At 59.6% G+C, this 57,376-nt stretch carries 51 protein-coding genes, 2 tRNA genes and 1 pseudogene (2 of these 54 only partly in view); 14 read left to right on the forward strand and 40 right to left on the reverse strand.

Annotation, left to right across the window (positions count from 1 at the left end):
- From BUE38_RS12195 to BUE38_RS12215, 6 genes are all read right to left on the reverse strand, one after another.
- Window positions 1–880: the 5' portion of a glutamine synthetase family protein gene (locus tag BUE38_RS12195; RefSeq protein ID WP_073435506.1), read on the reverse strand. The gene continues 500 nt to the left of window position 1, outside the view; 880 of the gene's 1,380 nt are visible here — the first part of the coding sequence; it begins with the start codon at window positions 878–880; its stop codon lies off the left edge, out of view.
- 187 nt (window positions 881–1,067) lie between these two features.
- Window positions 1,068–2,126 carry a TRAP transporter substrate-binding protein gene (locus tag BUE38_RS12200; protein ID WP_073435507.1) on the reverse strand — a complete coding sequence of 353 codons (1,059 nt, stop codon included), beginning with the start codon at window positions 2,124–2,126 and terminating at the stop codon, window positions 1,068–1,070.
- Between the two features lie 142 nt (window positions 2,127–2,268).
- Window positions 2,269–3,591 carry a TRAP transporter large permease gene (locus tag BUE38_RS12205; protein WP_073435508.1) on the reverse strand — a complete coding sequence of 441 codons (1,323 nt, stop codon included), beginning with the start codon at window positions 3,589–3,591 and terminating at the stop codon, window positions 2,269–2,271.
- On the reverse strand, window positions 3,588–4,130 hold the full coding sequence (locus BUE38_RS12210; RefSeq protein WP_073435509.1) for a TRAP transporter small permease subunit: 543 nt from the start codon (window positions 4,128–4,130) through the stop codon (window positions 3,588–3,590). Before BUE38_RS12210 ends, BUE38_RS12205 begins: the two co-directional genes overlap by 4 nt.
- Before the next feature lie 92 nt (window positions 4,131–4,222).
- On the reverse strand, window positions 4,223–4,474 hold the full coding sequence (locus BUE38_RS22540) for a hypothetical protein (RefSeq protein WP_143166302.1): 252 nt from the start codon (window positions 4,472–4,474) through the stop codon (window positions 4,223–4,225).
- Window positions 4,474–5,436, reverse strand: a complete 963-nt coding sequence (locus BUE38_RS12215; RefSeq protein WP_073435510.1) for a LysR family transcriptional regulator — start codon at window positions 5,434–5,436, stop codon at window positions 4,474–4,476. The genes BUE38_RS22540 and BUE38_RS12215 overlap by 1 nt, the downstream gene beginning before the upstream one ends.
- 92 nt (window positions 5,437–5,528) lie before the next feature.
- On the opposite strand from BUE38_RS12215, the gene BUE38_RS12220 reads away from it, so the two are divergent.
- Entirely contained in the window at window positions 5,529–6,338 is an 810-nt protein-coding gene (locus tag BUE38_RS12220) for a TraX family protein (protein ID WP_073435511.1), read from the forward strand.
- A 21-nt stretch (window positions 6,339–6,359) separates the two neighbouring features.
- On the opposite strand, the gene BUE38_RS12225 is transcribed toward BUE38_RS12220, so the two are convergent.
- A complete protein-coding gene (locus BUE38_RS12225; RefSeq protein WP_073435663.1) occupies window positions 6,360–7,244 on the reverse strand; it encodes a LysR substrate-binding domain-containing protein in 885 nt (294 codons plus the stop codon).
- 95 nt (window positions 7,245–7,339) lie between these two features.
- Between BUE38_RS12225 and BUE38_RS12230 the strand changes: the two genes are divergently transcribed.
- The gene (locus BUE38_RS12230; protein WP_073435512.1) at window positions 7,340–8,332 is read left to right on the forward strand and encodes a YeiH family protein; all 993 of its coding nucleotides are present in this window, start codon (window positions 7,340–7,342) and stop codon (window positions 8,330–8,332) included.
- Window positions 8,333–8,493: 161 nt separating this feature from the next.
- Here BUE38_RS12230 and BUE38_RS12235 read toward each other — a convergent pair whose 3' ends face one another.
- Both BUE38_RS12235 and purE read right to left on the reverse strand, forming a co-directional pair.
- The gene (locus BUE38_RS12235) at window positions 8,494–9,624 is read right to left on the reverse strand and encodes a 5-(carboxyamino)imidazole ribonucleotide synthase (protein ID WP_073435513.1); all 1,131 of its coding nucleotides are present in this window, start codon (window positions 9,622–9,624) and stop codon (window positions 8,494–8,496) included.
- A 20-nt stretch (window positions 9,625–9,644) separates the two neighbouring features.
- A complete protein-coding gene (gene purE / locus BUE38_RS12240; protein WP_073435514.1) occupies window positions 9,645–10,151 on the reverse strand; it encodes a 5-(carboxyamino)imidazole ribonucleotide mutase in 507 nt (168 codons plus the stop codon).
- 346 nt (window positions 10,152–10,497) lie between these two features.
- Between purE and BUE38_RS12245 the strand changes: the two genes are divergently transcribed.
- The gene (locus BUE38_RS12245) at window positions 10,498–11,166 is read left to right on the forward strand and encodes a YbaY family lipoprotein (protein WP_073435515.1); all 669 of its coding nucleotides are present in this window, start codon (window positions 10,498–10,500) and stop codon (window positions 11,164–11,166) included.
- Window positions 11,167–11,301: 135 nt separating this feature from the next.
- Here BUE38_RS12245 and BUE38_RS12250 read toward each other — a convergent pair whose 3' ends face one another.
- The 5 genes from BUE38_RS12250 to BUE38_RS12270 all read right to left on the reverse strand — a co-directional run bounded on the left by BUE38_RS12250 (window position 11,302) and on the right by BUE38_RS12270 (window position 18,283).
- Entirely contained in the window at window positions 11,302–13,314 is a 2,013-nt protein-coding gene (locus tag BUE38_RS12250; protein WP_073435516.1) for a TRAP transporter permease, read from the reverse strand.
- Window positions 13,315–13,381: 67 nt separating this feature from the next.
- On the reverse strand, window positions 13,382–14,014 hold the full coding sequence (locus BUE38_RS12255) for a DUF1850 domain-containing protein (protein WP_073435517.1): 633 nt from the start codon (window positions 14,012–14,014) through the stop codon (window positions 13,382–13,384).
- Window positions 14,014–14,976 (reverse strand): TAXI family TRAP transporter solute-binding subunit, encoded by a 963-nt coding sequence (locus BUE38_RS12260; RefSeq protein WP_073435518.1) that lies wholly within the window; start codon window positions 14,974–14,976, stop codon window positions 14,014–14,016. The genes BUE38_RS12255 and BUE38_RS12260 overlap by 1 nt, the downstream gene beginning before the upstream one ends.
- A 436-nt stretch (window positions 14,977–15,412) precedes the next feature.
- The gene (gene lhgO, locus BUE38_RS12265; protein WP_073435519.1) at window positions 15,413–16,615 is read right to left on the reverse strand and encodes an L-2-hydroxyglutarate oxidase; all 1,203 of its coding nucleotides are present in this window, start codon (window positions 16,613–16,615) and stop codon (window positions 15,413–15,415) included.
- A gap of 237 nt (window positions 16,616–16,852) precedes the next feature.
- Window positions 16,853–18,283 carry an APC family permease gene (locus BUE38_RS12270; protein ID WP_073435664.1) on the reverse strand — a complete coding sequence of 477 codons (1,431 nt, stop codon included), beginning with the start codon at window positions 18,281–18,283 and terminating at the stop codon, window positions 16,853–16,855.
- A gap of 178 nt (window positions 18,284–18,461) precedes the next feature.
- On the opposite strand from BUE38_RS12270, the gene BUE38_RS12275 reads away from it, so the two are divergent.
- From BUE38_RS12275 to BUE38_RS12285, 3 genes are all read left to right on the forward strand, one after another.
- Window positions 18,462–18,866 carry an XRE family transcriptional regulator gene (locus BUE38_RS12275; protein ID WP_234986938.1) on the forward strand — a complete coding sequence of 135 codons (405 nt, stop codon included), beginning with the start codon at window positions 18,462–18,464 and terminating at the stop codon, window positions 18,864–18,866.
- Between the two features lie 169 nt (window positions 18,867–19,035).
- Complete coding sequence (locus BUE38_RS12280; RefSeq protein WP_073435521.1) at window positions 19,036–19,701, forward strand: hypothetical protein; 666 nt, start codon at window positions 19,036–19,038, stop codon at window positions 19,699–19,701.
- 199 nt (window positions 19,702–19,900) lie between these two features.
- Window positions 19,901–21,043: a GGDEF domain-containing protein gene (locus BUE38_RS12285; protein ID WP_073435522.1), complete on the forward strand. Its 1,143-nt coding sequence runs from the start codon at window positions 19,901–19,903 to the stop codon at window positions 21,041–21,043.
- Between the two features lie 45 nt (window positions 21,044–21,088).
- Here the strand turns inward: BUE38_RS12285 and BUE38_RS12290 are convergent, their stop codons facing one another.
- Window positions 21,089–22,588, reverse strand: coding sequence for a CoA-acylating methylmalonate-semialdehyde dehydrogenase (locus BUE38_RS12290; RefSeq protein WP_073435523.1), 1,500 nt, complete (start codon window positions 22,586–22,588; stop codon window positions 21,089–21,091).
- 137 nt (window positions 22,589–22,725) lie between these two features.
- Window positions 22,726–23,043, reverse strand: a complete 318-nt coding sequence (locus BUE38_RS22545) for a hypothetical protein (protein WP_143166303.1) — start codon at window positions 23,041–23,043, stop codon at window positions 22,726–22,728.
- Window positions 23,044–23,132: 89 nt separating this feature from the next.
- Between BUE38_RS22545 and BUE38_RS12295 the strand changes: the two genes are divergently transcribed.
- Entirely contained in the window at window positions 23,133–24,092 is a 960-nt protein-coding gene (locus tag BUE38_RS12295) for a LysR family transcriptional regulator (protein ID WP_073435524.1), read from the forward strand.
- 20 nt (window positions 24,093–24,112) lie between these two features.
- On the opposite strand, the gene BUE38_RS12300 is transcribed toward BUE38_RS12295, so the two are convergent.
- From BUE38_RS12300 to BUE38_RS12310, 3 genes are all read right to left on the reverse strand, one after another.
- A complete protein-coding gene (locus BUE38_RS12300) occupies window positions 24,113–24,775 on the reverse strand; it encodes a LuxR C-terminal-related transcriptional regulator (RefSeq protein WP_073435525.1) in 663 nt (220 codons plus the stop codon).
- A 212-nt stretch (window positions 24,776–24,987) separates the two neighbouring features.
- Window positions 24,988–26,937: an acetate--CoA ligase gene (gene acs / locus BUE38_RS12305; protein ID WP_073435526.1), complete on the reverse strand. Its 1,950-nt coding sequence runs from the start codon at window positions 26,935–26,937 to the stop codon at window positions 24,988–24,990.
- A gap of 189 nt (window positions 26,938–27,126) precedes the next feature.
- Complete coding sequence (locus BUE38_RS12310; RefSeq protein ID WP_073435665.1) at window positions 27,127–27,657, reverse strand: SprT family zinc-dependent metalloprotease; 531 nt, start codon at window positions 27,655–27,657, stop codon at window positions 27,127–27,129.
- A 184-nt stretch (window positions 27,658–27,841) separates the two neighbouring features.
- Between BUE38_RS12310 and BUE38_RS12315 the strand changes: the two genes are divergently transcribed.
- Window positions 27,842–28,507 carry a YecA/YgfB family protein gene (locus BUE38_RS12315; protein ID WP_073435666.1) on the forward strand — a complete coding sequence of 222 codons (666 nt, stop codon included), beginning with the start codon at window positions 27,842–27,844 and terminating at the stop codon, window positions 28,505–28,507.
- Between the two features lie 225 nt (window positions 28,508–28,732).
- Here the strand turns inward: BUE38_RS12315 and BUE38_RS12320 are convergent, their stop codons facing one another.
- On the reverse strand, window positions 28,733–29,878 hold the full coding sequence (locus tag BUE38_RS12320; protein ID WP_234986939.1) for a phospholipase D-like domain-containing protein: 1,146 nt from the start codon (window positions 29,876–29,878) through the stop codon (window positions 28,733–28,735).
- A gap of 131 nt (window positions 29,879–30,009) precedes the next feature.
- Between BUE38_RS12320 and plsB the strand changes: the two genes are divergently transcribed.
- Complete coding sequence (gene plsB / locus BUE38_RS12325; RefSeq protein WP_073435527.1) at window positions 30,010–32,439, forward strand: glycerol-3-phosphate 1-O-acyltransferase PlsB; 2,430 nt, start codon at window positions 30,010–30,012, stop codon at window positions 32,437–32,439.
- A 263-nt stretch (window positions 32,440–32,702) separates the two neighbouring features.
- On the opposite strand, the gene BUE38_RS12330 is transcribed toward plsB, so the two are convergent.
- The 6 genes from BUE38_RS12330 to ampD all read right to left on the reverse strand — a co-directional run bounded on the left by BUE38_RS12330 (window position 32,703) and on the right by ampD (window position 40,989).
- Complete coding sequence (locus BUE38_RS12330; RefSeq protein WP_073435668.1) at window positions 32,703–33,425, reverse strand: class I SAM-dependent methyltransferase; 723 nt, start codon at window positions 33,423–33,425, stop codon at window positions 32,703–32,705.
- 47 nt (window positions 33,426–33,472) lie between these two features.
- Window positions 33,473–34,204 carry a tRNA (adenosine(37)-N6)-threonylcarbamoyltransferase complex dimerization subunit type 1 TsaB gene (gene tsaB, locus BUE38_RS12335; protein ID WP_073435528.1) on the reverse strand — a complete coding sequence of 244 codons (732 nt, stop codon included), beginning with the start codon at window positions 34,202–34,204 and terminating at the stop codon, window positions 33,473–33,475.
- 89 nt (window positions 34,205–34,293) lie between these two features.
- Window positions 34,294–34,971: an adenylate kinase gene (gene adk / locus BUE38_RS12340; RefSeq protein WP_073435529.1), complete on the reverse strand. Its 678-nt coding sequence runs from the start codon at window positions 34,969–34,971 to the stop codon at window positions 34,294–34,296.
- A gap of 352 nt (window positions 34,972–35,323) precedes the next feature.
- Window positions 35,324–37,315, reverse strand: a complete 1,992-nt coding sequence (gene aceF, locus BUE38_RS12345) for a pyruvate dehydrogenase complex dihydrolipoyllysine-residue acetyltransferase (RefSeq protein WP_073435530.1) — start codon at window positions 37,313–37,315, stop codon at window positions 35,324–35,326.
- 75 nt (window positions 37,316–37,390) lie between these two features.
- Window positions 37,391–40,063, reverse strand: coding sequence for a pyruvate dehydrogenase (acetyl-transferring), homodimeric type (gene aceE / locus BUE38_RS12350; protein ID WP_073435531.1), 2,673 nt, complete (start codon window positions 40,061–40,063; stop codon window positions 37,391–37,393).
- Window positions 40,064–40,422: 359 nt separating this feature from the next.
- Window positions 40,423–40,989 (reverse strand): 1,6-anhydro-N-acetylmuramyl-L-alanine amidase AmpD, encoded by a 567-nt coding sequence (gene ampD, locus BUE38_RS12355; RefSeq protein WP_073435532.1) that lies wholly within the window; start codon window positions 40,987–40,989, stop codon window positions 40,423–40,425.
- Window positions 40,990–41,176: 187 nt separating this feature from the next.
- Here ampD and nadC point away from each other — a divergent pair, with 187 nt between their 5' ends.
- Window positions 41,177–42,034, forward strand: coding sequence for a carboxylating nicotinate-nucleotide diphosphorylase (nadC, locus tag BUE38_RS12360; protein WP_073435533.1), 858 nt, complete (start codon window positions 41,177–41,179; stop codon window positions 42,032–42,034).
- A 164-nt stretch (window positions 42,035–42,198) separates the two neighbouring features.
- Here nadC and BUE38_RS12365 read toward each other — a convergent pair whose 3' ends face one another.
- Entirely contained in the window at window positions 42,199–42,723 is a 525-nt protein-coding gene (locus BUE38_RS12365; protein WP_073435534.1) for a GNAT family N-acetyltransferase, read from the reverse strand.
- A gap of 221 nt (window positions 42,724–42,944) precedes the next feature.
- On the opposite strand from BUE38_RS12365, the gene tsaA reads away from it, so the two are divergent.
- Window positions 42,945–43,703 carry a tRNA (N6-threonylcarbamoyladenosine(37)-N6)-methyltransferase TrmO gene (tsaA, locus tag BUE38_RS12370; protein ID WP_073435535.1) on the forward strand — a complete coding sequence of 253 codons (759 nt, stop codon included), beginning with the start codon at window positions 42,945–42,947 and terminating at the stop codon, window positions 43,701–43,703.
- A gap of 75 nt (window positions 43,704–43,778) precedes the next feature.
- On the opposite strand, the gene purC is transcribed toward tsaA, so the two are convergent.
- From purC to dapA, 4 genes are read right to left on the reverse strand one after another with little or no spacing between them, the layout of a single operon-like run.
- The gene (purC, locus tag BUE38_RS12375) at window positions 43,779–44,492 is read right to left on the reverse strand and encodes a phosphoribosylaminoimidazolesuccinocarboxamide synthase (RefSeq protein WP_073435536.1); all 714 of its coding nucleotides are present in this window, start codon (window positions 44,490–44,492) and stop codon (window positions 43,779–43,781) included.
- A gap of 35 nt (window positions 44,493–44,527) precedes the next feature.
- Window positions 44,528–45,325, reverse strand: a complete 798-nt coding sequence (locus BUE38_RS12380; protein ID WP_174788047.1) for an MBL fold metallo-hydrolase — start codon at window positions 45,323–45,325, stop codon at window positions 44,528–44,530.
- A complete protein-coding gene (locus BUE38_RS12385; RefSeq protein WP_073435537.1) occupies window positions 45,325–46,290 on the reverse strand; it encodes a hypothetical protein in 966 nt (321 codons plus the stop codon). The genes BUE38_RS12380 and BUE38_RS12385 overlap by 1 nt, the downstream gene beginning before the upstream one ends.
- Window positions 46,291–46,339: 49 nt before the next feature.
- Complete coding sequence (gene dapA, locus BUE38_RS12390; RefSeq protein ID WP_073435538.1) at window positions 46,340–47,224, reverse strand: 4-hydroxy-tetrahydrodipicolinate synthase; 885 nt, start codon at window positions 47,222–47,224, stop codon at window positions 46,340–46,342.
- A 323-nt stretch (window positions 47,225–47,547) separates the two neighbouring features.
- Between dapA and BUE38_RS12395 the strand changes: the two genes are divergently transcribed.
- A complete protein-coding gene (locus tag BUE38_RS12395; protein WP_073435539.1) occupies window positions 47,548–48,024 on the forward strand; it encodes a peroxiredoxin in 477 nt (158 codons plus the stop codon).
- Window positions 48,025–48,093: 69 nt separating this feature from the next.
- On the opposite strand, the gene BUE38_RS12400 is transcribed toward BUE38_RS12395, so the two are convergent.
- Together BUE38_RS12400 and BUE38_RS12405 are read right to left on the reverse strand one after the other, a co-directional pair.
- The gene (locus BUE38_RS12400) at window positions 48,094–49,200 is read right to left on the reverse strand and encodes an AI-2E family transporter (protein ID WP_073435540.1); all 1,107 of its coding nucleotides are present in this window, start codon (window positions 49,198–49,200) and stop codon (window positions 48,094–48,096) included.
- Window positions 49,197–49,445: a sulfurtransferase TusA family protein gene (locus BUE38_RS12405; protein WP_073435541.1), complete on the reverse strand. Its 249-nt coding sequence runs from the start codon at window positions 49,443–49,445 to the stop codon at window positions 49,197–49,199. Before BUE38_RS12405 ends, BUE38_RS12400 begins: the two co-directional genes overlap by 4 nt.
- Before the next feature lie 287 nt (window positions 49,446–49,732).
- On the opposite strand from BUE38_RS12405, the gene BUE38_RS12410 reads away from it, so the two are divergent.
- Complete coding sequence (locus BUE38_RS12410) at window positions 49,733–51,331, forward strand: M48 family metalloprotease (RefSeq protein WP_073435542.1); 1,599 nt, start codon at window positions 49,733–49,735, stop codon at window positions 51,329–51,331.
- On the forward strand, window positions 51,328–51,864 hold the full coding sequence (locus BUE38_RS12415; RefSeq protein ID WP_073435543.1) for a DinB family protein: 537 nt from the start codon (window positions 51,328–51,330) through the stop codon (window positions 51,862–51,864). Before BUE38_RS12410 ends, BUE38_RS12415 begins: the two co-directional genes overlap by 4 nt.
- 410 nt (window positions 51,865–52,274) lie before the next feature.
- Here BUE38_RS12415 and nadA read toward each other — a convergent pair whose 3' ends face one another.
- The 7 genes and pseudogenes from nadA to BUE38_RS12450 form a co-directional block, all read right to left on the reverse strand.
- Window positions 52,275–53,303 (reverse strand): quinolinate synthase NadA, encoded by a 1,029-nt coding sequence (gene nadA / locus BUE38_RS12420; RefSeq protein ID WP_073435544.1) that lies wholly within the window; start codon window positions 53,301–53,303, stop codon window positions 52,275–52,277.
- 350 nt (window positions 53,304–53,653) lie between these two features.
- Window positions 53,654–53,729, reverse strand: a tRNA-Lys gene (locus tag BUE38_RS12425).
- A 46-nt stretch (window positions 53,730–53,775) separates the two neighbouring features.
- Window positions 53,776–53,851, reverse strand: a tRNA-Lys gene (locus BUE38_RS12430).
- A gap of 156 nt (window positions 53,852–54,007) precedes the next feature.
- Window positions 54,008–54,886, reverse strand: a complete 879-nt coding sequence (gene rluB, locus BUE38_RS12435; RefSeq protein ID WP_073435545.1) for a 23S rRNA pseudouridine(2605) synthase RluB — start codon at window positions 54,884–54,886, stop codon at window positions 54,008–54,010.
- Window positions 54,879–55,949: an SMC-Scp complex subunit ScpB gene (gene scpB, locus BUE38_RS22220; RefSeq protein ID WP_084541913.1), complete on the reverse strand. Its 1,071-nt coding sequence runs from the start codon at window positions 55,947–55,949 to the stop codon at window positions 54,879–54,881. Before scpB ends, rluB begins: the two co-directional genes overlap by 8 nt.
- A 206-nt stretch (window positions 55,950–56,155) precedes the next feature.
- Window positions 56,156–57,031: pseudogene (locus BUE38_RS12445) on the reverse strand (segregation and condensation protein A); the annotation flags it as partial.
- Between the two features lie 280 nt (window positions 57,032–57,311).
- On the reverse strand, window positions 57,312–57,376 hold the 3' end of the coding sequence (locus BUE38_RS12450; protein ID WP_073435546.1) for a DNA repair helicase RadD. 1,777 nt of this gene lie beyond the right edge of the window; 65 of the gene's 1,842 nt are visible here — the last part of the coding sequence; its start codon lies beyond the right edge, outside the window; its stop codon occupies window positions 57,312–57,314.

Here is a 57,376-nt window from a genome sequence, read left to right on the forward strand (position 1 = left end):
ACTGACGCTGAATATGGCTCATGCCATGCTCAGCCGAGCCATCGTAGAAGGCTGAGTCACCGCTACTACGATCACAAAGGGACAGATGAATATGGCCACTCTGACCGGGATAATCCGGTGACCATTTGGCCATGAAGGTCGCCATCAGCCCTCGGCGCTGTGCCCATACCTTGGTGAACGTCTTGAACAGTGCCGCCTTGTCGCCCGCGGCCAGCGCCTCATCGACACCGAGAGCCGCTTCCAGAACACCGGGGCCGGTTTCGGTATGCAGCCCCTCGATGGGAAAGTCCATTGATTGCGACAGCGCCAGCAGCTCGTGATAGAGCTCGGCATGGACCGAGCTCCTGAGCATCGAATAGCCCATCATGTCCGGGGTCAGTGGACGCAGATTGCGGAAGCCCTTCTCGCGCACCGACTCCGGCGTCTCCTGGAACATGAAGAACTCATACTCCAGCGCGCCCTTGACGCTGAACCCCATGGATTCGGCCCGGGATAACACTCGGCGCAACAGACCACGCGGGCAAATCCGCTCTGCACGATCAGTGAACTCCGCCAGAAACAACAGCATGTCACCTTCGATGCTCAGCTCACGACAGCTGTCTGGCAGAATGCGCATGCTGGCGTCAGGGTATCCGGTATGCCAGCCAGTAAAGCGGGTGTTGTCGTAGAGTTCATCCTTGCTGTCCCAACCCAACACCACATCGCAGAACGCGAAGCCGCCTTCCAGTGCCGAGAAGAACTTATCGCGCTGTATATACTTGCCGACCATGACGCCATCAAGATCGAACATGCCGACCTTGACGTGGCTCAGCCTCCGCTGCTCGACAATACACCTGGCGTCCTCGACAGTACGCACATCTCGTGGATTGAGTTGCGCCATATCATTATCTCCTCCGCATCAACTCATGAATCCCACTCGCTCATGGATCCACCTATGGTCTTGAGTCTGGTCTTGTGTCTGTTCTTGAGTTCGGCTTCATCACGATAACGTTCACAGACGGCACCATCGTGCTTTTCAACAAGACGTGCGTTGCCCAAGCGTACCTTTCACCTGAACGTGCTTCTGATCAGGAGTAGCGGTATGGAGGACCTGCATTCTGCATAGTGGCGCGGTAGTCCTTGAGGATCTGCACAACCCGTGCGTTGCGCTCACTCTGCTCAGCAATCTCGTCCCAGAACGATAACGCCTCGTCTTCTATGGTCTGCCACTCGGCTTCTGGAATCGATGTCAGTTCGAGCTTGCCACCTTTAGTGCGGTAATGCGCCTCACCCCACCAATACCAGTGCTGACGGTGGTAGTGAGAGCTGTCCATGCACATACGGAACAGCGTCTTGAGATGATCCGGCAACTCATTCCAGCGCTCGCTATTGGCGAAATAGGACCCCGCCCAGGCACCGGAGATATTATTGGTCAGGTAATAACTCGACACATCTGCCCAGCCTACGGTATAGGCCTCAGTGATCCCCGCCCAAGCGATACCATCGAGCTCACGGGTCTGCATGGCGACTTCGATATCTTCCCAGGGCAAGGTGACGGGTACTACGCCGAAGCGGCTCAAGAAACGTCCAGCGGTGGGAAAGGTGAACACGCGCTTTCCCTTGAGGTCATCAATACTGCGAATCGGCTCTCGTGTAACGAAGTTGCAGGGGTCCCAGGACCCGGAGCCCAGCCAGGTGACACCCTCGATCTCACCATATGCCTCTTCCCAGATTTCCTTGAGACCGTAGTGGTTGAATAATGTCGGCACATCCAGGCTGTAACGCGATGCAAAGGGGAAATAGCCACCAAATACCGAGACATCCACCGGCGCATTGATCGAATCATCATCACTCTGCACCGCGTCGATGGTGCCCCGCTGCATGGCCCGAAACAGCTCTCCGGTCGGAACCAACTGGTCGGAGAAGTACAGCTCGATCTCCATTTCGCCATTGGCCGCCTTGTTGAAGGCATCAATCGACGGTTTGATGACATGTTCAGCCAGAGCCGGGCCAGCATACGTCTGGAGTCGCCAACGAATCGGCGTTTTCGACTGGGCGTGAACATAAGGTGCCGAAATACTGGTCGCTCCTACCGTGGCTGCTGTTGCCAGCCCGGCTTTCTTGAGAAAATCGCGGCGATTGGTCATGACAGTCTCCTTGCAGGTGCTTATGTTGTACGAGTTATCTGCATCAAGCATTCATGGTCGCCAGTAAGCCTTGCGGCCTCACTCAGCGATCCCCTTCACTGCACGGACGCGCAGCTGTTGAGCCACGTTTCCTGCCCAGTAATCAATAATCACGAACCAGCTCCGGTAGCCACAGCGCCAGTTGCGGGAAAGTGGTGATCAATGCCAGTCCCAGCAGCATGATTCCGACGAACGGCCACACGCTGCGGTAGATGTCCGACAGACTGACCTCAGGCGGAGCCATGGCCCGCATCAGGAATAGGTTGTAACCGAAGGGTGGTGTCATATAGGCGATCTGCACGGTGATGGTATAAAGCACGCCGTACCAGATCGGGTCGAATCCCAGACTGATGACCAGTGGCACATAGAGAGGCGCCACAATCACCAGCATGGCGGTGTCGTCGAGAAACATGCCCAACAGGATGTAGGACAACTGCATCATCACCAGTATTTGCCATGGACTGAGACCCAGGCGGTCAAGAAACACCGATTCGATGGCACGTACGGCGCCAAGGCCATCAAATACGGCGCCAAAGCAAAGCGCCGCCAGAATGATCCACATGAACATGCAGGTGATGCCCAATGACCTGCGCACCGTGGTCTCGATGACAGCCAGCGTCAGTCGACGCTTGACCGCTGCGGCAATAGTCGCCGCTGTTGCCCCTACGGCAGCACTCTCTACAAGACTGGTCACGCCCATGACGAATAGTCCGGTCATACAGAAGAAGATCGCAAGCGGCATGATGCCGGCACGCAACAGTGCCAGTTTCTCGCTCAACGACAGGTTGCGTTCTTCCTCAGGTAGCGCGGGCCCCAGACTCGGCTGAATACGGCAGCGAATAACGATATAAAGCACAAACATGCCAGCCAGAATCAGTCCTGGAATAGCACCGGCCAACCACAACTGGCTGACCGGCTGACGGGCGATCATTCCGTAGAGCACCAGCACCACACTGGGCGGCACCAGAATGCCCAACGAGCTTCCCGCCTGTATGACACCGGTCACCATGACCTTGTCGTAGCCACGACGCAGTAACTCCGGGAGCGCAATGGTCGCACCGATAGCCATTCCCGCCACGCTTAGGCCATTCATCGCTGAAACCACCACCATCAGCCCGATGGTGCCCACAGCCAGCCCGCCAGGAAGATTGCCCATCCAGACGTGGAACATCTCGTACAGTTCGGAGGCAATGCCCGATTCGGACAACATGTAACCCATGAAAATGAACAACGGCAGAGTCAGCAGTGGGTACCAGTTCATCAACTGGATACTGGCGCTGAATGGCATCTCCATACCGCCATTCCCCCACAGGGCGAGCGCCGCAGCGGCCCCGACAAAGCCGATCATGCCGAATACTCGTTGACCGGTAAGCAGCAACACCATCATCGACGAGAACATGGTCAGCGCGATCATTTCGTAGCTCATGACGGCTGCTCCTCGTCGAGGCTTTCTTCATCGAGGGGCTCGCCACGGAGCCGGGCAATGTCCTTGAATAACGTTGAGATGCTCTGCAGCAACATCAGCAGCACGCCAAAGGTCATGATGATCTTGATTGGCGCCAGTGGCGGTGCCCAGGAGGAGTAGTTGGTTTCACCATATTTGAGGGCATAGCTGGTACTGGAGATACCGCCCGCCATCAGCACCACGAGGAAGAAGATCAACAACAGGATGGTAAAGACATCCACCCAGGCCCGGGTGCGCACAGACCAGCGGGTGTAGAACAGGTCCATCCGCACGTGGTCATCCAACTGCATCGAGTAGGCGCCCCCGAGCAGGAAGTAGGCCACCATCAGAAACTGTGAGACCTCGACGCTCCAGATCAACGGCTGATCCAATACAGTACGTGACACCGATGAATACAGCAGCACGCCGATCATGATGAAGATCAGATACATGACAATGCGGCCGACGCGCCGATTGAATCGATCGACATAGCGCACATAGAGGCGTATCGCTACCGGCATACGCGGCTCTCCCGAAGACCTGGTGGATTTACCTGAGTCTTGGTTCAAGCATCACGAAACTGCCATTTACATCGATTTCAACGCGAGAGTTACTATCGATAAATTCGATACTGCACCGAAATGGAACGGCTGCGAACGCCGTATGGCACCAGAGGTGATGTAATAACCCTTGCTACCCATCGCTCAGCGATAGCTGCGGCACTATTAACATGGCAATCAAATCGCTCATCCTGATCGATTTGATTTTCGCCCGCACCACTCTGGCGCAGATGCGCGGATCTGCTGGTGGGGTGCGGTCTCGCGTCGGCCTGATGGCCGACGGCGGCACGTCCCTGTGCCGCCATCAACCCAACATGAAAGCATGCCCGGTTAAAACCCAAGGTAAATGCTTCTCCAACTCGTCGACAAACGCACCACGCAATAGACGCCTCGCATCTCGGGCCAGTTGAGAGGGCAGCCCACCCAGCTCATCACGTCTTGCCACCAGAGTCAGTTCACGCTCAAGCGGTGCCACCGGCAACGGCTCAACCCGTACCTGCAGATGATCAAGCCCCGCCTGGTAAAGACACAGAGGTGTGGTGATGGTAAATCCGGAGCCATCACTGACGGTCTTGAGCAAAGCACAGGTATTATCGAGATGAATTCGCGCCGACAGCTCGACATTCGCCAGACGTAGGTGTCGTTCGATAGTCTGGCCGATCAGTGAGTGAGGCACATAACGGATAAACTCCAGCTGGCGCGACAGCCAGCGTAAATTATCCGCCGGCCCCTGCCAGTCCCCGGGCATTACCAGCACAAACGGCTCCCGCAATATGGAATGCCGTTCCAACCCATCATAGTTTTCCAGGCGGTCATCGGAGATGATTACATCGACATGACGCGTCAGCAGCGAATGGCCATGCATGTGAGACAGTCCGGTGGTCAGCGTATAATCCCGCGTGTGACGCCGAATGACGTCGATCAGGGGACGGCCGACTGCCGTGGCCAGGGAGTCGACCAATGCCAGCCGCATCTGATGTAGTTGACCGAAGGCACCGGAAATCAATTCACGCCGGGTGTCTCGTGCCTCCCCAAGCAGACGGCGCGCTCGATCATAGAAGAAGCGACCTGCACTGGTGGCTTCCAATGGACGAGAGCGCCGCTCGAACAGGGCGACGCCCAGGGCTTCCTCGAGTGTCGCCAGGCAGTGCGAGACAGACGACTGGGTCAGGCCCAGATGATCAGCCGCAGCACTCTGACTACCACGCTCCAGCGTCTCGACAAAGATCTCCATGCTGCGCAGGTCAAACCCAAAGGCATTTCGCATCCCGCCACCTTCTTGTCATTATTGTCATGGGTCGTTGAACTCATGCTTATCAGAGCAGTCTATCTGTCGGCCGTAAACTCCGGGAGTTGTTGATGAATCAAGCCACCACTACACAGGCACAGACGCAGAGCCTTCGTCCCTCTTCATCATGGACGGGTTGGGGGCAGTGGCTGGCACTGATCACCATGACACTGGATCACGTCGCCCGTTATCTCGCTACTGATGCCTGGGGCATGGGCTGGGTCGACAGCAGTGTCGGTCGCATTGCCTTCCCGCTGTTTGCCGGCATGGTCGCCTGGCACGGGCTGTTCAATACTCGTGACCCGCTGCGCTATGCCCGCCGTATCATGGTCATCGGTCTGGTGGCGCAACTGCCCTATCAATTGATGCCACGCGAGGCGATCTTCCAGCTCAACATCTGTTTCACCCTGGCGCTTGGCCTGATGGCGGGTCACTGGCTCGAGCAGGTGGCCCAGCGGACCGCTCGCGATCAACTCGGCCTGGCCCGGCTGTCACTGGAAACCCTGGGCGTTCTTGTCGCCTGGTACATTGCCGGCTTCTGGGTCGAGTATGGCCACGAAGGGTTACTGCTGATACCGCTGTACATGCTGGCCATCGGCCAGATCCAGCGCAGCGGAAATACGCCGGGACAACGCCTGATTGCCCTTGTATCGGCCATACCTGTGCTGTTGCTGGCAGGCGCGATGAACAGCTCTGAAATGGCCAAGTCGATCACCGTGATCACCACCCTGGCGGTACTGGTAATGGCTGTGGGCGTGTGCCGTCTGGTTCCCGACATCCAGTGGAAGATGTCCAGGCGCATGTGGCTTGCCTGGTACCCGGCCCACTTTGCCGTGATCGCGGCGATTCTGCTGTTCGTAGGCCGTGCGGCCTATCCCTGACACGCCTGTTCCGTCACCAATCTACTTGAAGAGAAACACCTTGAACGCCTGCCACACCGGGCTGCGATAGCGGCCCGGATGCCACACCAGCGAAAAGTGTCGAGTCAACGGCAGGTCGTGGGACAGTACCTTGAGTTCACCGCGCTCCAGCTCCCCCCGGACACTCAGGCGCGAAAGGCATCCCAATCCCAATCCGGCCGCCACGGCCTGCTTGATCGCCTCATGCTGCCCCAGCTCCATTCTCACCCGCAGCCGCGTGACCCTCGGCAGTACGGCCGCTTCCAGTACCTCTCGAGAGCCTGAACCAGGTTCGCGCAGAATCCAATCCTCACGCGCCAGCCCCTCGTCATCAATGGTGCCGAGCTGTGCCAGGGGATGATTCGGGGCGCAGACAATCTCCATACGATCCTCGCACCAGGCTTCACTGGCCAGCCCGGGTTCGTGACACCGCCCTTCGATCAACCCGAGGTCGGCCTCGAAGCGCTGGATATCGGCAATAACCTCACCGGTGTTACGCAAACGAAGACGCAGATCCACACCAGGGTGCAGAGCACCGAACTGCCCGGCCAATGGCGGCAACAGGTAGGTACCGATGGTGGCACTGGCGGCCACCATCAGCATGCCCTGTAGGGCATCATCCGGCTCGTGGGCCGCCACCATGAACTCCTGAAGCTGGTCGAGCATCTGTTCCGCCCGAGGCAGTAGCCGGTGGCCGATGTCGTTGAGCGTCAGCCGTCTTCCCGGACGTTCGAACAGGGCGACACCCAGCTGGTGTTCGAGATCGGACAGCGCCTGGCTGGTCGCGGATTGGGACAGCTTGAGTCGCACGGCCGCAGCACTGACTGTTCCCAGCCGCGCAACAGCAACGAAGACTTCCAACTGACGCAGGGTGATGTGAGAGCGCATATCGGTTCTACCGAAATAGGGTTTCGTTATTTGCTGATAACCATACAGCATAAACCACTCTAGACTATCTCCACTCATCCAGTGGAGAGACTGTCATGTGGCAGGGCCTGGCGCTTTGCGCGTTACTTACCCTTGCAGGACAAGGCATTGCACAATTACCGATGATTGATGACAGCGGCATCAGTCCGCTGGTGTTCGCCATGCTCATGGGGATCATCGTCGGCAACCTGCCACTGAGACGGCTCATCCCGGTCGCCCAACCTGGGCTGACATTCGCCACTCACTGGCTACTGCGTAGCGGCATTGTACTGTTCGGGCTGTCCCTGACCCTTTCCCAGATCATCGGCCTCGGCCCGAAGGTATTATTGCTCGACGTACTGGTGATCAGCAGCGTCGTCGTCGTCGGCTACCTGATCGGAACCCGCCTGTTGGGTATGGACCGCGAAACCACCCTACTCACAAGTGCCGGCAGCGCGATCTGTGGTGCAGCGGCCATTCTGGCTACAGAGTCGACCATTCGCTCTCGCCCCGCAGCGACTTCCATGGCGGTGGCAACCGTGGTGCTGTTCGGCTCGCTGGCGATGTTGATCTACCCGCTGATGTATCACTCCCTGGGCATGAGTGAGGGGCAGTTCGGTATCTACATCGGCGCTACGATCCATGAGGTCGCTCAGGTGGTGGCCGCGGGAGATGCCGTTGGCCCCACGGCACTGGCCAACGCTGTCATCGTCAAGATGGTACGGGTCATGCTGCTGGTGCCTTTCCTGCTGATTGTCGGTCAATGGTGGTTACGAGACAGCCGCCATCAGTCCAACACCGGGGACACCAGGTTGGTCATTCCGTGGTTTGCGCTGGGCTTCATTGCCATGGTCGGCGTCAATAGTCTGGTCAGCATGCCAGCGGCCCTTCACGCCAGTCTGCAACTGGTCGGTCAACTGGCCCTGACCATGGCGATGGCGGCACTGGGGCTAGGCACCCGTATCGAACGCCTCAGGGCGCTGGGCTTCAAGCCCTTCCTGCTGGCACTGATCCTGTTCGCCCTACTGATCCTGGGTGGAGGACTCGCCAGTTGGTGGCTGATGGGATAGCCGTAAGCTGGTTGATGGAGTAACCACAAGTGGCGAGCATCGAGCTACGAGCCTCGAGGTATCCAGCCCCTTATCGGGGCTGGAGCCCTTCCTCTCCCTGGCTCTTATCTGGCTGTGTGCCCGGCTCCAGGTTGAGGTGCCATCACTGAGCAGCTCGAAGCTCAAGACTCGCCGCTGGTGCCTTCGAAACTGAACTCGGGTGCCGGGGCGTCCGGCACCAGCGCGGCACAGGCGCGAACCTTGTCGAGCAGTTCGGCGTGGCTATCGGCCACAAGGTTGATATGCGCAAGCTTGCGACCGGCACGTTCGCTTTTGTCGTAACGGTGCAGGTGCGCATTGGCGATGGCCAGTACGGCGGCTGGGTCCGGCTCGCGACCGATGACGTTGACCATGCAGGTCGGAGCCCTGGCGCGGGTCTCGCCCAATGGTAGCCCCTGAATGGCACGCAGGTGGTTCTCGAACTGGCTGGTGACGGCACCATCCATGGTCCAGTGCCCGGAATTGTGCACACGGGGCGCCATCTCGTTGGCCAGCAGGCTACCATCGGCGCACTGGAACAACTCCAGCGTCAGCACGCCAACATAATCCAGCTCATCCAGCAGTGCCCGGATGTAGCCATCGGCACGCTGCTGAACCGCCTCGTCCAGATCCGGCATCGGCGCCAGCGAATAGCGCAGGATCCCGTCAACATGAATGTTTTCGGCCATTGGGTAGAAGGCCACATCGCCCTCCCGGCCACGCACGGCAATAATCGACACCTCACGTACGAAGTCGACAAAGGACTCCACGATCAGTCGCGGGTGGTTGATGCTTCGCCAGGCGTCGGCGGCATCAGCGGGGTCACGCAATACGGCCTGCCCCTTGCCGTCATAACCTTCGGTCACCGACTTGGCCACCACCGGAGTCCCCAGCTCACGGGCCGCCGCTTCCAGACCTTCGGCACTGTCGACCAGGCGATAGGCCGGTGTCGGGATCGCCAGGCGGTCAAACAGTGCCTTTTCCTCGGCACGGTTCTGACATATCCGAATCGCCTCGCTGGAGGGGTACACCGGGCGCTCGGCCTCGATGGCCTGTACCAGTGGCACCGGAAGGTGTTCGAACTCGTAGGTCACCAGATCAACATTGGCCAGAAAGCTCTCGAGGTGCCGTTGATCCGTATCGATCATGACGTTACCGATACCGGCACTGGGATGACCGGTGGTATCGAGGAAGGTAAAGCGGTTGGCCAGCGGATAACCGGCCAACGCCAGCATACGCCCGAGTTGCCCAGCTCCGAGTACACCAATCTTCATGTTCTGCTTCTCCTGCTCACTCACGCCTGACTGGGATCCGGGTTGTCCAGCACGGCCTGGGTCTGTTCACTGCGGAATGCTTCCACCGCCGCACGCACGGTGGCATCACTGGTACCGATGATCTGCGCCGCCAGCAAGCCAGCATTGGTGGCGCCGGCCTTGCCGATCGCCAGGGTGCCGACAGCCACACCACCTGGCATCTGCACGATGGAAAGCAGTGAGTCCAGCCCCTTGAGCGCCTTTGATTCAACCGGCACACCCAGTACCGGCACAGCAGTCTGCGAGGCCACCATCCCCGGCAGGTGAGCCGCCCCACCCGCACCGGCAATGATCACCTGAAGACCTCGTTCGGCGGCGCCCTTGGCGTAGTCGAACAACAGGTCTGGTGTCCGATGGGCCGATACCACCCGGGTTTCGTAGTCCACGCCGAGGCGTTCCAGCATGGCCACAGCATGCTCCATGACCGGCCAGTCCGATTTGGACCCCATGATCACACCAACGCGAGGCGACGGGTGGCTTGACGACATCTACAACTCCTCAAGAACGACGGTTCAGCAGCAAAAAATTTACCGCAAAGAGTGAACGATCAGGAAGCCGCATAGTCTAGCAGAGCCAGGGGGTGTATACCTCACCACAAATATTAACCCGGCATGTTTTCATGTTGGGTTGATTGCGGCACAGGGACGTGCCGCCGAAAATCAAATCGATCAGGATGAGCTATTTGATTGCCACGTTAATAAACCGCGTCTTCATTTTGCGACAGGCCAAGGCATACTGAGTAGACTGGCAAAGTATGCCGACTGTCTCGAGAGCGACCGATGAATACCTGGCGCGCAGTTACCCTGCAACGCCAACCGAATCAGGAGAAAGACCATGAAACGCTCCCTGTTGCTGATAGTCGCATTGAGCTCAGGACTGGCACTGGCAGGCTGCAACGACGGTTCTGCTGAAGGCGACCAGAGCGACGCGCAACAGGCCGAGATGGCCAACCAACAGACCATCTCCGGCACCTTGAGCTTCGCCGAGACCGGCGACTCTCTGCCGGAGGGTACCCAGATCAACCTGTCCCTCAACGACGTTTCGCGCGCCGATGCCCCTGCAGAGCTCATCGCCGAGAAAACGATCAGTGTGGATCAGCCGGTACCCACCGACTTCACGCTCGCCTATTCTGCCGACGACGTGGTCACCAATCACGCCCATGCAATGCGCGCAGAGATTCTCGATGAGGACGGCAAGCTGCTGTGGACCACTACCACGGCCAATCTGGTCAAGGTCGGGAGTGACGCTGACCAGGCACCGGTTGCCATTGTCCTGCACCCGATCGGCCCGGACGGCTCAGCAAAGACAGCCAGCCTGCAGCAGGCTCAGGAACAGTTACTGTCCAGTGGCGACAAGCCCAATGCAGCGGAGCAGGAAGTCGCCGAGTCGGCCAGCCCCGAGGCCGTGAGCGAAGACACTACCGACATTCAGGAGCCCAGCCAGACTGAAGCCGCAGAAGCCGTCGACGAGGAAGCCTCCAGCACTGAAGCACCACAGCCCTGATCCCGTAATTGGGTCCCATCAGTTCCTGAATACGACCAACAACTGTATCAAGCAGGGAGCCCATGCCAAATGACATGGGCTCCCTGCTTATGGCTTCTGTCTTGCGGCCTCTTTCAAGGACCTGACCAACCTTCATCAGGCGGGGGCTATCTCGCGGCGCGACGCCAACCAGTTGAGCACAATAACTGCCAGCATCACTACGGCACCGCCTACATCGTAGATCAGTGAGGGGGTGAACACGCCGACAATGGCCGGCAGCATCAACAGGCGCTGCCAGTTGGGCAGCCGAGTGAACAGATAGCCTTCCAGCACCGCCGCAAATGCCGCCAGCGCCAGGATCCCGGTAAGCCCTTTCCAGATCACAATGGCCGCAGGCCCACCGATGATGATTTCCGGGTTGTAGACCATGAACAGCGGTACCAGATAGAGCCCCTTGGCGAACTTCCAGGACTGGAAACTGGTTTCCATGGGTTTGGACCCGGCAATCGCTGCACCGGCGAAGCCCGCCAGCGCAATCGGCGGAGTGACGTTGGAATCCTGGGAATACCAGAACACCACCAGATGCGCGACCAGCAAGGGGACGCCGAACTCATTGGCCAGCGCCGGGCCCACTAGTACGATCAGCACGATATAGCTGGCGGTCACCGGCAGGCCCATGCCCAGCACCAGGCTGGCCAGCAGCACCATGACCAACGCCAGCAGCAGGTGCCCGCCGGAGAAGGCCATCATCATTGCCGAGAACTTCAGCCCCAGCCCAGTGAGACCGACCACGCCGACAATGATACCGGCCACGGCACAGGCCATGGTCACCGCCACCGCATTACGCGCGCCCAGCTCCAGGCCTTCGAAGAACTTGAGTAGCCCATTGCGGCAGGCCAGCGTCAATCGTTCAGCGTTCACTGGTTGCCCGTCCACCCTGGGTGATACGAACAGGAACCACACCGCAAAGCGCAGTACCGCAACCAGCAACATACAGACAATGGCGTAGTACCCCACCCTCATCGGCGACATGTTCATCATCAGCAGCCATACCAGCACTACCAGCGGCAACAGGAAGTGCCAACCATTCTTGAGCACATCGCTCATCTGGGGCAGCTCTTCCTTCGCCATCCCCTGCATCCCCTCCTTGAGTGCAATGATATGCACGAACAGGTAGACAGTGGCGAAGTACATGAAAGCCGGCAGAATACTGACCTTGACGATCTCGATGTACGGAACCCGAGTATACTCCGCGATCAGGAAGGCCCCAGCCCCCATCAATGGCGGCATGATCTGGCCACCGGTCGAGGCCGCAGCCTCGATGCCACCCGCCTGGTGCGGCTTGTAACCGAGGCGCTTCATCAACGGAATGGTGAATGCGCCAGTGGTCACGACATTGGCAATGGCGCTGCCGGAGATCGACCCCATACCGGCCGAGGCAATGACCGCGGCCTTGGCCGGACCACCACGCTGACGACCGGTTGCGGCATAAGCCATGTCGATGAAGAACTTTCCGGCACCGGTGATCTCGAGGAAGGCTCCGAACAACACGAAAATGAAGATATAGGTCGCCGCAACGCCCATAGGCAGACCAAAGATACCTTCCTGTCCCAGGTAAAGCTGCCCCACGACACGATCCAGGTTGTAGCCGCGGTGCTCAAGGATTCCCGGCAGCCACTGGCCGAGCCAGGGCAGTTCCCCGCGTGGCCCGGCGAAAGCATAGAGCAGACCGACGACACCAATGATGGTCATCCCCAGTCCAACAGCTCGGCGACTGGCTTCAAGGACGGTGAGGGTGGCGATGATTCCGACGGTAATATCCATCTCGCTCCAGAACCCGGCGCGACCGATGATCTCGTCCAGATTCAGCGCCATATAGCCGCCAGTGATGACCGCACCACAGAAGAACGCCAGGTCAATGGCTCCCCCGATGATGCCACGCCCACGGCGCGGTCCCATCAGCGGATACATCAGGAACGCCAGCATCATCACCAGCGCAAGGTGAATACTGCGCTGATAAAAGAGCCCGAGGGGCTGGATTCCGGCGGAATACAACTGGAACAGTGACAGCGCCACGGCGACCAGCGTGATGGCCCAGAGTATCGGGCGTGAATGTCTGGCCTCATTACCCGGCACAATGGGCGAACTGGAGCTGGGAATATCACTCATCAAACATCCTCCCGGCTATCGATACCGGGAAGGTTTCCCGGCCGAGACACCAAGGTTTCATTGGTTATTATGGAATGCAGCATGGATCCTGGCCTGACGTACATGGCAGGAGTGTTACCGTCACCGCTCGATTGGCAGCCAGGGTACTCAAGCTGATGGGCGTCATGGCTTCTGGAAGCGAGTCGGGCAAGCGCTCACCGCAAGCCTGGCGATGGTTCTCGATCAAGGACTCCAGCATTGGCTCACCACGGGTGACCAGGCGATGGTCGACGCGCATGGCACCGACCCGCAGACGATAGCGGTTACCGGGAACCGGCTCATCGATGTCCTCGATCCAGTAGCCGTTCTCGCCATCCGATACCTGACGCCCCCGCCCCAACACATGGTCCAACCCAGCAGCAAAGTCCGGAAGGTGGCTACGTTCGAGCACCATGTTGCCATCCACATTACGATAGCAATCCAGCACCTCGAACCCTTCCACGGAGTGATTCCAGGCAAGGCACCATCCAACGCCTTTCGGCATGGGTAGACTGACCAGAGGAGTGCCATCCTCGGCGCTGACCTGCAACCAGTCAACAGGAGTTACCCTGGCGACTGCAGGCTGAGCGCCCAGCGTCAGTACAACCAGTGCGTAGAATGTAACCAGGGCGGGCCCGAAGGCCCGCCCCAGAACACGCTCAAGGTAAGCAATGTACCGCATCAGGGACGCTGTTTATCCTGAACTTCAGCGCCAACTTCCTCGTAATAGCGCAACGCCCCCGGATGGAAGGGAATCGGTGTCGAATTGACCGAGAACTCCACTGTGGTGTCGTTGGCCGCCGGGTGAATGGCGATCAGCTCATCCGTCTGCTCGAACAGGGTCCTGGTGATCTGGTAGGCCGTTTCCTCATCCATTTCACTGCTGGCAATCAGCACATTGGGTATCCCCAGGGTCTGTACTGCTGCATCCATGCCCTCGTAAAGATCCGCGCGCAGTTCATAGGGAGCAAATACCGGCTCGGCTTCCAGGGCCTTCTGCATTTCCTCTTCACTCAGACCGATCAGGCGCACATCGCTGGTGGTTGCCAGGTTGAGGATTGAACTGGTGGGCGGGCCGACGCTCCAGAAGCCCACGTCGATATCGCCATCACGTAGTGCGTCTGCCGTCTCGTTGAAGTTGAGGCGGCGAGCATCGAAGTCATCATAGGTCAGGCCATTGGCCTCGAGAATCGCCCGTGCATTCAGCTCTGTACCACTACCCGGAGCCCCCACCGAGACCACCTTGCCGGCCAGATCGTCCAGAGAATCGATACCGGAATCCGCCATGGTCACGATCTGCACGGCATTGGGATAGATCGAGGCAATCGCCCGGATGTTCTCGAGTTCACGCCCTTCAAAATCACCAGTGCCGGTATAGCCCTGATACACCGTGTCGGCCAATGCCAGTGCCAGGTCAGAGTCACCACGCCAGACCAGCCCCATGTTTTCCACAGAGGCGCCGGTTACCTCGGCAACAGCGTCATAGCCATCGATATGGTTCTTGATCAGTTCGGCGAGACCGCCGCCATAGGGGTAGTAGGTGCCACCGGTGCCACCGGTGGCAATGGAAAGCTGCTGCTGGGCTACCGCCGCCTGCGCCGAAATCAGTAGCGACGCCGCCACCGCCAGTTTCATAGCTCGCATGTGCTTCCTCCGCCCCGATCAGGGGACTTGTTGTTGGTCAGTTGCTTCAAGGGCGTGCTGAAAGCATCAGCCATCGCCATTGTACGTATCTACAGGGCCTACGGGCCCTTGCTCACTCATGTTCGACTGAAACTCGGATACCCGGGCGCCGCCCGCAGCCAGAGTTCAGTCACCCGCCGGGTTGCGCACCGGCCGAGAGAAACGAACAGGATTTCTCCTCAGTCCACGTCCCTGTCATCTCACGCCCCTGTTCATTCCACGTCCCTATGCAGTATCCAACGCCATTCACTTATGCAAGCTAGCAAGTGCCTGTAACCAATACCACATTATCCCTTTTGACGTTGAATCAATGGTTCTGCACAAAACAGCATAGTTGGTGCCTGTCTGGTGCACTGGCGAACCCGGAGGTCATCATAAGCAGTCGTCATGAAGGTCGTTATACCTGCCCTTCGACTTGCTCGCGGACCTTGCCCACGATATGAGCACCAATGGGAATCGCCGAGGTTGCCGCGGGAGATGGCGCATTGCCGACATTGACGGTGCGTGGTGTGTTGACGAACAGGAAGTCATCGACCAACCTCCCATCGCGCGAAACCGCCTGTGCTCGCACCCCGGCCGGCCAGGGCTCGAGGTCCTCAAGCATCAGGCTCGGACAGTACTTGCGCACTTCATCAAGGTAGCCGCGGCGCGACAGCGAGTTCTTCATCTCGCGCATGCCAGGCTTCATATGCCGCCACAACACCTTGAGTACTCCGAGATGCGTCGCCATCCCCACCAGATCTCGCGGAGAAATATCGCGGCGTCGATAGCCCTCACGGGCCAGAGCCAACACCGCGTTGGGGCCAAGGGTCACGCTGCCGTCGATCATCCGAGTCAGGTGCACGCCAAGAAACGGCATGCTGGGATCGGGGATCGGATAGATCAAGTGGTTGACGATCTGGTCATGCTGACTGGAGAGTCGGTAGTACTCTCCCCGGAACGGACAGATGGTAAAGCCCGGCGACTGCCCGAGCATGCGGATGACGCGGTCGGCCATCAGTCCAGCGCAGGTCACCAGATAGCGTGTTGGCCAGGTTCCTCCCGTCGTCGCTACCACCACTTCCTGACGACGCTCCTCCAGCGCGGTCACCGCCTGGCCGTATTCTATAACCCCACCCATTCGCTCGAATTCTGCGGCCATGGCCTGAGCTACCCGGGAATAGTCGACGATGCCGCTGGATGGCACGAAGATCGCACCGACTCCGGTGATATTCGGTTCCCGTTCGGCCAACTGCTCGGCTGTCAGCCACTCACGCTCCAGCCCATTGGCCTCGGTACGGTCCCAGAGTGCCTTCATGCGCTCGACTTCCAGAACATTGGTGGCCACCAGCAACTTGCCGCAGCAATCATAGGGAATTTCGTGTTCGTCGCAGAATGCCCTGGTGGCGCGATTGCCCTCGAGGCAGAACTTCGCTTTGAGACTGCCCGGCGTGTAGTAGACCCCAGCGTGGATGACGCCACTGTTGTGGCCGGTCTGGTGCCGGCCAGGGCCTGACTCCTTCTCCAGCAACAGCATGCGTTTGTCCGGGTAGGCCCGTTTCAACTGCATAGCGGTGGACATACCAAGAATACCGCCACCGATGATGATGAAATCGTACATTGAAACTCTCGTTATTGGTGTCCGGCCGCCTGGCTCAGGTCTCCAGGTCAGGAAGACCGGCTTGCCGACCGGCCCATAGGCATTCACGCATCGACATGACATCTATAACTCCGTCATCCCCACTCCTGCCAATCAATACACGGAACGGCAAAGCACCGTGGTGGAAGACGCCATATTGCCGGGTGCCTCTCGCGACACCGCAGAGAGTGGAGCAGAAGCCGGCGACAGGATCGAGTACTACCCCCGACCCGAGTCCTGGCGCAGCTCCCGTCGCATCTGCCGCTCAGTGAACTGAGTACCATAACGCTGCCGCGACCAGCCATACAGCGCCAGCCCCAGTATCGTCCAACCGGCGAACAACGCCCATTCGATGGGCTTGAGCGCAGAGGGGCTCCCTGGCATATACAGACCAATCAATGCCAGTGAAAGAAGTATTGCCAGCCACCCCACCAGACGTGGATGGCGTACACGGAAGGGACGCTCCAGTTCGGGCTCCCTGTGCCGCAGGATCACGAAGGACAACGACACGAACAGGTAGGCCACGACAATGCCGAGCCCGCCGGCGACAACCAGCCAGACCATGGCCGAACGTCCCAGCAACGGCGCCAGACTGGAGAGGATACCGATCAGCAGGATGGCATTGACGGGTGTGCGGTGGCGCGGATGAAGCTTGCCGAGAAAAGCCGGCAGCATGCCACAGTGGGCCAGCGCATAGAGGGCCCGGGAGCCTCCCACATAGAAGGCGTTCCAACTGGTCAGGATACCGGCGATCCCGGCCAGCACCATCAACTTGCCCGCCCAGGGCGCCTGAAATACGGCCTGCATGGCATCGGGCACCGCCAGGTCGCTGTCGGCAAGAGCATCTGGCGTCAACATCAGGGAGGTACCGAGAATGATCAAGGCGTACCAGAATACCGCCAGGACGACCGACACCATCAGCACTCGGCCGATCTCACGAAACGGCAGATCGATCTCCTCGGCCGCCTGCGGAATGACATCGAAACCAACAAACATGAAGGGCACCATGATGATCACCAGCATGATACCGCCAGCCACACCATTCTCGGCATGAAACAGTGGCTGCATGGTACCCAACTCTCCCTCGAACAGAGCGCCGGTGATGAACATGATGCCGACCACCAGAATCAGTAGCGTGACAACTTTCTGCACCAACGCCGCGGTGCGCACTCCCAGATAGTTGATCACCATCATGGCAACCGAGCCAACCACGCCGACCGCAACCCAGGTGGCCTTGACGTCCCAACCGGCGATGGTCCAGAGGTGGCCCACGGAATAGGACGGGAACAGGTATTCAACAACCGTCGGCAATGCTACCGCTTCGAAGGCCACTACGCTGATATAGCCAAGCACGATGGCCCAGGTGCAGAGAAAGGAAGCAAAGTGACCCATGGCTCGATAGCTGTAGACGTGCTCACCGCCAACTTGAGGCATGGCAGAGGCGAGTTCAGCGTAGGTCAGTCCAACCAACACGATCACCAGTCCACCCAGCAGGAAAGCCGAGATGGCACCAACACTGCCGGCCGAGACAATCCAGTTGCCGGTCAGTACGATCCACCCCCAACCGATCATGGCACCGAAAGCGAGCGCCAGCACATCCTTGCGTGCCAGGACCCGACTCAATTCCGGGTGTGGAGAGCTGTTATTCATATCCCACATCCATGTTTCATATCTCCTTGAGACTTGGCCCGGTCGACCCAATAGTGGTCTGGAGAGCCCTGTTGTTATTGTGCATGCAAGACTCAAAATATCACACAGACTTGCAGAACCTCGACGTTTTTCGTCCTGGCCCAATGTCTAACAATCTCCCTGATGGCGGGGAAATGCCGTGGATTCCACGCTCACGGAAAGCCGTCAGCAGACATGGGCCAGCAAACGTAAATCAGGGCTGGCGAAAGACGTCGAAAGGTTGCATGCTGTAGGTGTCACAACCGCCCACTGGAGCATCATGAGTACCGCATATTCCTCGTCTCGAGCAGACGCTCTCGAACCGCCTCCTCGACGATGCCCTGACCTTGATGTCAGGGACCTGGAACAACGCACTCGCTTAATGCGCATAGTCACACGGCTCATCGCCGTATCCGATCTCGGTAGCCGCGAGATCGCCCGCCGCGCGGGCATCCCGATACAGAAGATCAGCGATCTTCTCTCGGGAAAACTCGAACATTTCACCTACGATGAACTTCAAGCCATCCGCCGTATCATAGATAGCGGACAGGCTTCGCCTGCCTGAAGCCGTGCTCTTTCGGAACGTGCTCTTTCTGGAACAGTGCTCAAGGCTCGATGCCATCATGCCCACCCGATGATCTCCGATCATCGGGTGCTGTTGAGTACCCGCTCATCCAGGGCCTCAACGACAGGCTATCGGCGAAAGCTTCATTACCTTCAACAGGAGTTCTGACATGCGCCGTATCCTCATCGCCCTTCTGGCCGCTTTGCCGCTGACAGCTCTGGCCGATGGTCAGGCGACGCTTCTCGATGGTGACGGTGACCCTACCAGTGCTGTCGTGGCGCGCTGGGCCGGTGAACAACTGCGCGTGGATTTTCCCGAACATGCCGCGCGAGGCTATCTGTTGATGCGTGATGGCAAGGGACATGTCGTCACCAATATCAGTGGGCAAACCGTCGTCCTCGGCATTCGCGATGTTCAATCCATGCTCGGCCAACTGGGTGGCGTCGACAGCAGCCAGTTGGGTAGCTACCAGGCACAGAGCGTTACCTCGCTGACCGCCACAGGCGAGTCCGAGACCGTGGCCGGCCTGCAGGGAGACGTCTATCTCCTCGACTGGGTCAACAAGGATGGCGAAGCTCATGAGGACCGGCTGGTACTGAGCCCAACCCCAGCAGCCCTGGAGTTGCTTGGCGTCTTCGATCGCTATCAGCAGATCCTTACCGGACGCGCTGACCCTGTCGCCGCCACTCTCCGTGAGCACGGCCTGGGTATCCTGCGCTTCGGTGATCGTTTCCAGGTGTCTGCGTTATCGTCGAACTCCCCCGACCCCTCGGCCTTTGCCTTGCCCAGCCAGAGCGGTGGCCTGCAGGATCTGCTCAAGTCCGTTGTTCAGTGAAGCCTGTTGGACAGAGGCCATACACAGGGCCAGAATCACATTCAGTAACCAATACTCCAGGCACTTTAACTGATGCATACAAAGGGTCTTGTGCGATTGCACGATGTTTCTTTCGTTCGTCCGACAGGATGCAAAAAGAAACAAGTTGCATATTGCGACAACTGGATTCCTGGCCGCGGCAATGACAGCAGGGGGCAGCATGAGGTCAATCGACAAGACTCTTCTTGAACAGATGCACATCAGCGACGTCGAGATAGAGAGGCGCAAGGAAATTCTGCGCCTCAGTGATGATGACCTGACAGACCTCGCCAACCTCCATCCACTGATCAACAGACATATCGACACCATCGTCGAGGAGTTCTATGCACGGCAGACGGAAATCGACGAGATCAATCTGCTGATCGGTGACTCAGAGACACTGCAGCGACTGCGTTCGGCGCAACGTCAGTATGTGCTGGATATCTTTGCCGGTCCCTACGATGCCGACTACGTCAACAGCCGCCTGCGTATAGGGCTGGTTCACAAGCGCATCGGCGTCGAACCCAAACTGTTTCTCGCCGCCATGTGCACACTCAAGGAAATCCTGTTTCGTATCCTCGACGAAAACCTCGATGCGGCGGATGAGACGCAGCGTTTCAAGTCGATTCTCGACAAGCTGCTGCATTTCGACATTACCCTGGTATTCGACACCTACATCGATACGCTGCTCAATGAAGTCCATATCGCACGCAGTCGCATGGAGCAATACGCGCGAAATCTCGAAGAGAAAACCAAGGAGCTGGCCGCCTATGCCGAGAAGGACGCTCTCACCGGGCTATACAACCAGCGGGGCATGGCAGCGGCTCTGCACCGCGAGATACTCCTGACAGAGCGGCGCCAATCACGCCTCTGTGTGATCTATTGCGATATTGACGACTTCAAGAAGATCAATGACAACTACGGACATCACAAGGGTGATGAGGTCCTCGTTGCCGTCGCCGGGCTGTTGCACGACTGCATGCGACAGAGTGATATCTGCTGTCGAGCCGGTGGAGATGAGTTCTGCTGCATCCTGCCCGATTGCGATGAACGCGGCGCCAGAATGATGAGCCAACGAGTCGAGAATGCCTTCACCAGCCGTTACCCGGATTTCAGCCTCAGTACCGGCGTTGCCGAGTTCAGTGGACAGCACTCCACCACTGCAGGTGAGCTGGTGCGTGCTGCCGATGAGATGATGTATCGCAACAAGCAGCAGCGCAAACAACCCTCATCCCTCGACCAGGCAGACGTCGATACAGCGGCAAGCGACACGAATAGCGATACATCAGCGGAGGCTCACCAGTCCTCCAACCAGCCCGATTGATCCGCTCCAGACCACTGTTTGTAGGCTGGAGCCCCATCGCCCCCTTCAGCTCAGGGCGATGGTGCTGTTGATGCCACTGGAGACATTCTCCGGCTCGAACCAGCGCGCGGTGACCGTCTTGGTCTGGGTCCAGAACTGGATAGCCTGCTTGCCGTTGGGGCCCAGATCGCCCAGCTTCGAGCCACGTGACCCCGTGAAGCTGAACCAGGCCACCGGCACCGGAATCGGCACATTGATCCCCACCTGCCCAACATCGATATCGCTCTCGAAACGCCTTGCCACCCACCCAGAGTTGGTAAAGATCGAGGTACCATTGCCGTTGGGGTTGGCATTGATGAAAGCAATCGCCTCATCCAGAGTCTCGACTTCCACCACACAGAGCACTGGCCCGAAAATTTCCTCACGATAGATGGTCATATCAGCACTGACACCGGCAAATACTGTTGGCCCGACAAAGTTGCCCTCAGCGTAGCCTTCCACGCGGCAGCCACGCCCATCCACCAGTAGCCGTGCACCTTCCTGTTCTCCCGTGGTGATCAGTGATTCCACTCGATCCTTCGCCTGCGGCGACACCAGCGGCCCGAGATCCGCGTCTCGATCGGTGCCCGGCCCGACTTTCATGCCACGAGCCCCGTCGACGATATCCTCCAGCCACTGACGAGCCTCACCAACCAGCATTACCACAGAATTGGCCATGCAGCGCTGCCCCGCCGCTCCAAATGCGGAGCCGAGCAGGTTGTTGATCGCCTGACTTCGGTTGGCATCCGGCATGACCACACAATGGTTCTTGGCTCCCATCATTGCCTGGCAACGCTTGCCCGACTCACTGGCCCGACGATATATCTGGGTGCCGACATGGGTGGAGCCGATGAACGACACTGCCTTGATATCCGGGTGCTCACAGAGCCGGTTAGCCACCTCGGGGCCACCATGAACCACATTGAGAACACCAGCTGGCACCCCCGCTTCCAACGCCAGTTCCACCAGACGCATGGTCGAGCTCGGGTCCTGTTCAGAGGGCTTGAGGACAAAGCAGTTGCCTGTAGCGATGGCCAGCGGAAACATGAAACAGGGCAGCATTATCGGGAAGTTGAAGGCGGTGATACCCGATCCCACTCCCAGTGGCTGATGGAGGGTATAGACATCCACTTCACTGGCAGCATTCTCGGCCACCTCCCCCAACTGCAGGGAACTGATCGAACAGGCATGCTCGATAACTTCCAGTCCCCGTCCGACCTCGCCCTCGGCATCGGGCAATGTCTTGCCGTGCTCTTCACTGATCAACGCCGCCAATTCACTGGTGTGTTCACGCACCAGTGCCTGAAGCTTGAGCATGATACGCATACGCTTTGCCAGCGGCACCTTGCGCCAACTGACGAAGGCTTCTCTGGCACTGGTTATGGCACGGTCGACTTCCTCGACACTACAGAACGGTACCCTGGCGACCACCAGCTGAGTTGCCGGATTGACCACATCACGCCACTCACCGCTCTGCGACGTGACAGCCTGGCCGTCGATGATCATGGGGATTTCGCGAACGGACATAAATGTGCTCCAGTCGTTGTCATTGTTTCGATAGTTTCTTGCGATGAACCTACTCGACGAACTTTCTCGACAAGCCTTTTCGATGGCTCTATTGATGGTTCTGTCGATATGGCTGCGTCGGTGTAATTGGGCCGTGGTCACCGGGTCACGGACCATTGAGCTGTCGGCGCTATTAACATGGCAATCAAATAGCTCATCCTGATCGATTTGATTTTCGTCCGCACCACACTGGCGCAGATGCGCGGATCTGCGCCAGTGTGGTCCGGTCTCGCGTCGGCCTGATGGCCGACGGCGGCACGCTCCTGTGCCGCCATTAACCCAACATGAAAGCATGCCGGGTTAATACTGGTGTTGTTGGCTTCACTGGTATCCATGTCTGCGAGGCAAGCAGAATGCAGCGACATGTGCAGGCCAGCACGGCAACCCAGTGGCGCAACATTTTTATAGGGTCCCATGAGTCTAGCCAGAGGTTGGATGGTTAAACAATGCGCAGCGAAGCATACTGCTTGTGCATTCATGCACAACTGAAGTCGCTGGAGTCATCATGCTGGATTGGCAGGACATGCAGATATTTCTCGAGGTCGCGAGACACTCAAGACTGACAGATGCCGCACGGCGCCTGGCGCTTGACCATTCGACCCTGTCACGGCGAACACGGCGCTTTGAACAGCAGCTGAATACCCAACTGTTCGAGCGCAGTACCCACGGCTACCGGCTCACCGAAGCCGGGATACGCCTCAAGGCCCATGTTGAACAGATGGCACTGCATGCCGAGGAAGCCACCGACAGCCTGGCCAATCAGAACCTCAAACTGGAGGGACAGGTACGGCTGGGGGTAACCGAAGGCTTCGGCACCTGGGTCATCGCACCGTTATTGACAGCCTTTGCCGAGCGCCACCCCGGCGTCACTCTGGACCTGCTGACCCTGCCGCGCATGGTCAATCTGAGCCGCCACGAGGCGGATCTCGCCATCACCGTCGAGCGCCCCAGCAACCCAGCGCTGGTCACCTCCCATCTCTGCGACTACCGCCTGCGGCTGTACACCAGTCGCTCCTATGGCGAACGCCACGGTCTGCCGAGCCAGTTGTGCGAACTGAGCCAGCACCGCCTGATCGGCTATGTCGATGACCTGATCTTCAGCGACCAGCTCAACTATCTCGACCCGCTGTTGAGTGACGATATCCAACTGGCTCGCCATGCCCATTTCGCCATGCGCAGCACCAGCGTCACCACTCAGCTCAGCGCTACACTCAGTGGTGCCGGACTGGGTATCCTGCCGTGCTTCATGGGAGCGAGCCACACACAGCTGCAGACACTGCTGGAAGAGGAAGTGGATGTCGTGCGGGCCTTCTGGATCACTGCACGCCAGGAACAGCGTCAGCTGTCCCGGGTTCGCCTGGTATGGGATTACCTACGCGAAGCCCTGGCGCTCAACCAGGCCTTTCTGATGGGTGACCACGATCACTTGACCCTGCCGACCGAGGAAGCGACGGCAGGTGATTGATGCCTTCGGGTTTGGTCCTCTCAGGACTCCACCCGAGGAGGCTCCACCTCCAGCTTCTGGGCGGCAATGACAGCCTGGGTGCGTGAGTGCACTCCCAGCTTGCGAAGAATCGCTGTGACATGTGCCTTGATGGTGGCTTCGGACACATTGAGCTCGTAGGCAATCTGCTTGTTGAGCAGACCTTCGGTGAGCATATTGAGCACACGGAACTGTTGAGGGGTCAGCGATGCGATGGCCTCGGCGAACCGCGCTTCCTCCTCATTGGCATCACCAAGTGCATCAGCCATTTCTTCCGGTAGCCAGACTTCACCGTCAAGGATTTCTCCTACTGCCTCGGCTATCAGCGCCAGTGATGACGACTTGGGAATGAAGCCGGACGCACCATAGTCGATGGCACGACGTACTACATGGACTTCATCGCTGCCGGAGACAACCGCAACCGGAATGTCCGGTGTCTGACCGCGCAACTGGATCAAGCCGGAAAAACCATGGGCTCCCGGCATGTGGAGGTCCAACAGGATCAGGTCGGCGTCGGGATGACGGATCACGACATCCGTGGTCGCTTCCATTGTGTCAGCTTCAACAATCTCGGCCTGGGGTGCCAACTGTCGCAGTGCTTGAGTCAAGGCAGCACGGAACAGCGGATGGTCATCGGCGACGATGAATTTCTGGGCAAAGGCCATGGATTCTCCTCCGGATTCCGATGCAGCGATACAGGCCATACGCCGCAACGCAAGACTCTTGTTTGACAGCATGTTACCCCATGGGTGGCAGCATCCCAAGACTATAAGAGGGATCATAGTCAACGCCACCCATGGAAAACAGCGCCGACCTCATGGCCGACGCTGGTTTGCGGGTTATGAACTAGTTGGGAACTTGATAGGTAGAAGCGATATCAGCGGATGGCACGATGCTCGATCAGATCATCGACTACCGATGGATCAGCCAGAGTACTGGTATCCCCCAGACCGTCACATTCATTGGCAGCAATCTTGCGCAGAATACGGCGCATGATCTTGCCGGAACGGGTCTTGGGCAGTCCCGGCGCCCACTGGATATGATCCGGCGAGGCAATCGGGCCGATGTCCTTGCGTACCCATTGAGTCAGTTCCTTGCGCAGCTCCTCGCTCGGCTCCACCTCATCGGTGAGGGTCACATAGATATAGATGCCCTGCCCCTTGATATCGTGCGGGAAGCCTACCACTGCGGCCTCGGCCACTGCCTGATGGGCCACCAGCGAGGATTCGATCTCGGCAGTGCCCATGCGATGTCCGGATACATTGAGCACATCATCGACGCGGCCAGTGATCCAGTAGTAGCCATCCTCGTCACGACGACAACCATCACCAGTGAAGTACATGCCTTCGTAGGTGGAGAAATAGGTCTGGATGAAACGCTCGTGATTCCCCCAGATCGAGCGCGCCTGACCCGGCCAGGCATCGAGGATCACCAGGTTGCCATCGGTGGCCCCCTCGAGCAGCTTGCCTTCGTTGTCGACCAGCGCTGGCTGCACACCGAACAACGGCAATGTCGCCGATCCCGGCTTGAGGTCCGTGGCACCGGGCAGCGGTGCGATCATGATGCCGCCGGTCTCGGTCTGCCACCAGGTATCCACGATCGGACACTTGCTGTTGCCGATCACGCGGTGATACCACTCCCAGGCCTCGGGATTGATCGGCTCACCAACCGACCCCAACAGACGCAGACTATCGCGCTTGCTGGAGTCCATGACATGGTCGCCATGGGCCATCAGCGCGCGGACCGCCGTCGGTGCGGTATAGAGAATGCTGACCTTGTGCTTGTCGACGATCTCGCCCATGCGCCCGTGGGTCGGATAGCTCGGCACGCCCTCGAACATCAGCGTGGTCGCCCCATTGGCGAGAGGACCGTAGACGATATAGCTGTGCCCGGTCACCCAGCCGACATCCGCCGTACACCAGTAGACTTCACCGTCCTGATAGTCGAACACGTACTGATGGGTCAGGCCGGCGTAGAGCAGATAGCCACCACTGGTGTGCTTGAGTCCCTTGGGTGTGCCGGTCGAACCTGAGGTATAGAGGATGAACAGCGGATCCTCGGCGTTGACCTCTTCTGCCGGGCATTCGGTGTCCTGGCCATCGACCAGATCGTGATACCAGACATCGCGGCTCTCATGCCAGTCGATATTGCCACCGGTACGCTTGACCACCAACACCTTCTCGGCCACATCAGTGCCATCCCGTGTCAGGGCGGCGTCGACGTTTTCCTTGAGCGGGACCTGCTTGCCACCTCGTACCGATTCATCGGCGGTGATCACCACCCGCGAGGCCGCATCCTTGATGCGTTGTGCCAGAGCATCGGGAGAGAAGCCACCAAATACCACCGAATGAACGGCACCGATGCGAGCACAGGCCAACATTGCCATAGCGGCCTCGGGAATCATGGGCATGTACAGGGTGACGGTATCGCCCTTCTTCACACCCAGCGATTTCAGCGCATTGGCCAGTTGACAGGTCCGCTCGTAGAGCTCGCGGTAGGTGATGTGGGCCGACTCGTTGGGGTCATCGCCTTCCCAGATGATGGCAGTCTGATCCCCTCGGGTGGCCAGGTGACGATCCAGACAGTTGGCACTGACATTGAGCGTGCCATCCTCGAACCAGCGGATATCGACATTGTCACTGGCATAGGACGTATTCTTGATGGTGGTGGGTGTCTTGATCCAGTCGAGCCGCTCTGCCTGTTCCTTCCAGAACCCCTGGGGATCCTCCACTGACTGCCGGTAGAGCTTTTGATAGGTGTCCTTGTCCGCCCAGGCATTGCGGGCAAAATCATCAGAAACCGGATAAACGTGGGAATGATCGCTCATGGTGCAGTTATCCTTGGAGTCGCCTTCGAAGTGTGTCTGCCGACCGTCAACTACGCACGACCGGCACCATAAAGCCAGTTCCCAGCATAACGTCGCCCACCTGACGAATCCCCTTAGACATTGGTATGAGTATTTTTCTTTTTTGCAACAATGGCTTAGAGTTAATTTTCCATTTTGTGCATATCCGCTTCAGGCACAGTGACGCAAGCGCCCGCGACAGCGCCGACAACGATACTCACGACCGTTGCGGGCATTGGCGTGGCGCCGAGCCGAGAAGTGATGCTCCTGACAGTCACAGCGATAGATATAGGGTGCTGGACTGGCACTGCGCGTATCAAACTCGTGCGTGACACTGGGCGCTATCCCGAACAAACGGACCATCACTGTCTGCCATTCACGTCCATGGGGTCGGAATGATGGCCCGTCCTCCAGGTGCCAGACCAGCCAGTGCGCTACCTCGTGGGGAACTACCTCGACCACAAATTCCATCCGGTTGTCGCTCAACAGCACGGGATTGAAGCGCAACCCACCACGTCCAAAGTGTGCCTGCCCAGCACCCTTGCCACGCAGATCAAACCACACTTCAGGTTGCGGCAGATCCGGATACAGTGAGTGGCAGAGCGCCATGGCATCGTCCACTCTCTGACGCACCAGCGCCTGCAACTCAGGTAGCGTCAGGCGGGCAAGCATCTCTCGGTCAGGGTTGGGCAATGTCGGCATCATGGTCGTGAGCTAGAGTGGTATCCCGCAAGTTCATCAAATTTCAGAGCCCTCAGGTGCCGTTGGGGCAAGACCAGGCACGCGGGAGGATGGCAATGCTACAATGCGCGATCATGCTACGGTGGCAGGCCAGAGTTCGCCACCACCCGTTGCTTCTCCGATTGCCGATTGCTGCGAGCGCACCATGTCCGACTCCGATACGCCGCTACCCCAACCCCTGCTTGATGATGAAGGCCTGGACCTGCTGGACGACTTTCTTCACGAGCGCGCAGGCCCCGATGCGCTGGATCTGATCGGTGCCCACGGCTTCCTGGTGGCACTGGCTGTCGCTCCACGCGAACTGCCCGCAGCCAACTGGATTGCCGAACTGTTCCATGGCACACCAGAGTTCGACAATGAGCAGGAGCGCGAGACGATTCTCGGCCTGCTGGAACAGTTGCGCCGCAATGCCATTGATGTCCTTGAAACCGGCGGCCTGCCGGAGTTGCCTTTCGAGTTGACGCTCGATGGCGTCCCCCCGGAAGAAACGCCAATCGGAGACTGGTGCGCCGGCTTCATGGAAGGCGTCTTTCTCGATGAACCGGCCTGGTTCGAAGGCGACGAGGAAACCACCGCTACCCTGCTGCTCCCGTTCATGCTGCTTTCGGGTCTGTTCAACGAAGAACCGGATATGGCTGAGCTGAGCCGTGACACCCAACGCCTGGAAAGTCTGGTCGGCCAGCTCCCTGAGCTGGTGCTGGATCTCTATCTGCATTTCCGCGTTCCACCGGATACCGCCAAGCCCAAACCCCGCCCCAAACGTCCCGCCGGCAAGGCTGGGAAAGGCAAGGGGCGTGGCGGAAAGCGCTAGCAGCAGCAAGGTATCAAAGCAGAAGCTACAAGCCTCGGGCTACGAGCTGTCCAGTGCCAACCTGTCAGCTACGTGCCTTTCCTCGGGGTTCGGGGTTCGGGGTTCGGGGTTCGGGGTTCAAGCTTGAGCGTAGCGTACTCGTGACTCATAGCTCGCGGCTGGAGCCACTTACAGCTTAAAACTCACAGCTCGTAGCTCGTAGCTCGTAGCTCGTAGCAGAAAACACTACCTCAACCTTGTCATCCAGCTATCCAGGCTGCCATACAGCCAGGTTCTCGCCTTCTTCCACCAAGGGCGCTCCTGCCATTCCTGCAGGTGGATTTCCCGACTTACCGCGAAGTTACGCTCGAACAACTGGCGGACATCCTCGGCAAAGGCGGCACATTCCACCTCCTGATTGGCTTCCAGGTTCCACTGCAGGCTCCAGTGGTCGAAGTTGCAGGATCCGAGACTGGCCCAGTCATCGACAAGCACGAACTTGGCGTGGATAAAGCCAGGCTGGAATTCGTGGATTCGCACTCCAGCCTGCAGCAGGCGCGCGTAGAATCGCTGCCCGGCATAACGCACTCCGGGATGGTCATGGGCACTGCCCGGCAGCAGCAACCGGACATCAACCCCACGACGGGCCGCCCGCTGCAACCGCCAGCGCAACCCCAGGGTGGGAACAAAATAGGGCGTGCACAGCCATAGACGCCGGTCAGCGGAGGTAATGCGATCCTGTAGCGACAGGCGTATCGCCTGGAATCGGTATCCCCTGCCCCAGATGACTCGTCCCCGGGCTCCGCCCGCCAGCGGCTCACCATCAACCGGCGGCATGAGCGGCTTCGCCTCGCGAGCGCCCTTTGTCAGCGGTGACTGCCAGACACTGCGAAACAAGCGGACCCAGTCCGCCACCACGGGTCCCTCGACCCTGACCGCCAACTCGAACCAGGCTTCGAGAAACTCATCAACGGCACCGAAGCCGCCGGTGAAAGCAATACGCTGGTCGACGACCACCAGTTTGCGGTGATCGCGGCTGACATTGCGCGCCAACGAATGCCAGGCCAGCGGGTTGAAGTCGCGTAACCACACCCCGCCCTGGGTCAGGCGCTGGCGATCCGCCTGAGCCAGCCCCATGGAGCCGAATCCATCCAGCAGCAGATAGACGGAAACGCCCCGCTGTGCGGCTGCCAGCAACGCCTCGATGACCCGATTCGCCAGCTGCCCGGACTCCATGAGATAAAGTTCGATCAGGATGCTCTCCTGCGCCTGCTCCACCGCCTCGAAGAGCGCGGGCAGAAAGCACCGTGATTCAGGCAACAAAGTAATGTGGTTGCCTTCTCTCCAGTGCGCTCTGGCACGCTTGATGGAGGGATTCCGTCTGCTACTCACCTGGTTTCCACTTCCCTGCTACTGTCATTCAAGGTAAAAAGGCCAGGGCCTGGCCACTCACGGCGGGGCCGTTATACTGGCGGCATTCATCAGCGCTTATTCAGCGTGGCTTCACTTCCAACGGATTTTTCATGTCTGGCCTGTTCCGCGCGCCCTTGAGGCGACTACTCTCTGCCTGGACCGACGTTCGCCTCGCCGAACCCGATTCTGCGGAGCTGCATCTCGACCCGAGCCTGCCGACAATTTATGTGCTGCCGCGCCCGGCCTTGAGTGATGCCTTACTGCTCGAGAACTATACCAGGCGGAGACCGATGCCGTCGTCTCTCGGGCGGCTCATCGTCGGCCAAACCAGCGTAGCACGTTGTGTCACGCTACCGGCTCGCCGCTCGCGCTGGTGGCCCGGACGCCCTCAACCGGTTGCCCCCTTCACCGAACTGATTGCCGCGGGCGAAAACGTCCAGATCGTACCGGTCAGTGTGTTCTGGGGACGTGCACCCGGCAAGGAGTTCGGTTTCTGGCACCTGCTTGCCGCAGACAACTGGCAACTGACCGGGCGAGTCCGGCGTGCGCTGTCAGTCATGGTCAATGGCCGTGATGTGGAGATCCAGTTCGGCGCACCTCTGCACCTATCCGACATCCACGATGGCCGTGACCCGGCACTGACCAACCGCAAGGTGGCGCGACTGTTGCGCGTGCACTTTCGCCGTGTCACTACCCGCGTGCTGGGCCCGGACCTCTCCCATCGACGTACGCTGATTGAGGGCGTGGTGCGCAGTAGCGAAGTTCGAGAGGTGATCGACGAACTCCAGACCACTCCAGGCGAACGCAGCAGAGGCAACCGGCAGCGCCTGCAACGTCGCGCAAGGCGCTACGGCAACGAAATCGCCTCCAACATGACCTATCCGGTACTGCGCTTTCTGGCCGGGGCACTGCGCCGGCTATGGAACCGCCTCTACGATGGTGTGGACGTCACCGGCCTCGAGCGCGTCAAGCAGCTGGCCGGCCACAGTACGCTGGTCTATGTGCCCTGCCATCGCAGCCACATCGACTACCTGCTGCTCTCCTATGTGCTGTACCGCGATGGCCTGATGCCGCCGCACATCGCAGCCGGTCGCAACCTGGACATGCCGATCGTCGGTCCATTGCTGCGTCGAGGCGGAGCCTTCTTCCTGCGTCGCAGCTTCCGCGACAACCGCCTTTACGGTGCGGTATTCAATGAGTACCTGCATCGTCTGCTGGCCGGTGGTTATTCGATGGAATACTTCATTGAAGGGGGGCGCTCGCGCAGTGGCCGCATGCTGCCTCCGCGGCCCGGTATGCTGTCGATGACCCTGCGCTCCTTCCTGCGCATCCAGCAGCAGCACGCCCGCCCGGTGGTCTTCGTGCCTGTCTATATCGGCTACGAGAAGATTCTCGAGAATGCCAGTTATCAGCGCGAGATGGGGGGAGGACGCAAGCGCAAGGAGACGCCGCTGGGGCTGCTCAAGGTGATCGGTCGCCTGCGTGACGAATTTGGTCGTGTCTCGGTGAACATCGGAGAACCACTGGACATCGCCGACTTCCTCGACAACCACAGCCCGGCGTGGCGTGAATCCAGCGACAGCCGGCCGGACTGGCTCAAGGGTGCCGTTGCCGAGCTGGGTACCAGCATCTGTCAGCGCATCAATGCCGTGGCAGCCCTCAATGCGGTCAATCTGGTGGGGTTGGCACTACTGGCGACTCCCCATCGCGCGTTGGAATACAGCATGCTCAAGGGCCAACTGGAGCTGCTCTGCTCACTGGTGTCGCACACCCCATCCGAGCCTGGCCCTTCCCTTCCGGAAGGCGATGCCGAGGGCTGGATCGCCCAGGTGTTGGCACTGGGAATGGTGGAACGCCGCGAACAAGCGCTGGGCGACATCATCACGGCGGATGAGTCCCAGGCCGCGCTGCTGGGCTGGTACCGCAACAACGTCCTGCACCTCCTTGCCCTGCCGGCTCTGGTCGCCTTCAGCTTCCGCAGTCAGGACGCCCACAGTGTCGATGAACTCACAGAACTGCTCAGCCCGTTATGGCCGATGCTGGCACGCGAGCTGGCCGTCCCTGTCGGGCCTGATCTGCACCGGCAATTGAGTCAGATAGTCGAACGCCTGGTCAGCCAGCAACTGCTCACGGAACATGCCGGGAAGTATCAACCCTGCGGCAATCTCGAAGCCCGTGAACGCCTGCGCCTGCTCGGCAGGATGATCCAGCCCTCGCTGGAGCGTAACACCCTGCTGGTCGATACCCTGCTGGCCTCGCCGTCCGGCACTCTGGGCCGAGATGAGCTGTGCCAGCGAGCACGCTCTCTGGCCGAACGTCTGGCGTTGTTGAGCGGTCGCGCCGCCCCGGAGTTCTTCGACCTACGCCTGTTCGAGAGCCTGGTCGACAGCCTGGTCGCCGATGGCTGGGTGTGTGAGGAGGAGCAATACCTGGTCTTCGACCACAACCTGCGCCACGCCGCACACAACGCCATGCAACTTCTCGACGCCTCTCTCCAGCGGCGGCTGGCGGCGGTGACGGGGCCTCAGGAGAAGGAGTAGGACGTAAGCCACGAGCGTCGAGCCGCGAGCTTCGAGCCACGAGCGGCTCAACGCCAAAACGGCAAGTCCGTGCCTTTCCCGGGGTTCGGGGTTCGGGGTTCGGGGTTCGGGGTTCGGGGTTCGGGGTTCGGGGTTCGGGGTTCGGGGTTCAAGCTCAAGCATAGCGTGCTCGAAGCTCGTCACTCGCGGCTGGAGCCACTTACAGCTTAAAACTTACAGCTTATAGCTCGAGCTGCTCGTAGCTCGTAGCTCGTAGCTCGTAGCTAGGACCCCGCCGTCAAACTCCGATGCACATAGATATCATAGCGACTGGTCTTCTCCTCGAGGCGATGGCGCGGCTCTGGACCAGCTATCGGTGGTGCCTTGCGCGGACGCTTGACCACCACTCGATGGGTCGCCACATCCAGCGCGGCTTCCAGCAGACGTGGCGCATCGTCGTCATCCCCCGCCAGTTCGCGGAACAGGCGCATCTCCTTCTTGACCAGTGCCGACTTCTCGCGATGAGGAAACATCGGATCCAGGTGAATCACCTGAGGGTCATGGCCGCTATCGACGACAATGGCCTCCAGTTCACGACTGCTGTCACCATGGCGCAATCGCATCCGCTCGATGATCACCGCAATCTCGTCATCGCCCTGAGCCCGTAGCAGACCATCCTCGAGCAGAGCCGCAATCGGCGCGACTCGCTCGATCAGCAACACCTCTGCCCCCAGACTTGCCAGCACGAAGGAATCACGACCAAGCCCCGCCGTAGCGTCGACAATCGATGGCGTGACGCCCTTCGCCAGACCGCAGGCACGTGCTACCAACTGCCCCCTACCACCACCGAAGCGCCGTCGGTGACCGACACGGCCACCGACGAAATCCACCAGCAAGGGTTTGCCGAAGGTCTCGACATCACCGCCCAGCACCAGGCACCCCTGGTCATCACGGTAGAGCCGTAGTTGGGCACCAGCAGGACCGGCAACCGCAAAGTCCTTATCCATTGCAAAACGCCGGGCCAGTGCCTCCAGTCCCTCATCCACCACGACACTCACTGGGGCGCTTTCCTGCTCGCTGCCCTGGGCGCACTCTTTTTCCAGGCCACCTGATCACGCAGATAGACCGGTTGCGCATCATGGGGACGCTGGTGCTCTCCCGCATCGAAGGCATCAGCAGCAAGAATCACCATATCGCTGGCCTGGGGTTCCACATCAACCACGGTAAGGCCGAGGGCGGCCTGGATCTCCGCTGGCATGGCATCCCAGAGCCCCCAGCCGGATCCCAGTCCGACCCAGTCATGATCCTCATGCTCGCGTGGCAACTGCAGACGCTCGGGAGGCAGGACCGCCTCATCCATCAAGGCAACCGGGCGCTCGTTCTCGATCCGCCAGGCCGCGGCATAGACCTCGCCCATGCGCGCATCCAGCGTGGTGAACACATAACGGAAGCGATGGCGAAGAAAGCCGCCAAGAGCCAATGCCTTGAGGGTGGAAACCCCCACCAACGGACGCTCGAGGCCATAGGCCAGCCCCTGGGCAACCCCCGCGGCAATCCGCAACCCGGTGAACGACCCCGGCCCATGCCCGTAGGCAACGGCATCCAATTGAGCGGGAGCCACTCCCGCTTCCGCCAGCACCTCATCGATCATCGGCATCAAACGACGGGTGTGCTCGCGAGGCGTCAGCGCGTAGCGCGACACCAGTTCCTCGCCCTCGGCCCCACGCCGCAGCAATGCGGCCGAACAGGCACTGGAGGAAGCATCCAGAGCAAGAACCAGAGACATGACCAACTCGACTGTAGAGAAAATGTGCGCGCATTATAAACGACATCGGCCCATCCGAGGATGAGCCGATGACCGATACGACAATACCGCTAGTCTGTATTGTCTGACGCCTGGCCTTCGAGCGCTTCGAGCACCTGGTTGGTAATCGACTCAACGCTACCGACGCCTTCCACACGGTGGTAACGCGGGGCCTGATCGTCACCTTGAGCCGCCCAATCCTTGTAATACCCCACCAACGGTTCGGTCTGCTCATGGTAGACCGACAGGCGGTGGCGCACTGTGCTTTCACAGTCGTCTTCGCGCTGGATCAGCGGCTCACCGGTCACATCGTCCTTGCCATCTTCCTGTGGCGGATTGTGCTCGATGTGGTAGACACGGCCAGAGGCCGGGTGGCAACGGCGCCCCGACATGCGGCTGACGATTTCCTCGTCATCGACAGCGATCTCCAGCACGTGATCGATCTTCACGCCGCCGTCCTTCATCGCATCGGCCTGCGGAATGGTGCGCGGGAAACCGTCGAACAGGAAGCCATTGGCGCAATCCGGTTGCGCGATGCGCTCCTTGACCAGCGCAATGATGATATCGTCGGACACCAGACCACCAGTGGTCATGATTTCCTTGACCTTGAGACCCAGCTCACTGCCTTCCTTGACTGCAGCACGCAGCATGTCGCCGGTGGAAATCTGAGGGATACCATAGCGCTCGCAGATGAAACGGGCCTGAGTACCCTTGCCGGCACCAGGCGCGCCCAAAAGGATCAAACGCATCAGAAGAACTCCTTGAAAATCGCGAAAAAGGTTTCGATGAAGAAAAGTGTTTGCCGAACGATACCCGCGCCACCGTGGCGACACAACCGAGTGAAATTGCCGCAGCCCGATTAAAGATCGAAATTTCACTTTAATATCAAAGAACTACGCCGCATATAGCACTTTGGTCACGCAGTAACATCAATGTCATCGTTCGCTTGTGCCGGCATAGCGCTATAGCTGTTCAAGCACCGTGTTTTCAAGAACCAGGTTTTCAAGCGCCGTGTTTTCAAATGCCTGGTTTTCAAATGCCGTGGCTGCAACGGAAAACGGCGCCCTGTGTTGGCGCCGTCATCCTTGCCCGGATGCTGGATTACAGCAGTAGGCGTCGTACATCTCCCAGCAACTGCCCCAGCAGCGTGGTGAAGCGGGCTGCATCGGCACCGTTCACTGCACGGTGGTCATAGGACAGACACAGCGGCATCATCAGACGCGGCTGGAAGGCAGCACCATCCCAGACCGGTTTCATCGATGCCTTGGACACGCCAAGGATACCGACTTCCGGCGGGTTGACGATCGGCGTGAAGGCCGTGCCACCAATCGAGCCCAGGCTGGAGATGGTGAAGCAGCCACCGGTCATCTCGTCGCGCTTGAGCTTCTTGGTCTGCGCCTTCTTCGCCAGCTCCACGGATTCCTTCGCTAGATCGATGAGCGACTTCTGATCAGCGTTGCGAATCACCGGCACCATCAAACCATCCGGCGTATCAACGGCAATACCGATGTGCACATACTTCTTGTGCACGATGGTCTCTCCATCGGCCTTCAAGCTGACGTTGAACTGCGGGTACTTCTGCAGCGCATAGGCACAGGCCTTGATCATGAACGGCAGCGGCGTGAGCTTGGCACCCTGGGCTTCGGCCTCGGCCTTCATTGACTTGCGGAAGGCCTCCAGCTCGGTGATATCCGCCTCGTCGAACTGCGTCACATGCGGGATATTGACCCAGCTGCGATGCAGGTTCTGAGCGCCCATCTTGAGCAGGCGCCCCATCGGCTTCTCTTCGATCTCGCCGAACTGACTGAAGTCCTGATCCGGGATCGGCGGAATGCCGGAACCACCTGCGGCAGGTGCAGCACTAGCCTTGGGCGCGCTGGCCTGACCGGACATCACCTGCTTGACGTAGTTGTGAACGTCATCCTTGAGCACGCGGCCCTTGGGCCCCGTCGGCGTGACCAGACTCAGGTCCACGCCCAGCTCACGTGCCAGCATGCGCACAGCGGGGCCTGCATGGACGTTCTTGCCAGGCGTGCCGGTGGCGGCAGCCTGGGGCTGCTGAGCAGAGGTTTGCTGCGCAGGTGCAGCGGCCTGAGGCGCAGCCACCTGCTGTGGCGCCGCTGCGGTGTCCTTCTTCGGCGTTTTCTTCTTCGGAGCAGCTCCAGCCACTTCGATATAGCCGATCAGATCACCCTCGGAGACGCTATCGCCCTCCTTGACCGCCAACTCAACGACCTTGCCCTTGAACGGACTCGGGATATCCATCGAGGCCTTGTCAGACTCGAGGGTAATCAGCGCATCCTCGACATCGACTTCATCGCCGACGGCAACCGCCATCTCGATGATCGGCACATCGCTAGAGCCGGACAGGTCCGGGACGCGGATTTCCTGACGTCCACCCTCAGCGGCGTCCTCTTCCTCATCGTCATCCTGCTCTTCAGCAGCAGGAGACGATTGAGCCTCAGCCGGCGGTTCCTCGGCTGCAGGCGCCGCATCTCCGCCCTCACCTGCGACTTCCATGGTACCGATGACATCGCCTTCGGAAACCGTGTCGCCTTCCTTGACTGACAGGCTGACCAGCTTGCCGGCGTAAGGGCTGGGAATATCCATGGAGGCCTTGTCGGACTCCAGAGTGATCAGGGTATCTTCCTCACCGACATCATCGCCTTCGCTGACAGCGACTTCGATGATCTCGACATCGCTGGAACCACCGAGGTCGGGCACCTTGATCTCGACCGTGCGGCTACCACCGGAGGCAGCAGGCTGGGCCGCGGGTGTTGGCTCGCTGGCAGCGGGTGCCTCAGACTCAGCAGCCTCTGGTTCAGCAGCCGCTTCCGGCTCGGCATCACCCGCGCCTTCCACTTCCAGTTCGACGATGTCGTCACCTTCGGAGACGGTATCGCCTTCCTTGACCAGCACCTTGACAACCTTGCCGCCCTTCGGCGCCGGAACGTCCATGCTGGCCTTGTCGGATTCGAGAGTGATCAAGGTGTCTTCCGGCTCGATGACATCACCGACCGACACCGCCACTTCAATAATCTCCACACCGGTATCGCCACCGATGTCGGGTACTTTGATGATTTCGCTACTCAAGGTCGCGCTCCTTCAAATGCTTGACGGGGGCGGGACTCGCGTCCCGCCGTGCCACCGAATCATTCGGCCGATGCCTTACACCTCAAGCGGGTTCGGCTTGTTGGGGTCGATGCCGTACTTCTTGAGCGCTTCGGCCACCACCTTGCGGTCGAGCTCGCCACGGTCCGCCAGCGCCTTGAGCGCGGCTACGGTGACGAAGTAGCGATCTACCTCGAAGAACGAGCGTAGCTTCTCACGAGTGTCAGAGCGACCATAGCCGTCGGTACCCAATACATGATAGTCGGTCGGCACCCAGGCACGGACCTGGTCAGCGTACAGTTTCATGTAGTCGGTAGAGGCAATCGCCGGCCCCTTGCGACCTTCCAGACACTTGGTAACGTGCGGCTTGCCCGGCTCGGCATCGGGGTTGATGAAGGCCTGACGGTCGAGCCCCAGAGCCTCACGACGCAGTTCGTTGAAGCTGGTCACGCTCCAGATGTCGGAGCCTACGCCCCACTCCTCGGCGAGCATCTCGGCTGCAGCCTCGACCTCGCGCAGGATAGTGCCGGAGCCCAGCAACTGGACGTGGCCTTTCTTGCCCGCAGTTTCGCGGAGCAGGTACATGCCCTTGACGATATCCTCGGCAGGGATGTTCTCCAGCTCAGGATGCTCGTAGTTCTCGTTCATCACCGTCAGGTAGTAGAAGCAGTTTTCCTTGTCGGCAAACATGCGCTTCAGGCCATCCTGAACGATGACGGCAACCTCATGGGCATAGGTCGGGTCATAGGTGCGGCAGTTGGGGATCATGGCCGCCTGCAACAGGCTGTGACCGTCCTGGTGCTGCAGACCCTCACCGTTGAGCGTAGTACGACCAGCGGTACCGCCCACCAGGAAGCCACGCGCCTGCAGGTCACCTGCCGCCCAGGCCAGGTCGCCAATACGCTGGAAGCCGAACATCGAGTAGTAGATGTAGAACGGCAGCAGCGTGCAGTTGTTGTTCGAGTACGAGGTCGCCGCGGCCATCCAGGCCGACATGGCTCCCGCCTCGGTAATGCCTTCCTCGAGGATCTGACCTTTCTGATCCTCGCGATAGAACATGATCTGGCCCTTGTCCATGGGCTCGTATTTCTGGCCTTCAGAGGTGTAGATACCCAACTGACGGAACATGCCTTCCATGCCGAAGGTACGCGCCTCATCAGGGATGATCGGAACCACCTGTTTGCCGATCTTCTTGTCCTTCACCAGGCCGTTGAGGATTCGCACGAAGGCCATGGTGGTGGATACTTCACGCCCCTTGGAACCTGCAGTCTGGGAAGCAAAGGTCTTGTCGTCGAGTGCCGGAATCTCCAGCGCCTCGAAGTCATTGCGACGCGACGGTAGGTAGCCGCCCAGGCGCTCGCGCTGGAGGTGCATGTACTTCATTTCCGGGGAATCGTCATCCGGCTTGTAGTACGGCACATCCTTGAGTTGCTCGTCGGAAATCGGGATGCCGAAGCGGTCACGGAAGCGCTTGAGCGCCTCGTATTCCATGGTCTTGACCTGGTGCGCCTCGTTGGCAGCCTCACCGTCACCACCACCCATGCCGTAGCCCTTGACGGTGTGCGCCAGGATCACGGTGGGACGGCCATTGGCGTTGCTGGTCGCCTGATGGTAGGCGGCATAGACCTTGAACGGATCGTGGCCACCACGATTCAGCTTCCAGATGTCCTCATCGGACATGTCCTTGACCAACTCGGCAGTCTCCGGGTACTTGCCGAAGAAGTGCTCACGGGTGTACGCGCCACCGTTGGCCTTGTAGTTCTGGTATTCGCCGTCGACAGCCTCGTCCATGCGCTTCTGCATGACACCCTTCTTGTCCTTCTCGAACAGCGGGTCCCACAGACGTCCCCAGACGACCTTGAGCACATTCCAGCCAGCGCCACGGAAAACACCTTCCAGCTCGTCCATGATGCGCGAGTTGCCGCGCACCGGACCATCGAGTCGCTGCAGGTTGCAGTTGACGACGAAAATCAGGTTGTCGAGCTTCTCGCGGCTGGCGAGATGGATCGCACCCAGAGATTCCGGCTCATCACACTCACCATCCCCCATGAAGCACCAGATCTTGCGATCCTGCATGTCATGCAGTTCGCGCGAATGCAGATACTTCATGACGTGGGCCTGATAGATTGCCTGAATCGGGCCCAGACCCATGGAGACGGTCGGGAACTGCCAGAAGTCCGGCATCAACCAGGGGTGCGGATAGGAGGATAGACCGTCGCCATCAACTTCCTGACGGTACTTGTCCATCTGCTCTTCGGTCAGACGTCCTTCAAGATAAGCTCGGGAATAGATACCCGGTGCCACATGACCCTGGATGTAGACCAGATCCCCTTCGAAGTCGCCATTGGGCGCGCGGAAGAAGTGGTTGAAGCCTACGTCGTAGAGGGTCGCCGAGGACATGAAGCTGGCAATGTGGCCGCCTAGTCCGGGGTTGGCGCGATTGTTGCGGATGACCTGGGCGATGGCGTTGTAGCGGATCAGGGAGCGAATACGGCGCTCCATGAACAGGTCGCCCGGCATCGGGGCCTCGTTATGCACCGGAATGGTGTTACGGTGCGGGGTCGTGACCGAGAAGGGCACCTGCATACCATCCTGGCGGTAGCGATCAGCCAACCGCGTCATCAGGTACCGGGCACGATCCTCGCCCTCACGATCCAGTACAGATTCCAGGGAGTCCAGCCATTCCTGGGTTTCTACCGGATCGAGATCTTCTCTTGTACCAAGACTCATAGAACGTCTCTCCGAATGACGATGAGGGGTCACAGCCCCGCAAACGAGGCCAGTGGGCGCGCGGGGAAAGGATCACTTTCCTCGGACCGCGGCGCAACGTCAGGCATGTAGTAATTTTACGAAATTTTCGTATCGATAGGGCTAGAACTGGCAGAAAGATACCGTAGAAGTCCCCGTGCTGCCAATTCAACCAGACATGGAAATATTTTTCAAGATACCCATATTGCACTGCAACACAATCACTTAGCGTCATCGTCACTCAGGATTACTGACGAAAGTCAGCAACTTGTAAACAAACCAACGTTTGACCACCGATCTACGACAAAACTATGCTATTTCGATGCTCAGCGCGCTGATACTTACCCATCGGTGCATCGAGACAGACAGTGTCGCAGATAGGCCCAGTCGAAAGCAGGACCTGGATCAGTCTTGCGCAAGGGCGCCACTCGCTCGTGGCTGGTGATGCGCGCAGGAGTAATCGCCGGGTAGGCGTCAAACAACGCATGCAGAACGGCTGCCAGGCTGCGGTACTGTGCTTCCCGGTAGGGCGTCAACTCATCCCCCTCCAGTTCGATACCTACCGCAAAATCATTCAGTTCACGGCGCAGAGTATGGCCGTCATGCCATTGTGAACGCCCGGCATGCCAGGTACGTGTCGCGAAGGGAGCAAACTGGACACACTCGCCGTCGCGACGAATCAATACGTGGGCCGACACCTCGAGCTCGGCGATGGTAGCGAAGTACGGGTGGGCATTGGGGTCAAGCTGGTTGGTGAACAGCCGTTCGATATGATCTCCGCCGAACTGTCCCGGCGGCAGGCTTATGGAGTGCAACACCACGGCAGAAATCTCGCCCTCCGGCCGCTCGTTGACATTGGGAGAGATAACCCGGCGCACATTGTCGAGCCAGCCCTGGTTACACTTCATCGGTAACACCCCTCATCCACATCACGTCCAACTCCCGGCCCGGCATTACTACCCCCTTTCTGCTGATACACCTGTTGATATCAATCAGTTGATACTGGTGACACAAGCCACTTGATCCTGACCCCTGACGTCAGTACAAACGACAGCCTATAATGGTGCCTCAACGCCGCATAGGACAGCTTACCGCATGGACTTTCATGACGCCCTCGCCGAAGACATTCGCAACTGTGCCGCTCGCCTGCTGGCCGAGGACGTTGGCCCAGTGGATATCACGGCCCAACTGATCCCCGAGAACCAGGTGGGACGCGCGCAGGTCATCAGCCGCGAACTCGCCATCCTGTGTGGCGTTGCCTGGGTTGATGAGCTGTTTCGTCGTCTCGACCCGCGTGTGGCTCTGACCTGGCATGCCGCAGATGGTGACCGCATTGCCCCCGATCAGCCCTTTCTCGAGCTGGAAGGTCCCGCACGCAGTCTGCTGACAGGTGAACGCGCGGCCCTCAACCTGCTGCAGACGCTCTCTGCCACAGCAACCAGAACTCGTCATTTCGTCGACCAACTGGACGGTACCGATGTAAAACTGCTCGATACCCGCAAGACCATACCGGGCATGCGGGTAGCACAGAAATACGCCGTCGCCTGTGGCGGAGGCACCAATCATCGCATCGGTCTGTACGACGCCTTCCTGATCAAGGAAAACCATATCGCCGCCTGTGGTTCCATCGAGGCAGCGGTCAAGGAAGCCCGCAACATCGCTCGCGACCTGACGGTGGAAGTGGAAGTGGAGAATTTCGACGAGCTCGACCAGGCTCTGGCCGCCGAGGCCGATATGATCATGCTCGACAACTTCTCGCTGGAGGACATGCGCGCGGCAGTCGAACATGTTGCTGGCCGCGTCAAGCTGGAAGCCTCCGGCAACGTCGACGAGACCCGGCTCAAGGCCATTGCCGAAACGGGTGTCGACTTCATTTCCAGTGGCGCCCTGACCAAGGACATCAAGGCCATCGACCTGTCCATGCGAGTGATCGAAGTGCAGGAAGACAAATAGGTGATCCCGACAGCGAGCAGCCTGGCGCAAGACGGTAGCCCCGAGGCCAGGGTTCGGGGTTCAAGCTCGAGCGTAGCGTACTCGTAGCTCGTAGCCCGCGACCCACATGGATGTGGGAAGTGCACGTGTTCGTCGGGAACGAACACGTGCCAACTCGTAGCGCCCTATAAACACTTACTCATGCTGTATCGCGACAGCCATTCACCTGCACGCTCAACCCGCTCCTCGCCGTGGCTTTCCCAGCCACGGCGCATCAGGCTCTCCACCAGACACAAGCTGGCTTCAATGATCACGCGACGGGCTCCGGCTTCCTGCAGAACACCTTCCGCCTGTTCCAGCAACTGCATGCCGATCCCCTTGCCGACCAGCGACGGCCAGACATACAGGGTGGCAATGTGAGCGCGCGTGATATCCAGTTCGAGGAAGCCCACACAGTGGCCATCACATTCGGCCACAAGAGTGGTATAAAGCGCCTGACGCACCAACCAGGCACTGGCTTCACGAGGCAGACACTCAGCCCAGGCCTGACGCTGGCCCAGCGAGTAGTGCTGGCTGGCGCCCTGCATCACCGCATGATGGAAGACCTCGGCCTGGTCTGCTGCATCCCGGGCTCTGGCCTCGCGGTACACCAGGCGTGACGACGGTGAGCTCAGCGGTGACAATAACGGACCCTGTGTCAGATGCGGCATGACGTTCTCTCGCAAGGGTTCAAGGGAATCAACAGATGGGCGACGGCGCCCAAGCCTACCCGGCTGTTGCTGACTCGCCAACCGTTCTGTCATGGAGGCATCCTTGTGCCGTCGGCCATGCCACCTCAACCAGACTGGCCAGTTCAACCTGAAGATCGCCATCATCATCGCGCCTGCCATCGTCGGCCGAGCCAGTTAACCAGCAATCGCGAGATAGCCCCATGTCAGTCGACCAGCAGGATACGAGTTTCTCGATCACTCCCATCGGTGTCATCGCCAGCGATTTTCCCGACAAGTTCGGCGTCCCCCGGCAACCCGGCCTTGTGCCAGAGGCGACCGCTCAACTGCATTTGCTGGAACCGTACAATGACCCACTCGCCGTACGCGGGTTGGAAGGCTTCAGCCACCTGTGGCTGACCTTCATATTCCACCTTAGTCCGCCAGACTGGAAAGCACTGGTGCGCCCGCCGAGATTGGGCGGCAATGCTCGAATGGGCGTATTCGCCAGCCGCAGTACGCACCGCCCCAATCGCCTCGGACTATCCCTGGTGGAGTTGGTCGACGTCTCGACTGACAAGGGCGTCACCTTGACACTACGCGGCGCCGATCTGGTGCATGGCACCCCAGTGGTGGATATCAAGCCCTATCTGCCCTGGGCCGAGGCACGTCCCGAGGCACACACCGGATTTGCCCCCGCAGCACCGGAGCGTATCGAAGTGGCGTTCTCCAGTCAGGCACTGGATTATCTGGCATTGCGTGATGATGGCAACAGCCTGCGTCGCCTGATCGAGGAAGTACTGGCCCAGGATCCACGGCCTGCCTATCGTGGCCAGTCAGACCAACGGCTGTACGGTGTCTACCTGCGCGATGTCAATGTGCGCTTCCGCACTATCGATACCGAAACAGGCCTCGTGCTGCACGTGGACGCCCTCGAGCCACGTGCAGCACTTGCCTCTGATTCCGGTCTACCTTCCCCGTGAGAAGAGGCGAAGACCCCCTGATCACCTGATGAAGGCACCAGGTGATCTGTACACCAAGTCTCAACTGAAATCGTCTCAGCTGAAATCGACACCGATGCGACGACCGACTTCTTCGTAGGCCTCGATCACTCCACCGAGCCCCTGACGGAAACGGTCCTTGTCGAGCTTCTCGCGAGTCTCGGCATCCCACAGACGGCAGCCATCCGGCGAGAACTCGTCACCCAATACGATCTGGCCGTTGAACACACCAAACTCCAGCTTGTAGTCCACCAACAGCAGACCACCATCGGCAAACAGCTGCTTGAGTACATCGTTGACGCGGAAGGTCAGTGCCTTCATCTCGGCCAGTTGCTCGGCAGTGGCCCAGCCGAAGGTGATCGCCAACGATTCGTTGACCATCGGGTCATGGAGCTTGTCGTTCTTGAGGAACAGCTCGAAGGTCGGCGGGGTAAGCTCCTGCCCTTCCTCGACACCAAGGCGCTTGACCAGGCTTCCGGCGGCAACGTTGCGCACCACGCACTCGACCGGAATCATGTCGAGCTTCTTGACCAGGCACTCGGTATCGGACAGCAGACGTTCGAGATGAACGGGAATGCCAGCCGCTTGCAGCTTGCCCATGATGAAGGCGTTGAAGCGGTTATTGACCATTCCCTTGCGCTCCAGCGACTCCATACGCTCGCCATCGAAGGCGCTGGTATCGTCGCGGAAATGCAGGACCAGAAGGTCGGGATCGTCGGTGGCAAAGACAGACTTGGCCTTGCCGGCGTAGAGTTCTTGACGCTTTTCCATGGGAGCCTCCACAGGCGAAACGGAACATCAATGGGTCAATGAATCACCTGCCAATCCAGGCCATCATCCTGGGCGGCCACGGTCAGGCGAGAATCGTCGCCATCGAGCAGAGGCGTCAATGCCTCCAGTGCCAGCTCGGGGCGATTATTTTGTTCGGAAAGGTGCGAGCAGACGATGTGCTGAAGCCGGTCGAGGCCAAGTTGCCTCAACAGTTCAGCGGCCTGCACATTGGCCAGGTGCCCCCAATTCCCCCCGACACGCCGCTTGAGGCTAGGAGGATAAGGGCCCTCGGCAAGCATTCTGCGATCATGATTGCACTCCAGCAACAACGCATCACAGCCGTTGAAGGCCTGACGAACATGGTCACTGGCATAGCCAAGGTCGGTCAGCAGCCCCAACCGACGCTGATGGGCACTAACACGAAACTGCACCGGTTCACGGGCATCGTGGGGTACGGTGATCGGCTCGATCTCGATACCCTTGATGGCGAAGGTCGACTGCGGCGTTATCCAGTGACGTCGCGCCAGGCGTCCCAGTTTACCCGATAGCCAGGTACCCGGCGTCAGGTAGACGGGAAGATCGTAGCGCCGGGCCAGAGCACCGGCGCCGCGTACATGATCACCGTGCTCATGGGTCACAAGGATCGCATCGAGCTGACGCGCGTGCAGGCCCAACCGGGCCAGCCGCTGCTCGGCTTCCTTGAGGGTGAAACCACAGTCCACCAGCAGGCGCGTTTCCCCATCACAGATCAGAGTCGCGTTGCCCTTACTGCCACTTCCCAATGAGGCGAAGCGCAACAGCCTCGCCCCATTGGTATCTACCGACTCGGACATTACAGCAGCAGGCCCGCCACACGTTCGAGGAGTTCGCGCTGGTCGTCCGGCGACAGCGGCTCATCGTCGAGGCTGCGAACGGCGGCAGCACTGCCTGTCCCCTGAGGTGTCAGGGTCAGTTCGATACGGCGCAGGGACTCGCCCAGCTCGAAGGAGGTGATCGAGTCGATCAGGCCACGGGTACGATCACTTTCGGTGATGTAGTCCACCACAAAGCTCTTGCTCGCAGAATCAGCAGACACCAGCTCACGACGGCCTTCCATCTGGAAGTTGTTGGTCAGCTGGTAGTTGATCTCGGCCCAGGCACGCTCGGAGTCGATGGGCATCACCATCGCCCAGTTGTCCCCTTGACGCTGATAATCGACCGTCACTGCACCCGGCGCCTGTTGCTCCGCCCCGGAGGCAATACTGGCCGATGCGCTGCGGGCCTCGAAGTGGCGCTGCAGGGAGTTGAGACACAGGGTGTTGACCTGGCCGTTGGTCTCACAACGAATCTCGCTGGTACCGGCACGCAGCCCCTGGCTCAGCTTGAGATCGGCATCTGGCGTCCTGATCTGCCCCGACGAGGCCTGGACCTGGTCAGCACTGTAGCCGCGCTGCTGAACGAAACGTCCCAGTTCCGGCCAGACGACGCTGGGCACGGCACCGACCACCAACCAGGAGTCGTCGTCGGTTTCACGTACCGCAACACCGCCTGCCTGCACCGCTGTCGTGGCCGAGAGGCTCTGCGGCACGGGAGCCTCGAAGCCTTCTTCACGCGCATAGAACTCACCCGCGACCTGGGGCACCGGCATGACATCGCGATAACGGCTCGGATCCCGGCTGTCAGGAAGTGTCAGCGGCGCACTCAAGCGCGAGTCGACATAGTCTTCGCTGCGATCATCGAAATGCCCTTCTCTGGCACATCCCGCCAGGGCCACAGCTGCCATCACCGCCAACGGCAATCCTTTCAGCGCAGAATTCATGCATCCACCTTGGTTGATTGATTTAGTCCACTTCACAAGAGCCGGACATCTATTCCTCGATCAGGCCCGCCAACTGAAGCGCCTCGCTGATGGTGGAATGATACTTCTCGGACAGCCACGTCAACGGCAGACGAATACCGGTATCGATGACCCCCATGCGGTACAGCGCCCACTTCACCGGGATCGGGTTTGCCTCGATGCCGAGATTGGTATGCAACGGCAGCAGGCGCGTATTGATTTGATGCGCCTTTTCGTGATCACCGGCCATAGCGGCGGCACACAGTTCGTGCATGGCCTTGGGTGCCACATTGGCCGTCACCGAGATATCGCCATGGCCACCCATGAGCATGAAATCACAGGCCGTCGCGTCGTCGCCGGAATAGAGCATGAAATCGCTGCCCTTGAGGCGCGAGATCAGATCCTCGGCGCGTTCCAGGTTACCGGTGGCATCCTTGAGTCCGATGATATTGTCGACTTCGGCAAGACGCAGCACCGTCTCGTTGTAGATGTCCGAGCAGGTACGGCCCGGGACATTGTACAGGATCACCGGCAGGTCGCTCGCCTCGGCGATCGCCTTGAAATGCTGGAACAGGCCTTCCTGGGTCGGCTTGTTGTAGTACGGCGCGACGGTCAGGCAGTAATCGGCCCCGACCTCCCGGGCATAACGGGTCAGCTCGATGGCTTCGGTGGTGTTGTTGGAGCCGGTGCCGGCGATCACCGGAATACGGCCATTGACCTCTTCCACCACGCTGCGAATCACATCGAAGTGCTCTGCAAAGGACATGGTGGTCGGCTCGCCGGTAGTGCCGGCAGCGACGATGGCATCGGTGCCGTTATCGAGATGGAAGTTCACCAGTTTTCGCAGCACTTCCCAATCGATATCGCCATTGGCCTTCATCGGTGTCGCCAGCGCGACGATACTTCCCGTGATCATCCTCGTTATTCCTCTCGATTGTCCTTGCAGATGCAGCGGTGAGCATATTCCCACACGCCATGCTCCAGGCTTGGGGCTCCAGCCTCATGCATGCATTGCCAAGGCCAGGCATCAAATGGTACTCAGGCTGCCAGGGGCTGTACAGCCGCGAAGCGGTATACACTCAACAAATCCGCCTGCATTGGCGCTCAACCCCTGCTGGTGTTCAATCCATGGATCACCCATTGGCTTGCATGTCATCATGCGCCGCACTCAGTTTTGCGGCCAGGCCTTCATGTTCCCTTGTCGCACCTTTTCCCTCCAGTCCCTACAAGGAGTTGTTCATGTCTCTCGAAATCGGTAAGCCCGTGCCGGATTTTACCGCCATCGCCACTGGCGATCGTCAGGTCAGCCTGTCGGAACTGCGTGGTCGCCAGGTGGTCATCTACTTCTACCCCAGAGCCAGCACGCCGGGCTGCACCACCGAAGGCGGCGACTTCCGCGACAACAAGGCCGCCTTTGACGCCGCCAATACCGTGATTCTGGGTGTTTCCCGCGACGGGCTCAAGGCTCAGCAGAACTTCAAGGACAAGCAGGCGTTCAATTTCGACCTGATCAGCGACAAGGACGAGTCCGTGTGCCAGCTGTTCGATGTCATCAAGCTCAAGAAACTCTATGGCAAGGAGCACCTGGGCATCGAGCGCAGCACCTTCCTGATCGACCGCGAAGGCAAGTTGGCCCGAGAGTGGCGCAAGGTCAAGGTCAAGGGCCACGTCGAGGAAGTCCTCGAAGCCGCGCAGGCACTGCATGACGACGCATGAGCCTACCCCTGACGCAACATGCCCGGCACGAGGCCGGGCATGGGTCAGAAGACGGGAGCACCTCGTCGATCAAGGCTCTTCCGGTGACTGCTCCCCTGGCAACTGGGCCAGACTGCGCTGCTTGATCCCTCGCGGCCAGGCATAGACCAGCGCCTTGAGCAGGGTCGCCAATGGAATGGCAAAGAACACTCCCCAGAACCCCCAGATACCGCCGAAGAACAGCACCGCGAGGATGATCGACACCGGATGCAGGTTGACTGCTTCGGAAAACAGCACCGGCACCAGCACATTGCCGTCCAGAGCCTGAAGGACGCCATAGGCCAGCAGCACATAGAGAAACTGCTCGCCCAGGCCGAAATGGAAGCCGGCTACCGCCGCCACTGGCAGGGTCGCCACCGCCGCACCGATGTAGGGCACCAGTACCGACAGTCCCACCACCACCGCAAGCAGGGCCGAATACGGCAGGCCGAAGAACGCAAAGGTGAAGAACGACACCACGCCGACAATGACGATCTCGATCGCCTTGCCTCGCACATAGTTGGCGATCTGGCTGTCCATTTCCTTCCACACCCGCCCCATCAGCTCGCGGCGTGCCGGCAGCAGCGACACCAGAAAGCCGGTCAGCCGCTCGCGGTCCTTGAGCAGGAAAAAGACCAGGATCGGTACCAGCACCAGATAGACCACCAGACTGAGCACGTTACCCAGTGATGCCAGTGACAGTGTCACGACACGCTGGCTCAACTGTGTCGCCTCCTGGCTGAGCACACCAATCCAATGCTGCACCAGGTCCGGAGTGATGAACTGTGGATAGCGGGACTGCAACTCATCCAGCATGCGCTGCCCACTGGCGAACATGCGCGGCGCTTCCTGGATCAGGCTCGCCATCTGGTTCCAGATCAATGGCAGAAGGATGAAGGCCAGAGCCAACATCAGACCAACGAAGGCGAGATAGACCGTGAGCACCGCCACCAACTGCGGAACCTTGCGCCGGGTCATGGCGTTGACCGCCCCCTGCAACAGGAAGGCAATCACCAGCGCAGTCAGGAACGGAGCCAGCATCTTGCCCAACCAGATCACCGTCGCAAAACCGGTGATCAGCAGGACCAGCATCAACAGTGCTTCTTCATCGGACAGATAGTGATCAATCCATCGCCTTACTACTCTGCGCAGCGTCATCTGTCAGCCGTCCCTGCCTTGCGTAACCAGTAATGGTAGGTGTCACCGCGCTGTTCGCGATTTTCGAGGATATGGTCACTGTGCTCGGCAAAGGTTGCAAAATCCCGCCAGGAACCGGCGTCGGTCGCTCTGATCTCAAGCAGTTGGCCAGGCTCAAGGCATGCCAGCGCCTGTTTGGCCTTGAGCAGCGGGAGCGGACAGGGTAGCCCGCAGGCGTCTAGCACATCGTCCGGTTGCACTGCCATGATCTCTCCACCGAGAATACTATTCGTGAATGAAACGACCCGCCGTGAATGAAACGACAGCGAGAATAAAGGACAAGTCACACAGCCAGGCTGGCGATGTTCACTCCTCCTTCACAGCGGGGCTCGCCCGCCAGGTTTGCCCGTTTGGTCAAACCCTTGGGATTTAAAGGCACTTTTGTGGTGGAATCAATGTCCCAGCAGATATACCAGGCACGGTTCCACACTGTGTCCCATGATGCTGGACAGGAATCTCCAGGTACATGAGCCCCATTCCCTCGAGGACTGCGATGATTGAGCGATCTCTGAACCAATTCACTGTCGGTCGCCTGGCGCTGGTTGTCGTGCTGGGCATGGTGCCTGCTACTCAGGCGCTCTCTCAAGGGCCGACTCAAGATCAGGCTCAAGGCCAGCCCGGAAGCCCGGCACAGTTCCAGTATCAGTACCAGCTCGACGCGCAGCCCCCTCAGAGTCAGACGCCATCATATCAGGGCCAGGCCTGGCTGGATCAGTCCAATGGCTTCGAGCTGCCGTCGCTGATGTCGACCGGCAGCAATGCCATCAGTGGCGAGGAAACCCGCCTCGGCCGTGCCTGGCTTCGCCAGTTCCGAGCCCATGTCCCGGAGTGGCGTGACCCCATCGCCCAACACTATGTCGAAGGCCTGGTCTCTCGCCTGATTCCCTACAGCGACCTTGCCGGCATCAACACAGCGGTTGTTATGGTCGCCAACCCAACGCTCAACGCCTTCGCCGTACCCGGTGGTGTCATCGGCGTCAATGCCGGGCTCTTTGCCTTCGCCCACGACGAAGCAGAGATTGCCTCGGTCATCGCCCACGAGCTTGGCCACCTGTCCCAGCGCCATTACGCGCGCAGCCAGCAACGCGCCGAACAGACCCAGATTCCAGCCATGGCGGCCATGCTGGCGGGGTTAGTAGCAGCTGCCGCAGGTGCCGGGGATGTCGGCCTCGCCGCCATGGCCGGCACCCAGGCCGCGATGGTACAGGATCAGCTGCGTTACTCCAGACGCTACGAGGAAGAGGCCGACCGCGTTGGTCTGCAGGCCATGGCCAATGCCGGCTATGATCCTCAGGCCATGATCGACATGTTCCGCTCCATGCAGCGCATGATGAGCCTGCAGGGCGATACACCACCGGAATTCCTGCTCACCCACCCCATCACAGAGTCCCGTATAAGCGACGCCGAGGACCGTGCAAACCAGATCGCTACCGGCGCGCTACGCGAGGATAGTCTTGAGTACCACCTGGTGCGCGCCCGCGCACTGAAGGCGATCCACCATCGTGATTCCGGTCAAGCGCAGAGTATTCTACGCCAGGACAACGCCCCTGAAGATGCCCACCGCTACCTTCAGGCATTGATCGATGCCCAGGCCGGTGGTATCGACAGCGCCCTGGCGACCATCGACGCTTTGAGCAGCGCGCATCCGGATATCGCCATGCTGCCCGCCACCGCGGTACAGCTGGCTCTGGATAATGGCCGTGTGGATGACGCCATCTCCCGTGCCGACCGCCAGTTGCGCCTGATGCCGGGCTATGCACCCACTTCGATGCTGCTCGCCGAAGCCCTGCTTCAGCGGGACCCAGACCGCGCCTGGCGGGTGCTTTCCGACCTCGCTCGACAGCGTCCTGAAGACCCGGGTGTCTTCGCTCTGCTGGCGGAAGCCGCTGGTCGCAGTGGCCACGAAGCCTGGGGCCACCTCGCCCGAGCCGAGCAGACGCAGCTCGAGGGCGACATCGACCGCGCCATTCGCCAACTCGATGTGGCGGAACAGGTCGCCAGACGCTCAAGCGATCTCAACGCCGAGATTCGCATCCGCGAGCGCGAGAAGGCCTTTCGCGACTATCGCGAGACGATGGAGAAATTCCGATGAGCCTCACGGAACATATCAGGCTACTGGCCTGCTACGGCCAGTGGATGAATACCAGAATCTACGACGCTGCCGGCCGGCTAACTCCCGAAGAACTCAATAGAGATCGCGGTGCCTACTTCGGCTCCATCATGGGCACCCTGAACCATCTGGTGGTTGGCGATACCATCTGGCTCAAACGCTTTGCCTGCCACCCCAGCAGCGCAAGCCACTTGACCGAAGTGCTGGCACTGCCTTCACCAGCCCGGCTGGATCAAAGGCTGTTCGAGGACTTCGACGCCTTGCGTGGTCATCGTACCTGGCTGGACGAGAAGATCCTCGACTGGAGCACACAACTCTCGGATAACGACCTCGACGACACTCTCAATTACCGCAGCACCATGGGAGTACAGTCCAGTCGGCCGTACGGGAGCCTTGTCATGCACTTCTTCAATCATCAGACACACCATCGCGGCCAGCTCTCGACCCTGCTGTACCAGGCAGGCGCCGATATCGGTGTCACCGACCTGCTGGCGCTGATTCCCGAAAGGCATTGATTGCAGAAGCGACGAGCTTCGAGCTACGAGCTACGAGCTACGAGCTACGAGCTACGAGCTGTATTGTGCCGCCCCCTGGATCACAGACAACCCCTGCTGCGAGGCGCGAGCCACGAGCGGTCCAGGGCCAACCTGTTCGCTACGTGCCTTTCCTCGGGGTTCGGGGTTCGGGGTTCGGGGTTCGGGGTTCGGGGTTCGGGGTTCGGGGTTCAAGCTCAAGCGTAGCGTACTCGCCGCTCGTCACTCGTGGCTGAGCCATGCTCGAGCGTAGCGTGCTCGCAGCTCGAAGCTCGAAGCTCGAAGCTCGTGGCTGGGTTTACCTGCTCGAGCGCAGCGTACTCGCAGCTCGCCACTCGTAGCTTGTAAAACAACACCGCCCGCAAGATTGCGGGCGGTGTTGTTGCAGCCAATCAGGCCTGAAATTCCAGCATTCGGGTCAGCGGTTTGAGTGCCTGGTGGCGCAGCTCATCACTGACATGGATCTCACCGGTACCTTCACGCAATGCCCCCGCCAGATTATCGAGGGCATTCATCGCCATCCACGGGCAGTGCGCACAGCTGCGGCAGGTCGCACCATTGCCGGCCGTCGGGGCCTCGAACAGTATCTTGTCCGGTACGGCCTGCTGCATCTTGAAGAAGATGCCGCGATCGGTGGCAACGATCAGCTCACGGTTGGGCAACTCCTTCGCCGCCTTGATCAGTTGCGAGGTGGAGCCTGCCACGTCGGCCAGCGACACTACCGAGGCCGGCGACTCCGGATGAACCAGTACTGCTGCATCGGGATACACCGATTTGAGGTCTTCAACACCCTTGGCCTTGAACTCCTCATGGACAATACAGGCACCGTCCCACAGCAGCATGTCGGCACCGGTCTTGCTCTGGATATACCCGCCCAGATGCTTGTCCGGCGCCCACAGGATCTTCTCACCCTTCGCCTGAAGGTGTTCGATTACCTCCACGGCGATGGAAGATGTCACCACCCAGTCAGCACGTGCCTTCACTGCCGCAGACGTGTTGGCATAGACCACAACGGTGCGATCCGGATGTGCATCGCAGAAGGCTGCGAATTCGTCTTCCGGGCAGCCCACGTCCAGCGAGCACGTCGCCTCGAGGGTCGGCATCAGAACACGTTTTTCCGGGGACAGGATCTTGGCGGTTTCGCCCATGAAACGCACACCGGCAACCACCAGCGTGGACGCTTCATGACGGGCACCGAAGCGCGCCATCTCCAGAGAATCCGCGACACAGCCACCGGTTTCCTCGGCAAGCTGCTGGATGGCATCGTCAGTGTAGTAATGCGCAACCAGCACAGCGTTCTGCTCGACGAGAAGACGCTTGATCTCCTCGACATGTGTCGCGTCCTCGGCCGGAATACGCGTAGGACAATAGGGGCGGGCGAGATGCTCTCTGATCTCGGCCCGAGATGTCATGATCGTCATCGTGTCTACCACTGTGACCAGCAGGGAATCCCCCTGCGAGAGGGCCAGTGCCGTCTCAACGCTCCGTTGAGCGACACGCCTGTCCCGCCAGAGCGTCTTCCGCAGCGGCGGGTATCCGTCATTCTACCGCAATACACCGTTCAACGGCGAATCGGCCAGCAGACGAACATAACAGGATAATGACGCCGAGCCGCGAGAGATTCAACCACCACTCAAGGTAGGGACCAAAGGCAGCATCATGAAACTTCGCCCTCACACTGCCGTTTGCCGCAAGCAACGACAGCAGACCCGCTCGTAGCTCGTAGCCAGCACACAGAAAGGCCCCGTCCCGGAGGACGAGGCCTTGAATCTGGTGGGTCGTGTAGGATTCGAACCTACGACCAATTGGTTAAAAGCCAACTGCTCTACCAACTGAGCTAACGACCCAATCATGACACGACAATGAGTCGCCAGCGCCATGCACAGGTTCGGTTGGTGGGTCGTGTAGGATTCGAACCTACGACCAATTGGTTAAAAGCCAACTGCTCTACCAACTGAGCTAACGACCCTTACCGAACGGGTGCAGATAATACGGATTTGACCCGACTCGCGCAAGCACTTTTTCGCAAAAGTCATTCAAAAACCGCGTTCTCGAGCCACCGCCTGGTGTCAATCGCGGGTCACCCGAAACAGGACGACCCGCTGAAGCCTACTGTCCGACGCGCCTACCTTTTGGTGGGCTTCTTGCTGGGCTTTGTGGTCCTGGTGGTCTTGCGCATGGTCTGCACTGGCCGACGCTTGTTCTTGTCGCGACTCCAGCGATTCTTCTCGTCCGGCGTCAGCTCCGGCACCTTGCGTGCTTCCAGACCGGCCATACCAGCGAGGTCATCGATCTCATCCTGACTCATCTCCACCCACTCGCCGGCCTTGGCCCGCTTGTCGAGGAAAATGTTGCCATAACGCACCCGCTTGAGGCGGCTGACGGTCAGCCCCTGGGACTCCCACAGGCGGCGAACTTCGCGATTGCGGCCTTCCATGATCACCACATGGAACCACGTATTGATGCCCTCGCCTCCAAACTCCTGCACATCCGTGAAGCGTGCCGGGCCGTCCTCGAGCATGACGCCATCCACCATGGCAACCACATGTTCGCGCTTGACCTCGCCCATCACGCGCACAGCATATTCACGCTCTATCTGGGTGGAGGGGTGCATCAGACGGTTGGCCAGTTCACCGTCGGTGGTGAACAACAGCAGGCCACTGGTATTGATGTCCAGACGGCCGATGGCAATCCAGCGCTCGCCCTTGAGGCGCGGCAGCCGATCAAAAACGGTACGCCGCCCCTCCGGGTCCTTGCGGGTACACAACTCGCCTTCCGGCTTGTTGTACATGATCACCCGACGCGGCACTTCCTCGGCGGAACGCAGCGACACCGGACGCTCATCGAAAGTCACCGAATCGCGTGTCTCGATGCGATCGCCCAGGGTGGCAACCTTGCCATTGACCTTGACGCGTCCATCGGCAATGGCAGCTTCCATCTCGCGGCGCGAACCCAGACCGGCACGAGCCAGTACCTTCTGCAGCTTCTCGCTGGTATTACTCATGATCCTTCTCACTATCATTGGGGGCTTCGCTCGAAGCAGCGTCATCATCGACGCGGCTGCGAGCCCGGTCGGACAGGCGAGCCTCAAGATCGGCGAAGCTCAGTCCTGCCCGCTGTGACGCCATCCCGGCGTGGTCATCCTCGGCCATCCCGGCCTCGGGAGTATCATTCTCGTCGCCACCTTCTTCAGGGTTACCGACAGAGTTCTCTATACCGATATTTCCATCATCACCAGCAGAAACACCATCATTCTGTACTGAGCCGGCATGGTCTTCATTATCGCCCTCGTGCGCGGAGCCATCGTCGTGGTCCTGCGCGGCGCTCTCGTCGGCCACTTCCTGAGAGGCCTGCCCGTTGTCTGCTGCTGACGGCCCCTCGAGGTCGATATCCGGCACGTCAGGCAACTCACCCAACTCCTCATCAAGGCTACGCTCACCACCCTCTGTCGATTCGTCACCGGTCTCGTCGGTCTGCTCCAGCAACGGCGAGGGAGGCGGCGGCATATCTTCCTCGACGGTGTAGTCCTCGAACTGCTTGAGTTCGTGCATCGGGGGCAGCTCATCCAACGTCTTGAGGCCGAAATCGTCCAGGAAGCTACGCGTCGTCGCATACACCGCCGGGCGACCAGGCACATCACGGTGGCCGACGACCCTTACCCAACCACGATCCAACAGAGTGCGCATGATCGAGCCACTGACCGCGACACCCCGCACGTCCTCGATATCACCACGGGTCACCGGCTGACGATAGGCGATCAATGCCAGAGTCTCCAGCAACGCTCGAGAATAGCGCTGTGGCCGCTCATCCCAAAGTCGCGAGACCCAGTTGGCCAGCCGTGGACGAATACGCAGCTGATAGCCGGAGGCGGTCTCGATCAACTCCATAGCGCCCCGTACATGGCGCTCGGCGAGGCGTTCGATGGCTTCACGCAGAGCCTTGCGTGGCGGACGCTCGTGATCGTCGAACAGCACCTCCAGACGATCCAGCCCTACCGGCTCACCGGCGGCCAGCAACGCTGCCTCGATGATGTCGTCCAGAGCATCCGGTGTTTCCATCACGCTCATCGGCGATCGTCCCCCTCAACCTGCTGATCGTCGTCCAGGGCCGCCTCGCTCCTGTCGCCCTCAGCCCACTCATCATCAACCCAGCCATCATCAGCCCAGTCATTCCGGGTTCCATCATGCTCGGCGCCACCATACGCGACTCGGTCATTCTCGACCCAGTCGCCTTCCAGCTCAGCCTCGCTGCCTTCACTCCAGGAGCCTGTATCGTCGAAGGCACTTTCACCTCCCACGTCTTCGCCCTCCAGCTCAAAGGCCAGCTCTTCCTCGGCCTCCACATCTTCTGCCAGCCTGGCGCGGACATGGATGGGCGACAAGGGCTCGTTCTGCACGATCTCGATCATCGCTTCCTTGGCCAGCTCGAGGATCGCCATGAAGGTGACGACCACTCCGGCTCGCCCTTCCTCCAGAGTGAACAGAGATTCGAAGGGCGTATAACGCTCGTGGTGAAGCTGCTCCATGATCGCCAGCATGCGCTCCCGCGTCGACAACACCTCGCCTTCGATATGGTGGGCGCGGTTGAGTTCGGCACGACGCAGTATGCCTGCCAGGGCTCCCAGCAGTTCGTTCAGTTCAACATCCGGGTGAATGACCCGCGTCTCGAGCGGCGGCAGGCCTGCCCGTGCCGGGAACCAATCGCGCCCCAGACGCGGCAACTCAGCCAATGCCTCGGCAGCTATCTTGAGCTGTTCATATTCCTGTAGACGGCGGATCAGTTCGGCGCGCGGGTCCTCTTCCTCGCCATCCTCCTCACTGCGGGGCGGGCGCGGCAACAAGGTGCGAGACTTGATCTCGGCAAGCATGGCCGCCATCAGCAGATATTCCCCGGCCAGTTCGATTTCCATCGCCTTCATCAGTTCGACGTATTCGATGTACTGGTGGGTAATGGCCGCCACATTGATGGTGAGAATATCCAGGTTCTGTCGCCGGATCAGATACAGCAGCAGGTCGAGCGGACCTTCGAAAGCCTCGAGAAAGACACGCAGCGCTTCGGGAGGAATATACAGATCCTCGGGCAACTCGGTAATCGGCTCATCAAACAGCCGCCCCAGTACCTGCGCCTGCGCGTTTTCGTCGGGCGCCAACGGCCGACCGTCAGGGTCAGTCTGTGGCGTGCCATCCTGCTCCCCATCAGGGACGGCCACGGTGCTCCCCTGCTCCGCTGGCGAAGCAACCGCGTCTGCGGCGGATTCATCCTGCCGAGATGGTTGGTCTGTCGTCGGCGAATCGCTCACGCAGTTGCTTTCTCCTGATGCATGGGTGGCCAGCGATGATCAAAAATCAATCCACCAGTTTACCAACCCCTTCATCTGGTGACCATCGACGCTGATATGGTGTCTCGCAAGTTCATCACATTTCAGCACCTCATTCGGCGCTATCTGCCTTGCGGTAACGTCCCTGGTAGTCGAACAGCTTCTCGCGTACCTGCC

Source organism: Halomonas cupida, assembly GCF_900142755.1.
In the GTDB taxonomy this organism is placed as follows: domain Bacteria; phylum Pseudomonadota; class Gammaproteobacteria; order Pseudomonadales; family Halomonadaceae; genus Halomonas; species Halomonas cupida.

Excerpts from the sequence above, each read along its gene's own strand:
- BUE38_RS12200 (WP_073435507.1), bottom strand. The coding sequence starts at position 2,126 with ATGACCAATCGCCGCGATTTTCTCAAGAAAGCCGGGCTGGCAACAGCA.
- BUE38_RS12205 (WP_073435508.1), bottom strand. The coding sequence starts at position 3,591 with ATGAGCTACGAAATGATCGCGCTGACCATGTTCTCGTCGATGATGGTG.
- BUE38_RS12210 (WP_073435509.1), bottom strand. The coding sequence starts at position 4,130 with ATGCCGGTAGCGATACGCCTCTATGTGCGCTATGTCGATCGATTCAAT.
- BUE38_RS22540 (WP_143166302.1), bottom strand. The coding sequence starts at position 4,474 with ATGGCGGCACAGGGACGTGCCGCCGTCGGCCATCAGGCCGACGCGAGA.
- BUE38_RS12215 (WP_073435510.1), bottom strand. The coding sequence starts at position 5,436 with ATGCGAAATGCCTTTGGGTTTGACCTGCGCAGCATGGAGATCTTTGTC.
- BUE38_RS12220 (WP_073435511.1), top strand. The coding sequence starts at position 5,529 with ATGAATCAAGCCACCACTACACAGGCACAGACGCAGAGCCTTCGTCCC.
- BUE38_RS12225 (WP_073435663.1), bottom strand. The coding sequence starts at position 7,244 with ATGCGCTCTCACATCACCCTGCGTCAGTTGGAAGTCTTCGTTGCTGTT.
- BUE38_RS12230 (WP_073435512.1), top strand. The coding sequence starts at position 7,340 with ATGTGGCAGGGCCTGGCGCTTTGCGCGTTACTTACCCTTGCAGGACAA.
- BUE38_RS12235 (WP_073435513.1), bottom strand. The coding sequence starts at position 9,624 with ATGAAGATTGGTGTACTCGGAGCTGGGCAACTCGGGCGTATGCTGGCG.
- purE (WP_073435514.1), bottom strand. The coding sequence starts at position 10,151 with ATGTCGTCAAGCCACCCGTCGCCTCGCGTTGGTGTGATCATGGGGTCC.
- BUE38_RS12245 (WP_073435515.1), top strand. The coding sequence starts at position 10,498 with ATGAAACGCTCCCTGTTGCTGATAGTCGCATTGAGCTCAGGACTGGCA.
- BUE38_RS12250 (WP_073435516.1), bottom strand. The coding sequence starts at position 13,314 with ATGAGTGATATTCCCAGCTCCAGTTCGCCCATTGTGCCGGGTAATGAG.
- BUE38_RS12255 (WP_073435517.1), bottom strand. The coding sequence starts at position 14,014 with ATGCGGTACATTGCTTACCTTGAGCGTGTTCTGGGGCGGGCCTTCGGG.
- BUE38_RS12260 (WP_073435518.1), bottom strand. The coding sequence starts at position 14,976 with ATGCGAGCTATGAAACTGGCGGTGGCGGCGTCGCTACTGATTTCGGCG.
- lhgO (WP_073435519.1), bottom strand. The coding sequence starts at position 16,615 with ATGTACGATTTCATCATCATCGGTGGCGGTATTCTTGGTATGTCCACC.
- BUE38_RS12270 (WP_073435664.1), bottom strand. The coding sequence starts at position 18,283 with ATGAATAACAGCTCTCCACACCCGGAATTGAGTCGGGTCCTGGCACGC.
- BUE38_RS12280 (WP_073435521.1), top strand. The coding sequence starts at position 19,036 with ATGCGCCGTATCCTCATCGCCCTTCTGGCCGCTTTGCCGCTGACAGCT.
- BUE38_RS12285 (WP_073435522.1), top strand. The coding sequence starts at position 19,901 with ATGAGGTCAATCGACAAGACTCTTCTTGAACAGATGCACATCAGCGAC.
- BUE38_RS12290 (WP_073435523.1), bottom strand. The coding sequence starts at position 22,588 with ATGTCCGTTCGCGAAATCCCCATGATCATCGACGGCCAGGCTGTCACG.
- BUE38_RS22545 (WP_143166303.1), bottom strand. The coding sequence starts at position 23,043 with ATGGGACCCTATAAAAATGTTGCGCCACTGGGTTGCCGTGCTGGCCTG.
- BUE38_RS12295 (WP_073435524.1), top strand. The coding sequence starts at position 23,133 with ATGCTGGATTGGCAGGACATGCAGATATTTCTCGAGGTCGCGAGACAC.
- BUE38_RS12300 (WP_073435525.1), bottom strand. The coding sequence starts at position 24,775 with ATGGCCTTTGCCCAGAAATTCATCGTCGCCGATGACCATCCGCTGTTC.
- acs (WP_073435526.1), bottom strand. The coding sequence starts at position 26,937 with ATGAGCGATCATTCCCACGTTTATCCGGTTTCTGATGATTTTGCCCGC.
- BUE38_RS12310 (WP_073435665.1), bottom strand. The coding sequence starts at position 27,657 with ATGCCGACATTGCCCAACCCTGACCGAGAGATGCTTGCCCGCCTGACG.
- BUE38_RS12315 (WP_073435666.1), top strand. The coding sequence starts at position 27,842 with ATGTCCGACTCCGATACGCCGCTACCCCAACCCCTGCTTGATGATGAA.
- plsB (WP_073435527.1), top strand. The coding sequence starts at position 30,010 with ATGTCTGGCCTGTTCCGCGCGCCCTTGAGGCGACTACTCTCTGCCTGG.
- BUE38_RS12330 (WP_073435668.1), bottom strand. The coding sequence starts at position 33,425 with ATGGATAAGGACTTTGCGGTTGCCGGTCCTGCTGGTGCCCAACTACGG.
- tsaB (WP_073435528.1), bottom strand. The coding sequence starts at position 34,204 with ATGTCTCTGGTTCTTGCTCTGGATGCTTCCTCCAGTGCCTGTTCGGCC.
- adk (WP_073435529.1), bottom strand. The coding sequence starts at position 34,971 with ATGCGTTTGATCCTTTTGGGCGCGCCTGGTGCCGGCAAGGGTACTCAG.
- aceE (WP_073435531.1), bottom strand. The coding sequence starts at position 40,063 with ATGAGTCTTGGTACAAGAGAAGATCTCGATCCGGTAGAAACCCAGGAA.
- ampD (WP_073435532.1), bottom strand. The coding sequence starts at position 40,989 with ATGAAGTGTAACCAGGGCTGGCTCGACAATGTGCGCCGGGTTATCTCT.
- nadC (WP_073435533.1), top strand. The coding sequence starts at position 41,177 with ATGGACTTTCATGACGCCCTCGCCGAAGACATTCGCAACTGTGCCGCT.
- BUE38_RS12365 (WP_073435534.1), bottom strand. The coding sequence starts at position 42,723 with ATGCCGCATCTGACACAGGGTCCGTTATTGTCACCGCTGAGCTCACCG.
- tsaA (WP_073435535.1), top strand. The coding sequence starts at position 42,945 with ATGTCAGTCGACCAGCAGGATACGAGTTTCTCGATCACTCCCATCGGT.
- purC (WP_073435536.1), bottom strand. The coding sequence starts at position 44,492 with ATGGAAAAGCGTCAAGAACTCTACGCCGGCAAGGCCAAGTCTGTCTTT.
- BUE38_RS12380 (WP_174788047.1), bottom strand. The coding sequence starts at position 45,325 with ATGTCCGAGTCGGTAGATACCAATGGGGCGAGGCTGTTGCGCTTCGCC.
- BUE38_RS12385 (WP_073435537.1), bottom strand. The coding sequence starts at position 46,290 with ATGAATTCTGCGCTGAAAGGATTGCCGTTGGCGGTGATGGCAGCTGTG.
- dapA (WP_073435538.1), bottom strand. The coding sequence starts at position 47,224 with ATGATCACGGGAAGTATCGTCGCGCTGGCGACACCGATGAAGGCCAAT.
- BUE38_RS12395 (WP_073435539.1), top strand. The coding sequence starts at position 47,548 with ATGTCTCTCGAAATCGGTAAGCCCGTGCCGGATTTTACCGCCATCGCC.
- BUE38_RS12400 (WP_073435540.1), bottom strand. The coding sequence starts at position 49,200 with ATGACGCTGCGCAGAGTAGTAAGGCGATGGATTGATCACTATCTGTCC.
- BUE38_RS12405 (WP_073435541.1), bottom strand. The coding sequence starts at position 49,445 with ATGGCAGTGCAACCGGACGATGTGCTAGACGCCTGCGGGCTACCCTGT.
- BUE38_RS12410 (WP_073435542.1), top strand. The coding sequence starts at position 49,733 with ATGATTGAGCGATCTCTGAACCAATTCACTGTCGGTCGCCTGGCGCTG.
- BUE38_RS12415 (WP_073435543.1), top strand. The coding sequence starts at position 51,328 with ATGAGCCTCACGGAACATATCAGGCTACTGGCCTGCTACGGCCAGTGG.
- nadA (WP_073435544.1), bottom strand. The coding sequence starts at position 53,303 with ATGACGATCATGACATCTCGGGCCGAGATCAGAGAGCATCTCGCCCGC.
- rluB (WP_073435545.1), bottom strand. The coding sequence starts at position 54,886 with ATGAGTAATACCAGCGAGAAGCTGCAGAAGGTACTGGCTCGTGCCGGT.
- scpB (WP_084541913.1), bottom strand. The coding sequence starts at position 55,949 with ATGAGCGTGATGGAAACACCGGATGCTCTGGACGACATCATCGAGGCA.